Source organism: Lautropia mirabilis, from assembly GCF_900637555.1.
GTDB lineage: Bacteria > Pseudomonadota > Gammaproteobacteria > Burkholderiales > Burkholderiaceae_E > Lautropia > Lautropia mirabilis.
In genome coordinates this window covers 2,311,682-2,369,352 of record NZ_LR134378.1, presented here as the reverse complement: position 1 = coordinate 2,369,352, position 57,671 = coordinate 2,311,682, and the positions used below count along the sequence as shown (strand labels likewise).

Genomic DNA, 57,671 nt, shown 5'->3' with positions numbered 1-57,671 from the left:
CGGCGGAAAGCCGCTGAAAGGCACAGCGGCGGCTGACGAGAACCTGACGGACCCCAGGAAGGCCGCCTCGGGTGCAAGGAACCAGGAATCGGGCCAGAGCCCGGGGGCGCGGCCATGACCGCGAAGGATTTCATGCAGGGCTGTTTCATTACTTTCGAGGGCATCGACGGCGCGGGCAAGAGCACGCACGTGGGGGCCTGTGTGGATTGGCTGCGTGCTCAGGGCGAGACCGTGGTGCTCAGCCGCGAACCGGGCGGCAGCCCGCTGGCCGAGCGGCTGCGCGAGCTGCTGCTGACCGAGGAGATGCAGCCGCAGACCGAGGCACTGTTGGCCTTTGCGGCCCGCAGCGACCATCTGCACACGCTCATTCGGCCGGCGCTTGCAGCCGGCCAATGGGTGGTCTGCGACCGGTTCACCGATTCGACCTTTGCCTATCAGGGCGGAGGCTCGGACGTGGACACGACCTGGCTGGCCCAGCTGGAGGCGCAGGTCCAGGACGGGCTGCAGCCGGTGCGCACCTATCTCTTCGATCTGCCTCCCGAGGTGGCGGCAGCGCGGCGTGCCGCGGTGCGCAGTGCCGACCGCTTCGAGGCCCGGGCGCTGGACTACTTCGAGCGTGTGCGCCGTGCCTACCAGGCGCGGGTGGCCGCAGACCCGGAGCGCTTCTGCATGCTGGATGCCACGGCCACGCCCGAGCAGATTGGTCGCTGGCTGCAGGATGACCTGGTGAAGGTCCATCGGCGCTGGCACGAGAGGGCCGCATCGCGCCCAGGGGCTGGCGACCCGGCAGGGGTGAGGTCGTCGTGAGTACCGTCCTGCCGTTCTTTGCTGCCCAGCAGGCCCTGCTGCGACAGCTGCTGGCCGAAGGTCCGAACCTGCACCACGCGCTTCTGCTGGCTGGCCTGCCCGGCATCGGCAAGGGCGAGTTCGCCCGGGCGCTGGCCCAGGGGCTGCTGTGCGAGCAGCTGCCCCGGCCGCCTGCGCCGGTGCAGGCCTGCGGGCAGTGTGCGGCCTGCAAGTGGTTCGCCTCCGGCCATCATCCCGATTTCCGGCTGCTGGAACTGGCGCCCGCCGAGTCCCGTTCCGCCAAGGGGCGCGAGGCAGGGCAGGGTGCGCGGGCCTGGGAGATCTCCATCGACCAGGTGCGCGAGCTGGAGAGTTTCATCACCACCACCAGCGCGCGCGGACACGCCCGGGTGGTGCTGGTCGATCCGGCCGAGACGCTGTCCACGCCAGCCGCCAATGCCCTGCTCAAGATGCTGGAGGAGCCTGGCGAGAACACCTGGTTCCTGCTGGTGACCCACCTGCCGGGGCAGATGCCGGCGACCGTGCGCTCGCGTTGTCGGGCCGTGGCGGTGCCGCAGCCGTCCGAGGCCGAGGCCCAGCAATGGCTGGTCCGTTCGGCGGAGCTGTCCGACACGGATGCCCGCCAGCTGCTGGCCTGGTCGGGCATGGCGCCGTTGCATGCCCGCGATCTCGCCGACCCTTCGCACCTGACCGTCTATCGGACATTGCTTTCGTCGCTGTCGGCGTTGCCCGACACTGGCCTCGATACGGTGGCCGACAAGGCGACGACGGTGCCTTCGGTAACCTGGTACTACCTGCTGCTGCGCTGGATCAGCGATCTGCTGCGGGCCCACGCCGGCGCTGCGCCCCGTTTCTTTCCGGAGTCTGCATCCCGGCTGGACAGTCTTGCGCAGCGCAGTTCGCTGGCACGGCTGGCCGAGGTGTCGGCGGCGTTGCAGCGGCAGGCGGTGCTGGTCCGGCATCCGCTCAATCCGCGCCTGTTCATGGAGTCAGCGCTGGCGACCTACCTGGATGCGTTTTCCACCCGTCGTCCAACCCCAAGACGCGCAAATCCTCGATGAGCACACAGCACCAAGGCCTGGCGGGCGGCATGGCCGGCAACAAACCAGCTACCCGGCCTGGCGTCATTCCCTTGTCGATCAAGGAGAAATCGGCCCTGCTGGCCGCCTACATGCCATTCCTGGAGAACGGGGGCCTGTTCGTGCCCACGGACAAGAGTGCTCAGCTCGGCGACGAGCTCTACATCATTCTTACGCTGATGGATGACGCCACCAAGACGGCGATTCCGGGCCGGGTGGCCTGGGTGACGCCGGCCGGCGCCACCAACCGCCGCCAGGGCATCGGCATCCAGTTCAGCAAGACCGATGCCAGCGTGGTGGCGCGGGAAAAGATCGAGACGCTGCTGGGGCCTGCACTAAAATCGCCCCCATCCTCGTACACGATCTGACCGGGCTGCATGTTCGTCGACTCCCACTGCCATCTGGACCTTCCCGAATTCCAGGAACGCCTGCCGGACGTTCTGGCCACCATGGCTGCAGAAGGGGTCGAACATGCGCTGTGCGTGTCGATCACGCTGGAGGCATGGCCCCGGATCCGTGACCTCGTCCGGGCCCATCCCGGCCTGCTGTCGGCGTCGGTGGGGGTGCACCCCGATTACCTCGACGTGAACGAGCCCACGGTGGCGCAGCTGGTGGAGCTGGCCATGCAGCCCGAAGTGGTTGCCATCGGCGAGACCGGGCTGGACTACTACCGCATGCCCGGCGACGAGCTGGACTGGCAGCGTGAGCGTTTCCGGGTTCACATCCGGGCCGCCCGCGAGGCGAAAAAGCCGCTGATCATCCACACCCGTGCGGCGGCCCAGGACACGATCCGGCTGCTGCGTGAGGAGCGTGCCGAAGAGGCCGGCGGCGTGATGCACTGCTTCACCGAGGACTGGGACATCGCCCGTCAGGCACTGGACATCGGTTTCTACATTTCCATGTCCGGCATCGTCAGCTTCAAGAACGCCACGATCGTGCATGATGTGGCGCGTCGGGTTCCGCTCGACCGCCTGCTGATCGAGACCGACTCGCCCTACCTGGCGCCGGTGCCTTATCGGGGCAAGACCAATCAGCCCGGCTGGGTGGCCCATGTGGCTGCGGCTGTTGCCAGGCTGCGACAGATTCCTGTCGAGGAAGTCGGGCGGATCACCACCGAGAACTACGATCGGCTGTTCGGGCGTGCCCGTCTGCCGGCCGTACAGCCTGCGCCTGCGGCCTGATGGGCGGCATTGGGGGGCGTCGCAACACCCTGGCACGTTCCAGCCGCCCGCAGATGCCGCTCATTCCCGATTTGACGCAGCACACCAGTCATCCGAAGATACTCAGGCACGTATCGAGACACCGGTTCTTGCGACATGAACAGCGCCCATTCCAAGCCTTTGCCCTCGCCATTTCCGACTGATGCCGTCCGCGGCCATGATTCCGCCGGCCCGGGGGCGTTTCCTGAAGAAGGGCGGCTGGCAAGGAGCGTGCGGGGTGCCACCGTGGCCATGGCGCTGGCTGCGCTGGCTGCCTGTGGAACCACCTCATCCTCGGGGCCGGGGGCTGACTACAGCAGCAATTCCTCGGTCTCCACGTCCGGTGGCAACGTCAGCAGTCCGGCGGCCGAGCGTGTGGTGGACGGCGTGGTGGAACTGGCCCTGACCGATCAGCTGCTGCCCGATTTCGATGCGGCCAAGGCCCGCAAGCTGGGCACGGTGCATGACGGTCAGCCGCTCTACCTGTACCTGCGTTCCACCCGGCCGCTGGGCGAGATCGCGCACCCGGTCGATCCCTACGGCAAGAATTCCTTCTCGGGCTATCCGCACCTGTTCGTGCAGATCGGTGACAACCAGAGCCTGCGCATCATCAACACCTGCTATGTGACGCTCACGCCCGCCGAAGCGAAGGCCACCGAGCTGATCGTGCCGCTGGCCCCGCTCACCAACCGCGTGGGGGATCTGCCCACTGATTGCTGGCTGGAGACCGTCACCCGGGCTGACGCTGTGCGCCAGACCCTGGAAGTGCGGCTGGCCGGCTTTCCGGGCAAGTTCGAGAGCTGGCTGCCCGTGCCCGACCTGCTGGGCGTCGTCGCCGTCGACACCGACCTTTCCCAGGGCAGCAATGCCTGGGGCCAGATGCTGCGCGCCAAGCCCGGCAAGTCGCCGGAGCTGCCGGCCAAGGGGCGCCAGGGCGCGCGCCGGTCCAGCGAGCGTGATGCGACCGCCAGCAAGCCGGTGGCCGCTTCGACCGAGGGGCGCGCACCCGCGCAGGCGGGATCCAGCGCGCCCGATGCTTCCCGTGCGGACGCCGCTGCCGCGGCTGGCCGTGCTCAGACCGACACCAGCCCGCGTACCCAGGCTGCTGCCGAGACGCCTGATCGCGCGGCCGCCCAGACAGCCGCCACGACGCAGGCTGCCGCTCCTGCCGAAGCAGGCGCCCAGACCGCGCCCGCGGCCACCCCGGCTGACCGGGCCCGCAGCGAACGCGAAAGCCGCATTGCCGCTGCCATGGCGGCCGCCGGCCTGACCGGTGGTGCGGCCGCTGCGACGTCCGGCAGTGCTGCCACGGCAGCACCGTCGGCCGGAAGTGCCGCTCATGCCCCTGCTGCCCAGAACACCATCACCCGCAACGAGATCGTTTCCATGAACCAGGGTGCCAAGGCGGCTGAGCAGCCCGCCCAGGCACCGGACACCCAGGCGCGGCAGAAGGCCGCGGCGCAGACCGGGACCCCTGAGCGCTCGTCGGACGACGCCCGGAAGGCTGTGGCAGAGCAGGGCGCTTCCACGGCTCGGAACGAAGGCCGTGAGGCAGCCTCCGGCCGGGCCACGGCGGCCGCTGCTGCCGCGGCCGGAACTGCAGGCGCTGCCGCTGGCCGTGCTGCAGAGGCCGGCTCCGCCGCTCGCCCCCTGCCGGCCCAGGCCACCCTGGCCGCGCTGCCGGCCGGCGCCCGTCTCAGTGCCGTCACGCCGCTGCGGCCTGCCCCCCGGCAGGCCGTGGGCACCACGCGCATGGTCCAGCAGCTGCAGAGCATGACCAGCACCCTGCTGGGACGCGAGCCCAGCGAGACCTACTTCATTGATCGCCGCTGGCAGGTCCAGCGCGACCCGGGCTCGGCCCGTGGCCGCAACCGTCAGGTCATCCGGGCCATCGCTGTCTTCCGGGGTGAGGAATGCAGCTGGCAGTCCCTGATGGTGACCCGCCGTCCCGGCGCCGGTACCCTCAGTGAAGTGGTTGCCGACGGCGATGAAGTGCGCATCCCGTGCCCGGATCTGAAGGCTGAGCCCTGATCGTGCTGATGGCTGTTCCGTCCATCTTCACGCCGGCTGCTGGAAAGGCATCCCTGGCCGCAGCGGTGACGCGGCCGTGAGCGGCAGCGCGCCGACACCGTCAAAGGGCAGGGCAGCGAGCTTCCTGGCCGGCTCGCCGCTGGGCATCCGTCCCTATCGGCTGCTGTACATCGGCGCCGTCACCACCTCCATGGCCTATACGATGCAGTCGGCCATGGCCGGCTGGCTGATGGCCAGCCTCAGCGGCTCGGCGCTGCTGGTGGGCCTGGTCCAGGCCGCCAGCACCCTGCCGTTCCTGCTGTTCGGACTGGTGTCCGGTTCGGTGGCCGACCTTGTCGATCGACGCTACATCCTGGTCGTCACCCACCTGATGATGGGCCTGGCCACGGCCAGCGTGGGCCTGATGAGCCATGCAGGCTGGCTGCAGCCCTGGTCCCTGGTCGTCTGCACGCTGCTTTGCGGGCTGGGCTACACCTTCTACCAGCCGGCCCAGCAGGCCTCCATCAACGGCCTGGTCCCGCGGCCGCTGCTGCCCAAGGCGGTGGCGCTGGGCTCGATTGCCTTCAATGCGGCACGCTCCGTCGGCCCCGCCATGGCCGGACTGATCGCCGCCCTGATGGGAGACGGGCTGGCCGTGCTGGTGGCCTCGCTCTTCTTCCTGCCCATGCTGCCGGCCGCCTGGCAGGCGCTGGAGCCGCGCACGCCGGTGCCTGCGGGGGGCAACGAGACCCTGTGGTCCGGTCTGGTCAGCGGCCTGCGCTTTGCGCGCCATGCCCGGGTGCTGCGGGCGGCACTCATCATCAACTTCTGCTTCTGTTTCTGCGCAGCCGCCCTGTGGGCGATGTTCCCGCTGGTGGCACAACAGCGGCTGGGACTGGCTGCGGGCGGCTACGGCTTTCTCTACAGCACCTTCGGCCTGGGGGCCGTGGCCTCAGCCCTGTGGCTGCCGCGCTTCCTGCGTCAGGGCGCAGGGGCAGGTCGCATCATACGTGCCTCCCTGTGGCTGTGGAGCCTGGCGGCCGTCATCGTGGGCCTCTCGCATTGGGTGCCGGTGGCCGTGGTGGGCACCTTCCTGGCCGGGATGGGCTGGGTCGGGGTGCTGGCGGGGCTCTCCACCGTGGCGCAGAGCATTGCACCGGGCTGGGTGCGTGCCCGGGCGGTGGCCAACAACCAGATCTCGGTGCAGGCCGGGCTGGCCCTGGGCAGCCTTTTCTGGGGCTGGATGGTCAACCGCAGCGACCTGCAGCATGTGCTGATTGCCTCGGCCGTGCTGCTGGCCCTGTTTGCGCTGGCCAGCCGCCGGCTCCCGGTGCGCCTGGGCACGGATGCCGACGTGACGCCCGATGAGTTCCTGGCAAGGTCCGGTGCGATGGGCGACGGTCAGTCCCTGCGCCTGCAGTACGCATACCGCCTGCAGGCGGGCCGGGAAGCCGAGTTCCATCGGGCCATGCTTGAGCTGCGTGAAAGCCGGCTGCGCAACGGTGCCCTGCGTTGGCGTCTGCAGCCGGATGCGCAGCAACCGGGCATCTGGCATGAATCCTTCGAGCTGGCCTCAGCCGCGGAATGGCGGCGCTTTCCGACCCGCATGACCCAGGCCGACCGGGTGGCTCATGAAAGCGTTCAGGCCACGCTGGACAAGCATGCCGCCGGGGGCCGATATACTTGAGGGCAGGGCACTTATCGCTCGCATTCCGAATCGAGACCCGTATCGCGCATGAAACGACTGACCCGACAACGTACCGAGATCCTGCGGGTCATCGACGAAGCGCAGCGCCCGCTCAGCCCGCAGGAGATCCTGGAAGCAGGGCGGGCGGCCATTCCGTCGCTCAGCATTGCCACCATCTATCGCAACCTGCGTGACCTGCAGCAGGACGGCATGATCCAGGCCGTGGCGCTGCCGGGCGACAGCCCGCGCTACGAGAGCCGCCACGCCCACGCGCACCACCACCACCACTTCCAGTGCAGCAAGTGCCAGCGCGTGTTCGACATCCATGGCTGCCCGGGCAGCCTGGAAGGCATGGAGGTGCCGGAGGGCTTCATGGTGGAGCACCATGAAGTGACGCTCTACGGTGTCTGTGCCGAATGCACCCGGAAGGTTTCCGGGGCCTGACGGCACTCAGAGCACGTGTTCCAGGAAGGCGCGTGCCCGTTCGTGGTGGGGATCTTCGAAGAAGGCCCGTGCTGCGCGCTCCTCGACGATCTGGCCCTCGTCCATGAAGCAGACCCGGTGAGCCACCTCGCGGGCGAAGGCCATCTCGTGCGTGACCACCAGCATCGTCATGTGTTCCTGGGCCAGCTGGCGCATCGTGCGCAGCACCTCGCCCGTCAGCTCCGGATCCAGCGCCGAGGTGGGCTCGTCGAACAGCATGATGTCCGGTTCCATGGCCAGCGCCCGGGCGATGGCCACCCGCTGCTTCTGCCCACCGGACAGCCGACCCGGATAGGCATTGCGCTTCTCGAAGAGCCCGACCTTGCGCAGCAGCTCCTCGGCGTGCGGCACGATCTCGTCGCGCTTCATGCCCTTGACGGTGATGGGCGCCTCGATGAGGTTCTCCAGCACCGTGAAGTGCGGGAACAGGTTGAAGTGCTGGAACACCATGCCCATGCGGCGACAGATGCGGCGCACTTCGGATTCGGACACGTAGCGGGCGCGTCCCTGGGCGTCATTGGCCACCAGGGTCTCGCCATTGATGCGGATCTCGCCCTGGTCGACGAGCTCCAGGTGGTTCAGGCAGCGCAGCAGCGTACTCTTGCCCGAACCCGAGGGGCCGATCAGCGCCACCACCTCGCCCTGGTCGATGCGCAGCGACACGCCGCTCAGGACCTGCAGCGACCCGAAGCGCTTGTGCAGGTCGCGGGCATCGATCATTGCCGAGGCGGCGCCGGAAGGGCCGGCAGGGGCCGTCGAGCCGGGCAGGGGGGCCATGGATTCAGGCGTCGTGACTGGCATAGCGTTTTTCGAGGGACTGGAACATCCAGGTCAGCAGCAGCGTCATCAGCAGGTAGAACACGGCCGCCACGATGAAGGGCGTGATGGTGAAGTCACGCTGCACGATGCCCCGGGCAGCCCGCAGCAGGTCGTTGAGCGCCAGCACGTAGATGAGCGACGTGTCCTTGACCAGCGTGATGAACTCGTTGGACAGCGGCGGCAGCACGCGGCGGATCACCTGCGGCATCACGATGCGGCGCATTGTCTGCGGATAGTTCATCCCCAGCACCTTCGCGCCTTCGTACTGTCCGCGGTCGATGGACTGGATGCCGGCCCGGAAGATCTCGGCGAAGTAGGCCGCGTAGTTGAGTGCAAAAGCCACCACAGCCGCCGGAAAGTCCGGCAGCTGGATGCCGCCGCCTGGCAGGAGCGGCAGTGCGTAGTAGATGAACAGCAGCTGCAGCATCAGCGGCGTGCCCCGCATCAGCCACAGGTAGCCACTGACCGTGACACCCAGCCAGCGGTGTCGGGAAAGCCGCATCAGTGCCAGCGCCACACCCAGCGGAATGGACAGCAGCAGCGTGATGCAGAACAGCTCAAGCGAGACCAGTGAGCCTTCGCCCAGGGGTCCGAGAATGCTCAGGATATAGTCCAATGCCGCAGTCGCCGTGAGTTCGTGATTGATGAGTGCAGAAGGCGCAAGAAGCCGGTAGATGCCAGACTTCAGGGGTCGGAGACCGCCCTGGCAGGGCGGTCATCCGTCCGTCCATGTCAGCGGATGATGTCCTTGCCGAACCAGGTCTTGGCGATCTGCCCGGCCTTGCCATCCTTCTTCATGCTCTCAAGCGCGGCAGAGAGCTTTTCCTGCAGCGCGGTGTCTTCCTTGCGAAGGCCCACGCCGTAGTCCTCGGTGCCGAAGTCTTCTTCAAGCACCACGTAGGCGAAGGGTTTCTTCGCCACATAGTAGCGACCCACCACTTCGTCCAGCACGGCAGCGTCCAGCCGGCCAGCGTCCAGATCCAGCAGCACCGTCACGTTGTCGCCGTATTTTTTCAGCTGTTTCAAGGACTTGGAAACCTTGGCATCAGCCTCGATGGCATCGACGGCGCTGCTGCCGTCCTGTGCACCCACGATCTTGCCCGCCAGGCCGGTCTTGTTGCCGATGGGCGAACCGCGCTTGACGATGATGATCTGGTGGTTCTGCATGTACGGCGGCGTGAACGCGATGTTCTGCTTGCGCTTCTCGGTGATCGTCAGACCGTTCCAGAGCGCATCGACCCGCTTGCCGATCAGCTCGGCTTCCTTGGCGTTCCAGTCGATCGGCTTGAACTCGACCTGCACGCCCATGCGTGATGCGGCCTCGCGGGCCATGTCGATGTCAAAGCCCACCAGCTCGTTCTTCTCGTTGCGAAAGCCCATCGGCGGGAAGTTGTCATCCAGACCGATGACCACCTTGGGGGACGCGCCGTTGTCGGCTGCGGACTGGTCGGCCGACTTCGTGCAGGCAGACAGGGCCACGGCAGCGGACAATGCCAGCAGGAGACGACGACGGGACGTGGTTTTCATGATGGAAGCCTGTGCGTGTTGGAAAACGGTGGCTCGACGGGCGCCGTGCATGGGTCGCATGGATCGGACGCTTCGTGTCTGCGATACCGTGATGTTAAACGATGCGGTTGCTTATCAACGACTACGCATAATGGTTATTATGTCAAATTATGGATTTCACCAGGACTTCATGGGCATGATCACCGGCCTGCTCCCTGTTTCGTCTGGCGAGGCAATCGGGGTCTTCCCGGGTGTCTGAAAGGTGCGACATCGGCGTTGAGCACCCTGCGGCCTCTTCGTGTACCGTACGGGCCGCGCGGAATTTCAGGATTCCGATTTTTTTCTCAGGAGAACCCAAGATGACATTCCCGATCCAGCGGATGACCCTGGCCGTGCTGGCCACGCTGTCGATCTCTGCCTGTGCCCATGAGCACGGCGCCCATGACCACGAGCACGCTGCTGCTGCTGCCGAAGGCGCGCAGCGCGCCACCGAGGCCGTGGCCAGGTTGCAGCCCACCGTGGGCTCGCCGACCCAGGGCACGATCCGTTTCGTGCACGAGGGTGACCAGATTCGCATCCAGGGCGAAGTGGCCGGCCTGGAGCCCAACAGCGACCATGGCTTCCACGTGCATGAGAAAGGCGATTGCAGCGCGCCGGATGCCACCAGCGCGGGTGGCCATTTCCATCTGCCGGGCCAGAAGCACGGCGATCCGGCCCGGGATGACGATCACCATCATGCCGGCGATCTGGGCAACATCCATGCCGGTGCCGATGGTGTGGCCAAGGTGGACCTGGTGCTGCCGCAGACGCAGCTGACGCTGGGTGACGGCCCGCAGAACATCCTGGGCCGGGGCCTGATCGTCCACAAGGGCAAGGACGACCTGCACAGCCAGCCGACCGGTGATGCCGGCGGCCGGGCTGCCTGCGCCGTGATCAAGGCCGTGCGCTGAATACGGACCTCTGAAAACGGAACCGGTTGCCGCGCGGGTTCTCGCGTGGCAACCGGGATCCGGACGAACGCTGCGGACGGACGCGACTGTCAGGCCGCCTGCAGCGCGTCGATGGCAGCGGCCACCGATGCCGTCTTGCGAATGACGCGCACCTGCTTGCCGGCCATCAGCTCATGCAGTTCGCGGCGATTGACGGTCCAGTGCTCGCGCGGATAGCGCGAGAAGATGAAGACCGTGGCCGAGGGGCTGACCCAGCCCAGCTTGTAGCGCCGGGTTTCGCCTTCGTGGTCGCGCTCGATCTCGTCGCCGTTCTTCAGGCCGGCACGGGTGATCTCGTCCCAGGCCTGATCGTAGTCGTCGGCATTGGCGGCGTTCTTTCCAGCCGTTTGCTGGGCGGGAGCCGGCTGTTTGGCCGAATTCTTGGCCAGAGCGGCGAGGGCGGACATGCCCTGCCCGTTCGCGGCCTGGGCGCCCTGACCTGCCGGCATGCCCTGCCCGGCTGCGCTTGCCGTTCTGGCGGCCGGTGCAGCGGCGCTCGGACAGGCAACGGGCGTCACAGGACGGTTCTTGCTCTGCTGGATGACCTGGCCGTGGCAGGTCATCAGGGTCTTCAGGAAGGCCTCACGCTCGGTGCCCGGCATGGCGATGAAGGCCATGCCGCGCGACAGGTCGGCAATCATCTGGGGCAGCGTGCGGGCCAGTTCGCTGATCTCGGTGGCCTTCTTGGGCTGCACGCTCCACAGCAGCGTTTCCAGCACGCGCTGGGCGCGGGCCTCGTCAAACGGCAGCTCGCCCGTGCCGTCGCGCAGTCGCACGATCACCTCGGTCCACGAATGCTCGGCAAAGTGCTGGATGCATTCCGGGATCTGGCCGCCCGTGAGCCGCGCACGCATGCCGTCGCGGATCTCCTGGCGCAGCAGGTCGATGCGCTCTGCCCGGCTGGCGGCTTCGGCAATCTTTTCCAGTCGGGCGTCGCGGCGTGCCGTCTCGTCGGCAATGATGCGCTCGGCACGGTCCAGGGCCTCGCCGATCACCACCAGTTCGCGCTCGAAATTGTTCAGCACCCAGGTCACCAGGTCCTCGATGTCCTTGACGAGCGGTGAGCCGGGTTCGGTCTCGAAGTCCGGGTCTGAGCCCATCTGGGCCAGCCGGTCGACGAAACGGCGCATCGGGTGGTCGGGGCGCGCAAAGAAGCTGGCATCCAGCAGCGCAGCCTTGAACGCTGCCACCTGCAGCCGCAGCAGCTGCTGCTTGATGGCGTTGGCGATGGCGTCGTCCTCATAGACCAGCTGGAAAACCTGGGCAACCGTCTCGATGATCAGCCGATCCAGCGGCGAGCCGTGCGTCTGGGCGGCGGCCGAGGACTGCTGGCGCACCTCCTGCATCACCGTACCGACAGCCTCGGGGCTGTTGGCTTCCTCGGTACGGGCTTGCAGCTCGCTCAGCACGGCCATCAGCTGGTCGGAGGTGGCCTGCTTGTGGGCGGCCATCTGGGCGTCGTTGCCGAAGTTGCGCGGATCGGCCAGATAGCGGGTGGCCTGGGCCAGCATGGCCGGGCTCTGTTCGCTACCGCTGCCGATCTGGTCGGCCCACTGGCCGATCTCGGCCTCGGAGACGTCGATCACGCCGTGGCCGTTTGCCCTGCCCCCGCGACCGTTGCCACGACCGCCGTGCTCATCGTGTTCGGCGCCCTCGCCCAGCGGGTCTTCATGCTCGCCGCTGACGTACTGGGAGGCGCGGGACTTGGAGATGCTGTAGCGCAGCTCGGGCAGGATGCCGTAGGCAATGAGCCTGCGGTTCACGTCCTGGTACAGCTCGATCAGTTCGACCGTGAACTTGGGCTCGAACAGGTCCAGCAGGAACGATGCCGTGCCGTCACCGGGGCGCACCTGGTGCTGGGTCAGAATGCCGCGCAGCACCTCGAAGATGATGTCCGGCGCGATCGGGTATTCGTTCTCGGCAAACCAGTCCTGCTGCAGCAGCGCGCCGAAGCGGGCGCGCAGGCCATCAGCCAGTTCCTCGTCCATCCGGCGACGGGCACGGGCCGAGATGCGAGCGACCAGCAGCTGGTCGCGCATGGTGTCATCGTCCACCAGACGCAGCGTGGGCGGCTCGTCCTGGATGATGGTGGCTTCAGGGGTGCTGTAGCTGCCGTCGGAAGCGACACCGGTGCGTTCCTTCCAGCTGCGGGCACAGCCGACCTCGAATTGCTGCTCGATGCTGGCCTTGCCATTGCGCAGGATGTCCAGCGCCACGTTGAGCTGATCCTGCTTTTCCCAGTTGGTCTCCTCGACGATGCGCTCGATCAGCCCGTCCACCACGGCCACGTAGGCGTTGCGGAAGCTCCGGTTGAGCGCGGTCAGGATGGGTTGGCGGATCTCCCGCAGGATTGCCAGGTGGCTGGCATCGATGTCGGTACCGGTGATTGGCACAAGAGGCTCCCGGGCAAGCTTTCAGGGACTTACTTGCAGGGAGGATGCCAGTTTGTGGGCAGAAGTCTGCTGCCTGCCGTCTATTCGACCGACATCGGCCGACTGCCGGTCGGCGCGATGTCTTGCCGGCAACAGGGTTGGCCACGATATGTGCCCGCCGACACCATATGGATCGTGAATGGATCGCGGGCCGGCATGGTCTCAGAAAGGGACGGAAGCGCCCTTCGACAGCCCCGTTTCGGGGCCATCGATGTGGGCCTGGCCGCCCCTGTCCGCCCCTTTTACTGGGCCGGTTTCCGGATGTGGCGTTGGGCCACCGTGCGCATCGTCACCAGTTCCTCGGCGCTGCTGGGGTGCAGCGGCATGGTCTGGTCCAGATCGCGCTTGGTCACGCCCATGCGCAGCAGCGTGGCCATCACCTGGATGACCTCGGCCGAGTCCGGGCCCAGCAGCTGCACGCCCAGAACCCGATCGGTGCTGGCATCCACCAGGATCTTCTGGTGGACCCGCTCCTGGGTGCCCGAGAGCGTGGCCTTGAGCGTGCGGAAGCTGTTGCGGTAGACATCCACCACGGCGCAGCGTTCCACCGCCTGCTCCTCGTTCAGGCCCACCGTGCCCAGCTCCGGCGTGGAGAAGATGGCCGTGGGAATGAAGTCCAGGTCCGCCACCCAGGGTTTCTTGCCATAGGTGGTGTCGGCAAAGGCGTGGCCCTGGCGGATGGCCACCGGCGTGAGGCTGACCTGGTTGGTCACGTCGCCCACGGCGTAGATGCCGGGCACCTGGGTGCGCGAGAGCTCGTCCACATGGATTTCGCCCGCCTTGCCCGTCTCCAGGCCCACCGTTTCCAGACCCAGGTTGCGGGTGGCTGGCCGGCGGCCGGTGGCGATCAGCACCTGGTCCACGTCCAGCGTGCTGTCATCGTGCAGCGTGATGCGGATGGAACCATCGGGCTGCCGGTCCAGACGCTTGAGCGTGGTGTTCATCCGCATGTCGATGCCCTTGTCACGGTAGGTCTCGACAATGAGGTCCGCCATCTGCACGTCAAAGCCGCGCAGCACCCGCGGGCCGCGATGGATCTGCGTGACCTTCGCACCCAGACCATGGAAGATGCCGGCAAATTCCACCCCGATGTAGCCGCCGCCTACCACCGCGATCCGCTTCGGGAACACGGGCAGGTCAAAGACCTCGTTGGAGCTGATGGCCAGCTCCACGCCGGGCAGGTCCTCGGGCATGACCGGTTCACCACCGGTGGCGATGAGCACCTCCTTGGCCGTCACTTCCTGGCGACCCTCCAGCGTGTCGATGGCCAGCCGGTTGGGGCCCAGGAAGCGGGCGTGACCGGCAAAGCGCTTCACGCCGGCCTTGTCCAGGTTGGCGGAGTAGGCGCCTTCCAGCCGCGTGATCTCGGCATTCTTGGCAGCCACCAGCTTTTCCCAGTCGAAGGTGGCCGGGGACACGTTCCAGCCGAAGCCCCGGCTTTCCTCGAAGCTCTGCGGGAAGCGCGAAGCGTATACCAGCAGCTTCTTGGGCACGCAGCCGCGGATGACGCAGGTGCCGCCGTAGCGGAAGCCCTCGGCGATGCCCACACGCGCGCCGTGCTGGGCTGCGATGCGGGCCGCGCGCACGCCGCCCGAGCCGCCACCGATGACGAAGAGATCGAAGTCGAAAGAGGATTGGGTCATGGAATGGAGAATGATCGGAAGGAGGGACCGGACGGGGCGAGCCGTCCGGTGGGAGGCGGGGTCACTTCGTGCCGAAGATCCGGTCGCCGGCGTCACCCAGACCGGGCAGGATGTAGCCGTGGTCGTTCAGGCAGCGGTCGATGGCAGCCGTGAAGATGGGCACGTCCGGGTGGGCATTCTGCAGGGTCTCGATGCCCTCGGGCGCAGCCAGCAGACAGACGAACTTGATGGAGCGCGGGTTGGTTTCCTTGATGCGGCTGATGGCCGCCACCGCCGAGTGTCCGGTGGCCAGCATCGGGTCGACGGCGATCACGTCACGCCCGCCCATGTCCGGCGGCATCTTGAAGTAGTACTCGACGGCCTGCAGCGTTTCGGGATCGCGGTACAGCCCGATGTGACCCACCCGGGCGCCGGGCACGACGCTGAGAAAGCCGTCCAGAATGCCGCTGCCGGCCCGCAGGATGGAGACCAGGCACAGCTTCTTGCCGTCGATCAGACCTGACTGCATGGTCTCCAGGGGGGTCTGGATGGTCACTTCGTGCATCGGCATGTCGCGCAGCACTTCGTAGGCCAGCAGGGCGCTGAGTTCGTTCAGCAGCCGGCGGAAGTTGTTGGTGCTGGTCTCGACCTTGCGCATCAGCGTAAGCTTGTGCTGGACCAGCGGATGTTCGACGACTGTTACGTGGGCACGATCCATGGCAGTGTTGACTCCTATCCGGGAAAACCCCGGCAGACTAGCATGGATCGCGTCGGGTTGCTGGGCCACGACGAAAAATGGAACCGAGGCGAACGAACGGATGAAGCAGGTGGTGATCATCGGAGGCGGACTGGCAGGCTGCGCCAGTGCCGAAGCGTTCTCGCGCCGGGGCTGGCAGGTGCTGGTGCTGGAAGCGCGCGACCGGCTGGGGGGCGCGGTGGCGGGCCTGCCGCTGATTGCCCAGCATCCGGGCCTGACGCCCGATTTCGACCTGCGCAGCCGCCTGCTGGTGCAGGCCATGCAGCTGCATGGTCGCCTGCGTGCTGGGCCGGCGGCTGACCTGGTTTCGGCCTTTGAAGTCTGCGGGCGGCTGCAGCCGATGGACCGGGCCCGGGCCGAGCGCTGCGTGGCGCCGGTGGACAGGGCCGTGGCGCGGGTGGAAGAAAGCCCCCAAGGGGATTGGGGGGTCTGGTTTCCCGACTGTGCTGCCGTCTCGCCCCGGCGGTGGTGGCAGGCGGTGCAGCAGCGCCTGGGGGTGAGCGTGAGCATGGGCATCAGGGTCGGCCGGGTGGATGCCACTGCGACCGGCTGGCGGGTTGTCGATGATCAGGGGAACAACGTGGCCGATGCCGATGTGGTGGTATTGGCCTGCCGTGAACAGGCCCTGACACTGGCCGGCATGCAGGAGGCGGACCATGGCCGCCTGCGGCTGAGTGCCGCCCGGGTGTGGCTGGCGCGGGCCGATGGCGGCCCCCCGGATGAAGACCCCGGCCACCCTGCCCTGTTGCCCATGACCAGCGGCCGCGGCCTGGTGCTGACACGGCCCGGCAGTTTCTGGCTGCGCTCGGAAGAAGTGCACGCGCACTGGCTGCAGGCAGGCGAAGCCGACAGCGACGAAGACCCGGATATCAGGGCCTTTCTGGAGCGGCCTGAATCCTGGCAGCCCAGTGCCATCGGCGAGCGCCTGCAGCTGCGCGACAACCTGCCGATGATTGGCCCGGCGCCGGACCTGGCGGCCATTGCCGCCCGGGCCGACAACCTGGCGCGCAACGATCGGCTGCCGATGCCCCAGCGCGAGGGCCTGTACCTGCTGACCGGCATGGCGGGCCGAGGAGCGCTCTATGCCGCCATTGGCGCCGAGATGATTGCCGCCCGCGCCTGCGGCGAGCCGGACGTGGTGGATGCGCGACTGGCCGCGGCCGTCTCCCCTGCCCGCTTCATCAAGCGGCGGCTGCAGCGGGCGTGGAGTGGGCGGGGGAAGGATCAGGGGCGGAGTTTATAAGTGCGTCTTGGGCTAGTGAATTATGTCTTTATGACGTATTGCTGAATTGAAGATAATTTAATTGCCCGTAAATACATAGAATTGGACTTGTTTTGTGTCATGAAGAGGGTATGGAAAAAGCATGATGATGTCATTCCAGATATGCTGAAAGGTATAAGCAATGATTGCATCGCCTGGAAACTCGTTCATCCGGATGGGCGTGATCTGGTCCTTGTGATATCTGGTTGCCAACTTCTGCAGGGTGGCCTGGGTGACGCATTCTTTGAAAGTACGGATGCCGAAAGAGATTTTTCATGGCTCATCCATACCCAACTCAATGCGACTGAATTGAGGTTGTTGATCGAGCAATCGCTGCGATTCCCGCTGTTTCGACTCAGGCATCCCTTGATCTCGTTCGAGAAGGCATGGCTGTCCAGCCTGTTGGCCCATGACCCGGGCTGCAGGATCTACGCGCGATACGAAGGGGACGATGTGCTTGTGATCTCTTCGTGAAAGCCTACGTGCCCAATGTGGGCTATCGAGAGTGTGCGCTGTAGGCGCCCTCGCCTGTTTGCACTTTCGCGCTTGGAGGGCGTGCCCCCACCCCATCAATCACATACCGCGCCGGTCCGAAGGCCATCAGGTCAGACAGTGAAACCAGCGGGTTGAGGAGGCGGCCGTCGACGGTCATGGCGGTGCTGGGGCCGCCGTCCAGGCGGATGGCGTTGGGGATGCCCAGTGCCAGAAAGACGCGGCACAGCTCGTCGACGTGGGTCTGGCCCAGTGAGGTGGAGGAGATGAAGACGCTTCTGCCCTTGCCGTCCGTGCCGAAGGCGGACCAGCGGGTGGTCAGGGCGTCCTGGGCGCACTGGCCGTCGCGCACGATGGAGGTGGAGGAGCTGAGCACGACCGGGTTGTCGGGCCAGCGGGCTTGGGGATCCGTTCTGGTGTCCCAGGACGACTGGCGCTGGTCGGCGGCGAAGCGGACGACGCGCTTGCGACCGGTTCCGGAGGCTGGCGGGGGCGCTTCCGTGTCATGGTCCGTGCGCTGCTGCGCCTGTTGCAGCCGTTCGGGCGTGCGCTGGTGCCAGGTGTTGTCGCCGATGGTCAGCCGTCCAAGTCCGCTGCCCACGTCCAGCCCGCGGGCATAGCCCATGGCCCAGCCACCCTGCCCCGTGTCGGTGCCCGGGTCGCCATGCCAGAGAAAGCCATTGATCAGGACGGTGAATCCCTTCACCGTGTCCAGCCGGAACAGCTGCAGTCGCTCGGGGGTCGCCTGAAAGACCAGCTCGGTCTGCATGGGGGCGGCCTGGTTGCCTTCGGTGACGGCAATGTGCACGTAGGGCGGCACGAAGCGGCAGCCCTGGGGCAGCGAGATGCCCTGGCGGGCCTGTTCCGAAATCTTTCGTGCCGTCTCGGGGTCGGTCAGGCTGTGCAGGCACGGGTCGAGGGAGCGGGATTGGCCGAGGATGCGCTGGACAAGGCCGCTGACGGCCTGTGTGTCGTCGCTCTCGCGCAGCTGGCCGTCAATGATGACGCCGGTGCGAGCCAGCTGAAGTGTCCGGGGGCCGGCGGGTGTCCCGTTGCCGGGCGGATCGGGCATCCACCGCTGGTAGCGTCTCTCGTCCTGCGGCTGCAGTGTGAGCGTGGCTGCCTTCTTCAGCGACAGGATGGGGGCGATGTTGACGAGCGGATAGCGGTCGATGCCAGGATGGATGCCAACGATGAAGACGGTAGGGGCTTCGAGTACGCCGGCCGGAACCTCCAGGGTCACGCCATGGCCCAGGTCCTGTCGCAGTGGCTGGGCGGGGTCATGGAACAGGTAGCCCAGGTCGCCGCGCGCGTGCAGGCCGGCGGCCCGGATGGCGTCCAGGCAGCGGGCGGATGGCGGGGTCTGGCCGGTGCAGTGGCCCAGCTTCTGGCGCAGGGCGCCATCCAGCGGCCGGCCGTTCAGCGTGTGGCCCAGAGCCATGTCCTGGCCGGCCTGCAGGGTGCCCTCGTCGCCCTGAGCCGAAGGCGCCGGGGCTGTGGTGGTGCCGCCGGCTGCCGCCGCTGCCGGCCAGAGGCCCAGCAACGTCAGCAGCAGCGCGGCGGTCCTGACCCGCAGCCTCATGGCCTTACTGGAACTGCCGGCGCGCGTTGTGCCAGAGGCGCATCCAGGGCGAGTGGTCCAGACCGGATTCCTGCAGCGCGCGCGGTTTCCAGGACCACTGGGCCAGGCGGAAGACGCGCTCGGGGTGCGGCATCATGATGGTGGCGCGGCCATCGGCGCTGGCAAAGCCGGTCACGCCCCGCGGCGAGCCGTTGGGGTTGAGCGGGTAGGTCTCGGTGGCGTTGCCCCGGCCGTCGATGTACTGCAGCGCCGGGTTGGCGGCCGCGATGCGGGCCGCCAGCGCCTCGGCCGACGGCGTGCCGTCGGCACCCTGTGCCTTCACGTCGGAGAAATCTGCCCGCCCTTCGCCGTGCGAGACGACGATGGGCAGCCGGTCGCCGGCCATGCCGCTCAGCCACAGCGACGGCGAGGACAGGATCTCCACGCTGGCAAAGCGCCCTTCGTACTGCTCGGAGCGGTTGCGCACGAAGCGCGGCCAGCCCTCGGCGCCGGGGATCAGGCCCTTCAGGTGCGAGAGCATCTGGCAGCCGTTGCATACGCCCAGGGTGAGCGTGTCGGGCCGGGCAAAGAAGGCGCCGAAGGCATCGGAGAGCTGCGGGTTGAAGAGGATGGTGCGCGCCCAGCCGGCGCCGGCACCCAGCACGTCGCCATACGAGAAGCCGCCGCAGGCCACCAGCGCCTGGAACTGCGCCAGGTCGTGACGACCGGCGATCAGGTCGCTCATGTGCACGTCGTAGGCCTCGAAGCCGGCCAGGTCGAAGGCGGCCGCCATTTCGCGCTGGCTGTTGACGCCCTGCTCGCGCAGGATGGCGACGCGGGGGCGCTGGCCCACGACGGCGGGCGCGGACGGCATGTCACGCCAAGCCTGGATGGAGGTGGCGGACAGGCGTACCGACAGGTGGGGCGGCTCATCCTGGGCGGCACCTTCCAGGGCGAAGGCCTCGGCCGTGCAGGCCGGGTCGTCGCGCAGGCTGGCGATGCGGTGGCTGGTCTCGGCCCAGGCCTGCTGCAGCGTGGTGCGCGGCAGGCTGAACAGGCACTTGCCGTCGTTGTGGACTTCGATGGTGTCCTGGTTGTTGGGCGTGCCGATGACGTGGGAATGCACCGACAGGCCGTGGGCACGCAGCAGGCCCAGCAGGCGGTCGCGGTTGGCGCGGGTGGTCTGCAGCACGACGCCCGGCTCCTCGTTGAAGAGTGCGCGCAGCACGCGTGTCTGACGAAGCTCCGTCACCTGTTCGGTGCGGATCTTGTAGTCGCCCGCATCGGCCGTGAAGGGGTCGATGGTGAGCATGTCCAGCTGCAGCGACACGCCGCAGTGACCGGCAAATGCCATCTCGCAGGCAGTGGCAAAGAGTCCGCCGTCGGAGCGGTCATGGTAGGCCAGCAGCAGCCCTTCGGCCTGCGCCTCGCGCACGGCCTGCCAGAGCCGGACGAGCAGTTGGGGATCGTCCAGGTCGGGGACCGGGTCGCCGTCCCGGCCGGTGATCTGGGCCAGGGCCGAGCCGCCCAGGCGCTGCTTGCCGGCGCCCAGGTCCACCAGGATGAGGCTGGTCTGCATCTCGGGGCTGATCTCGGGCGTGAGCGCCCGGCGCACGTCGCTGACCGGGGCATGGGCGGTGACGATCAGCGACACCGGCGAGCCGACTTCCACGCGCTGTCCGTCGTCACCCTTCCAGCGGGCGCGCATGGAGAGCGAATCCTTGCCCACCGGGATGCTGATGCCCAGCTCGATGCACAGGCGGCTGGCCGCTTCCACGGCGGCGTAGAGGGCAGCGTCCTGCCCGGCGCTGCCGGCATCGGCCATCCAGTTGGCCGACAGCTTGGTCAGGCCCAGGTTGTCCGGCACGGCCGACAGCAGGTTGGTCAGGGATTCGGCGATGGCCAGACGCGAGGCGGCGGCCGAGTCCTGCACGGCCACGGGCGAGCGTTCGCCCATGGAGAGCGCGTCGCCGTGGTGGTTGCGGTAGTCCAGCAGGCCCACGGCGCAGTCGGCCACGGGCACCTGCCACGGACCCACCATCGGGTCGCGCACCGACAGGCCGCCCACGGTACGGTCGGCGATGGTGATGAGGAAGCTCTTGCTGGCCACGGCCGGCAGCTGCAGGATCTGCGTGGCCAGCGTGTCCAGGTTCAGCTCGCTCAGGTCCATGCCTGGCAGTTCGGTGCGGGCAGGCGTGGCACCCTCGCGGCGCAGCTTGGGCGACTTGCCGAACAGCACGCTCATGTCGATGTCGACGGCGGGTTGCTCGCCCGGGGCCGCCAGCTTCAGGTGCTCGGCATCGGTGACGGTACCCACCACGGCCATCGGGCAGCGCTCGCGGGTGCACAGGGCCTCCAGCTCGGGCAGCCGCTCGGGCGCGATGCCCAGCACGTAGCGTTCCTGCGATTCGTTGCACCAGATCTCGGCCGGCGACATGCCGCTTTCGGCCACGGGGATGCGGCTCAGATCGAAGTCCGCGCCCTTGTCGGCGTCATGGGCCAGCTCGGGGAAGGCGTTGGACAGGCCGCCCGCGCCCACGTCGTGGATGGAGAGGATGGGGTTGTTGTCGCCCATGGCGCGGCAGGCGTTGATCACTTCCTGCACGCGGCGCTCCATCTCGGGGTTGGCACGCTGCACCGAGGCGAAGTCCAGCTCGGCGGCATTGCTGCCCACACCCATGCTGGAGGCGGCACCGCCGCCCAGGCCGATGCGCATGCCCGGGCCGCCCAGCTGCACGAGCAGCGTGCCGGCCGGCAGCGGCAGCTTGTGCTGGTGGCGGGCGTCCACCGAGCCCACGCCGCCGGCGATCATGATGGGCTTGTGATAGCCCCAGCCGGTGTGCGGGCCGTCGGCCGCGGCCTGCGAGAGCGGGGTCTCGAAGGTGCGGAAGTAGCCCAGCAGGTTCGGGCGGCCGAATTCGTTGTTGAAGGCGGCCCCGCCCAGCGGGCCCTCGATCATGATGGACAGCGGGGTGGCCAAGGTGGGCGGCCGGCCGTTGGCGGCCTCCCAGGGGTGTTCCCAGCCGGGAATGCGCAGGTTGGAGACGGTGAAGCCGGTGAGGCCGTAGCGCGGCGTGCCGCCCCGGCCGGTGGCGCCTTCGTCACGGATCTCGCCGCCACTGCCGGTGGCTGCGCCCGGATGGGGGGCAATGGCCGTGGGGTGGTTGTGGGTCTCGACCTTCAGCAGGCGATGCACCGGCTCTTCGGACCAGCGATAGCGGCCGGAGGCCGGGTCCACGTTCCAGGCGGCCAGCGTGCCGCCTTCCAGGATGGCGGCGTTGTCGGAATAGGCCACCACCGTGCCCTGCGGGTGGGCCTTGTGGGTCTCGCGGATCATGCCGAAGAGCGAGCGTTCCTGCGGCTGGCCGTCGATGATGAAGTCGGCGTTGAAGATCTTGTGGCGGCAGTGCTCGGAGTTGGCCTGCGCGAACATCATCAGCTCGACATCGGTGGGGTCGCGTCCCAGCTCGCCATAGACGCGGGCCAGATAGTCGATCTCGTCGGCCGACAGCGCCAGGCCCAGCCGGGTGTTGGCTGCGCGCAGGGCGGCGGCGGCATCGTCGCCCAGCGGCACGGTGGCCAGGGGGACAGGGGCATGGGGCGCAAAGAGCCGGGCCGGATCCGGTGCGGTGGTGAACCAGCTCTCGGTCATCGGGTCATGCAGGCAGGCGGCCAGCAGGGCGAGCTTTGCCTCGGGATAGTCCTGGGCCTTGCTGCCGCCCAGCAGACCGTGCCGAAAGCCCAGCTTCCAGCGGATGCCGCGCTCGATGCGCGTCACGTCGGCAAAGCCGGCATGGTGCAGGATGTCGATGGCCTTGGACGACCAGGGCGAGAGCGTGCCCTGACGGGCCGTGACCCAGAGGGAGCGCTGATGCTTGCCGTCGGGGGCATCGGGCAGCGGGTGCTCGTCCACCAGCAGCTGCAGGCGGGCCAGCCGCTCGCCGGCCAGGGCGCCACCCTGTCCCGGGGCCGCAACCTCCAGCGGGTAGAACCATTCGGCATCGAGGGTCTCGATGGCGTCGTCGATGGCCTGCAGTTTCTGCAGCAGTGCCTGGGCACGGAAGGGGCTCAGTGCATGCCCACCGGGCAGCGTTGGATAGGTCGGGGTGCTCATGGCCATGAAGGTCCGGATCGGGGGTCTGCGTCGGGAATGAACAGGCCGGCGGCAAGGCGGGTTGCCCCGTGCGGAGGCGTGTTCCAGGGGGTGATTATAGGAAAGCCTGAAGGGGTTCCCTGCCCTGTCATGCAGGGCTTTTCTGCAGTGCGCTGCTTGCCGCGGCACGGCCGTGTCGTGAAAGGGCACATGGGATGCCTGATTTCCCGGACGGGGGTAGTATCAGAGCTATTCGATTCCGATTCCGATTTTTCAACCCTAAGGAGACATCATCCATGTCTAACCTGTCGTATCTCAAGCCGCAACCCGGCAGCCCCTGGGATACCTATCTGGCGCAGGTGGACCAGGTCACGCCTCACCTTGGCCCGCTGGCCAAGTGGGTCGAGACGCTGAAAAAGCCCAAGCGCGCCCTGATCGTCGATGTGCCGATCGAGCTGGACAACGGTACGGTGGCCCATTTCGAGGGATACCGCGTGCAGCACAACGTCTCGCGCGGGCCCGGCAAGGGCGGCGTGCGCTACCACCCGGACGTGACGCTGGAAGAGGTGATGGCGCTCTCGGCATGGATGACGATCAAGAATGCGGCCGTCAACATCCCTTACGGCGGTGCCAAGGGCGGCATCCGGGTCGATCCGAAGAAGCTGTCGCCCAATGAGCTGGAAAAGCTCACCCGCCGCTACACCAGCGAGATCGGCGTGATCATCGGGCCGACCAAGGACATCCCGGCGCCGGACGTGAACACCAACGGCCAGATCATGGCCTGGATGATGGACACCTATTCGGCCAACCAGGGGGCCACCGTGACCGGCGTCGTCACCGGCAAGCCGATCGAACTGGGCGGCTCGCTGGGCCGCGTCAAGGCCACCGGCCGCGGCGTGTTCCTCACCACCCGTGAGGCTGCCCGCAACATGGGCCTGGCGCTGGATGGCGCGCGCGTCATCGTGCAGGGCTTCGGCAACGTGGGTGGCGTGGCCGCCGAACTGCTGGCCCAGGCTGGCGCCAAGGTGGTGGCCATTCAGGACCACACCGGTTCGGTGAAGAACGACAAGGGCCTGGACGTCCCTGCCCTGCAGGCGCATGCCCGCAAGACTGGCGGCGTGAAGGGCTTTGCCGAGGCCGAGGCCATTGGTGACGAGGACTTCTGGGGTCTGCCCTGCGACATTCTGGTGCCGGCGGCGCTGGAAGGTCAGGTCGACGAGAAGCGCGCCGAGCGCGTCAAGGCCAAACTGGTGGTCGAGGGCGCCAACGGCCCGGTCACCAAGGCCGGTGACAAGGTCTTTGCCGACCGCGGCATCACCCTGGTGCCGGACGTGATCGCCAACTCGGGCGGCGTGATCGTCTCGTACTTCGAGTGGGTGCAGGACTTCTCCAGCTTCTTCTGGGGTGAGGACGAGATCAACCTGCGTCTGGAAGCCATCCAGCTCAGCGCTTTCCGCGACATCCAGCGGATCGCGGCCGAGAAGAAGGTGTCGCTGCGCACGGCAGCCTACATCATTGCCTGCCAGCGGGTGCTGCAGGCCCGTGCCGAGCGCGGTCTGTACCCATGATCATCGGCCGTTGACGGCTGGCCGGGGCACTCGCCCCGGTGCCTTCACCCGATGAAGCAAGCCCCTCGCAGGAGGGGCTTTTCTTTTGTCAGGACTCCAGCCGTTCCAGGCGTTCCGTCAGTGCGGCCACCTGCCGTTCCAGATCGTCCACGCGCAGTTGCAGCATCTGCAGGGCCTCGGCGTCGGCCGGGTTGGCGGGAGGCTGGCTCGGGGCGTCGTGCCCGGTACCGCCCTGCGCCACCGTGGCGGCGCCGGCTGGCTCGGACAGGCAGTGCCGCCAGCGGGCCTCGCGCTCGCCGGGCTGGCGTGGCATCAGCTCCACCAGGGCGCCGGCCGTGCGCTCGGCCATCTCCTGCAGATAGGCTTCCACCGATGAGGTATCGGCAAACTTCGCCTGGCGTTCCACGTGCGCGCGCAGCCCGGCTGCCGTCTGCGGGCCGCGCAACATCAGGACCGACAGCAGTGCTGCCGCCTCGGACGGAATGCCCAGCACGCGCGGCAGGTTATGTTCATAGCGCGTCACCCGCCCGCCACTGCTCTCGATGACCAGCGACAGGCTGCGCAGCGTCTCCAGTGCGTTCAGCAGCTCGGTTTCGTTCAGGTTCATGACCGGATCGCGGTTGCTGCGCTGGTTGCAGCCGGCCAGCAGGGCATTCAGCGACATCGGATAGCTGTCGGGAACGGTCTTTTCCTTTTCCAGCAGCACCGCCAGGGCGCGGGCGGCGTGGGCATCCAGTCGAGGCAGCGAGGGGGAATCCGTCATGGGCGAGGTCCTTGTCGTGGGAGGCGTGAGGGTTCGCGGAAAGGCCGGATGGGCATCGTCCGAAGGCCGTCGATGATAACCGGCTGCCTGCAGGATGGGCTCCTGACGCATGGGAAGCAGGAGGTCGCCGAGGCCGTCTGTAGGGGCTGCATGGGCAGGGATCTTGCAAGGGGTCATGGAAGCTGATGGAGACATCGGCCGGGTGGCATACTGTCAACATCAAGACAAGCTGCTTCGGAACCATGAAAACCCGTTCGATCACTGCGGCGGTTCGCCCGGCCCTTTTGCAGACCCCCGCCTGGGTGCTGGACCTGGCCACCATCCGCCGTCTGGAAGGCCGCTGGCTGGACGAGACGGAACCCGGCGAGTTGATGGCCTGTGCCGGTGCGGCCGTGGCCCGGGTGGCGATGGCCATGTGGAAGAACCTGCCGGCGCACGCGCCGGTGATCCTGTTGGTGGGGCCGGGCAACAATGGCGGCGATGCACTGGTGGCCGGACGCATCCTGCGTCGTGCGGGGCTGGCCGTGTGGGCGGCCGGCATGCCGGGGCTGGACACCACGCCCCCGGAGGCCGAGGATGCGCGCGCCGCCTGGGAAGCCTGGCGGGCTGACGGCCAGGTCATTCACGGTTTCGAGCAGGTGGCCGACTGGCTGTGGCCGGACGGTGACGCCCCGGATGACGAACAGGACGACGATGACGGCGACGTGCCCCCGGCCGAGCCTGCCCTGATCATCGACGGGCTCTTCGGCATTGGCCTGGCCCGTCCGCTGGCGGGACGCGTGGCTGAGCTGGTCCGCCTGGTGAACCGCGCCCGGGTACCGGTGCTGGCCATTGATGTGCCCAGCGGACTGGATGCAGACCGTGGCGCACCGGTGGGTGATGCTGAGGCTCCTGTCATGCAGGCACGCCAGACGGTGACGATGATTGCCGACAAGCCGGGGCTGCACACGGGGGCGGGCCTGCGGCATGCGGGCCGCGTCTGGGTGGCACCGCTGTCCGACCTGCCGCTGGAAGCGGAGCTGGCCGCGCTGGAGGCGGCGGACGGCCCTGCCGATGCGGGCGAATGGCGCGATGTGCCGACCGAGGCTGAAACGGATCCGGATGATGGCCACAATTTTGACGATTCCGGCATGGACGACGCTGGGGCGGATGCCCCCTGCCCGGCCGATGAAGACAGCTTCCCGCATGACCTGCCGGGCGTGTTGCTGACGGCCCCCCTGGCCGCGGCGCTTTTGCCTGCCCGCGCGCGTGATGCCCACAAGGGCAATGGCGGTGACGTGCTGGTGGTGGGCGGCCGGCTGGGCATGGCGGGTGCGGCCCGGCTGGCTGCGCAGGGCGCAGCCGGGGCTGGTGCCGGGCGGGTGTGGATTGCCGTCGAGGAAGAGGATTGCCCGCAGACAGGGGCGACGGAGGAGTCCGGATCGCTGCGGCCGGAAGACGATGCCGAGGATAAGCAGGCGCTGGTGGCAGACGCAGGCGCCCGGGACGCGGACGCATCAGTTGCAGCGCCGGAGGACGAGGCCGACGACGAAGCGGAAACCCCGCCGGACGCATCCGGCAAGGCGCGGCAGCCGGTGGACCCGCTTCACCCGGAAATCATGCGCTTCGTGTGGGACGCCGATGCCGCCTTGCCGGGGGCTGCACCCGTCCTGGTGGTGGGCTGCGGTCTGGGGCAGGACGAGAAGGCGCAACAGTGGCTGGAGCATGCGCTGGCCAGCCAGGCGCCGCTGGTGATTGATGCCGACGCGCTGGGTCTGCTGACCGAGGCGCCGGAGGCCCCCTGCAGCATCCTCACGCCGCATCCGCTGGAGGCCGCGCGGCTTCTGGGGGTGTCGGTGGCCGATGTCCAGGCAGACCGGCCGGCCTGTGCTCGCGCACTGGCGGCACGTTTCGAGGCCGTGGCCGTGCTGAAAGGCGCCGGCACCGTGGTGGCGGCACCGGATGGTCGTCTGGCGATCAACACCAGCGGTCATCCGGTCCTGGCCACGGCGGGTACGGGGGATGTGCTGGCGGGGACCATTGCCGCCCTGCTGGCCGGCCTGCTGCGCGCAGGCTGCCCGCCCGATGAGGCGGCCTGGCAGGCCGCCTGTGCCGGTGTCTGGCTGCATGGCCGTGCAGGCGAGTGCCTGGCGCGCCGTCAGGGCCCGCGCGGCGTGCCGGCCGGGGCGCTGCCGGGGCAGTATCCGGGCATCATGGGCAGCCTGTCGATTCCTTCGTACGGAAAGGTGCGGTCGTAAGCGACATTGGACGTGCACACCGCCCCGGGCATGAAGACGCTGGGGGCTGGGTTGACCGGCAGGTCAGGCGCTGAATGGCGTGCAGCGTGCCGTCAGCCCGCCTTCAGGCGACCCCGTTCGATCTCCAGCCGTCGGCCGCAGCGGGCGGCCAGGCGCGGGTCGTGCGTGACCAGGATCAGCGTGGCGCCGAAGTCGCGGTTCATCTCGAACAGCAGATCGATGACGCGCTCGCCGGTGGCGTGATCGAGGCTGCCGGTGGGTTCGTCGGCAAACAGCAGCCGGGGGGAGGACGCAAAGGCACGGGCCAGGGCCACACGCTGCTGCTCGCCGCCCGACAGGGTGCGCGGATAGTGTCCGGCCCGCTCGGCCAGCCCCACGCGGGCCAGCAGCTCACGGGCGATGCGATGGGCTTCCGGGTGGGCGGCCAGCTCCAGGGGCAGCATGACGTTTTCCAGCGCGGTCATGGCCGGCAGCAGCTGGAAGGACTGGAAGACGAAGCCCACCTGTTCGGCCCGCCAGTGGGCACGTTGCTCTTCGTCCCAGGCAAACAGCGACTGGCCGTCCACCTGCACGTCGCCGCCGGTGGGCAGGTCCAGCCCGGCCAGCAGGCCCAGCAGCGTGGACTTGCCCGAGCCCGAGGCGCCGATGATGGCAACCGTCTCGCCGGCCTGCACGTCGAAGCTCACGTCGTCGAGGATCGTCAGCATGCGTCCGCTATCTGGTACGCTCTTGCTCAGGTTCTGGACTTGGATGAGGGGCATGAGAACAGTGGCGCCACGACGTGGCCAGGCAGGACAGGATGGATGCGGTTGCCGGCAGGGCACGGCACCGGATGCAATGGTAACGGCTAACCCGCAGCGGCGGCAGGTGCTGTCATGGATGGCCGCGCCGGCGCTGCTGGCTGCCCTGCCCTGGCAGGCAGCTGATGCGGCAGACACGGCAGAAAGCCCTGTGCTGATGGTGCTCGGCGACAGCCTGTCGGCCGAATACGGCCTGTCGCGCGGCGAAGGATGGGTGGCGCTGCTGGAGAAGCGTCTGGCCGGTGATGCCGCCCTGTCACGCTGGAAGGTGGTCAACGCCAGCATCAGCGGCGAGACCACGGCAGGTGGCCTGGCCCGGCTGCCGCAGCTGCTTCAGCAGCATCGTCCGGCGCTGGTGGTCATCGAGCTGGGCGGCAATGACGCGCTGCGCGGCCTGCCGCTGAAGGCCTCCACCGACAACCTGCGGCAGATGGTGGACGCGGTGCAGAAGGCAGGCGGGCGCGCCGTGCTGGTGGGCATGCAGGTGCCGCCCAACTACGGGCCGGCTTATGCACGGCAGTTCGAGCGGATGTTCCGCAAGGTGGCCGACGAGACCCGTAGCCCCTTGGTGCCCTTCCTGCTGGAAGGCTTTGGCGATGACCCGGCCTGGTTCCAGCCCGACGGCATTCACCCGCAGGCGCGGGCGCATCCGCGCATGCTGGAGACCGTCTGGACGGTACTGAAAGACGCGATGTGACGTGGTGCCCGAGGCCGGGATCGAACCGGCATGACCGAAGTCGAGGGATTTTAAGTCCCTTGTGTCTACCAGTTTCACCACTCGGGCAGCACGCCCTGCATTACACCACACTCCGGGGCCGGCAGCGAAGCATCGGCATGCGCCGCCGGCCGCCGTGAAGTGACGGGAGTCGCCTCAGAATGCCCCGTCGATGTCGGTGACGCCGACCAGCTTGTGGTTGACGAACTCCTTCAGGCCCAGGCCGATCAGCTCGCGGCCATAGCCCGAACGGCGTATTCCGCCAAATGGCAGGTCAGCCTTCACCGCCGTGGGATGGTTGATGTAGACCATGCCGGTGGAGATCTGCGCGGCCACCCGCTTGCCGCGCTCAATGTCCTGCGTGAACACCGAGCCGCCCAGGCCGAACGGCGAGTCGTTGGCCAGCCGGATGGCCTCGTCCTCGTCCTTCACCTTGAAGATCATCGAGACCGGGCCGAAGAACTCGTGGTGGTAGACCGGGTTTCCGGGCTTCACCCCGGTGAGCAGCACCGGTCGCACGAAGGCGCCCTGCCTGGGCACCTCGGCCCCGATCACGGTGGCCGTGGCGCCGTGGGCCACGGCTTCATCGATCCAGCGGCGCACGTCGTCGGCCGCCTGTTGCGACGACAGCGGGGCCAGCGTGGTGGACGCCTCCATCGGATCGCCCGCCTTCAGCTGCGCCACCCCCTCGGTGTAGCGCCGGACGAACTCGTCATGAATCGATTCATGCACGATGATGCGCTTGGACGAGCAGCAGACCTGCCCCCCGTTCCAGTGGCGTCCGAACACGGCCCATTTCACCGCCTTGTCCAGGTCGGCGTCGTCCAGCACGATGAAGGCATCCGAGCCGCCCAGTTCCATCGTGGATTTCTTCAGTGCCCTGCCCGCCTGGGCTGCCACCAGGGCCCCTGCTCCTTCGGAGCCTGTCAGGGCCACGCCCTGCACGCGCGGGTCGTTGATGATTGTCTCGATCTGGCCCCGCGTGGCGTACAGGTTCTGGAAGCACCCTGCCGGCAGCCCCGTCTCCTGCATCAGCTTCTCGAAGGCGGCGGCCGATTGCGGCACGTTGGAGGCATGCTTCAGGAGGATGACGTTGCCCGCTGCCAGCTGCGGCGCCATGATGCGGGCAATCTGGTAGTACGGGAAGTTCCAGGGTTCGATGGCCAGGATGATGCCCAGCGGCTCGTGGACCAGCTGGGCCTCGGACACGACGGGATCCTCGCAGGGCAGCGGCTGCGGGGCCAGCTCTGCCTCGGCATGCTTCACGTAGTATTCCAGGATGGCCGCCGACAATTCCACCTCAGCCTCGGCCTCGGCCAGCAGCTTGCCCATCTCGGTGGTGAGAAGCTTCGCGTATTCGGTACGCTTGGCGCGCAGCAGGTCGGCTGCCTTCTGCAGGAACGTCACCCGTTCCCTGACGGGCTTCAGGCGCCATTGCTGAAAGGCGGCGTGGCCGCGTTCCAGGGCCTGGGCCACTTCGGCATCGGTGGCATCGGGAAAGGTCTTCAGGGTCTTGCCGGTATAGGGGTTGGTCGTCTGATAGGCCATGGTGGAGTCTCCTTCGTGCAGTCGTTCAGGATGCTCCGTGGGCTCTGTCGATGAGGGACGACGACAGGAAGCACGGACTTTTACAGTGTAGGAGTCCGTGCCGTGATGGGGCGGAGTGTCACACCCATGGTCAAGGTTTCTTCCAGGGGGAAAAAACAGGCCGGCCAACAAGGCAGACGACGGTAGCCGACAGCCTGAGCGCAGAAAACGAAAAGGCCGCCAACAGCATGCGCTGGGCGGCCTTTGAAAACTGGAGCGGGAAACGAGTCTCGAACTCGCGACCTCAACCTTGGCAAGGTTGCGCTCTACCAACTGAGCTATTCCCGCATCGACGAGAATCAGGATTATAGAGATATTTCGGAGACTTGCAAGTCCTGGTTTTGAAGATTGTTAAATCTGGCTGCTTGCCTTCCGGCATCCCCCTGAACTGATGGGCTGGGCCGTCTCAGCCTCTGCCCCGAGGGCTGTTCACAGGGGCGTTCATCACTCCTGTCACCCTGGGTTCAGCGCCCTGCTCCCGGGCCTGCTTGCTGCCCCGCCATCCGCATCGTCCGGTCCGGTCGGACGACCAGGTAGAGCAGCAGCGCCGTCAGTGCGCCCAGCGTGTCGGCCAGCATGTCCTTCTGGGCGTCCCAGATGTCGCCCTGCGAGCCCAGGAACTCGATGCCGGCATTTCCGCCGTCGATGACGGCGTACTGCCACTCGATGATCTCATAGGCGGCGGCCACGCTCATGATGAAGAAGAGCGAGAAGAAGAAGGCCACGCCCATGCCGCAGAGCCGGCGGCGCAGCAGCCATTCGGCCATGGGGTAGCTGTAGAGGCCGATGATGAAGTGGGCCACGCGGTCGAAGTGGTTGCGCGATTCGCCCAGCAGCGGCGACAGCAGCCGGTTGCCCCATTCGAAGGGCACGTTGGCAAAGGTGTAGTGCGCACCCACCAGGTGCAGCAGCATCCAGCCGCTCATCAGGGCATAGGCCAGGTTGCTGAAGCGGAACCAGCGTGCGGTGACCAGCAGCGCACCGTACACGATGAAGATGGGCGTGACCTCGGCCCACCAGACGGCACGGTCGATCGGGGCGATGCCCGACCAGAGGGCGACGGCCGCAACGGCGGCGGCCAGCAACGGGGCGAATGTCTGGCGGATCTGCATGGGTGATCTCGACAAGGCGTTGCCCTATGGTGCCAGAAGGATCCGCCACGGCCCGTGGCGTGATTCACACAAGGCCGCTTCTTTCCCTGTACGCTGTACGGTGGGGCGCGATGCGGACGACAGCCAGCCTGTGGATGTCCTGAAGGATATCTGCGGTGCAGCCGTCAGTCCGGATGCCCGCTGACCTCAGGCGGCGTCGGTGCTGCTTTCCTGGGCCACGTAGGCCCAGGCACTGCCGCCGCTGGTCAGCGGGGCCAGGACGCGGCGATAGTCGCTCACCTCGTACTTGTCGGCCTGGGCCAGTTCCTCGGGCGTGATCAGGAAGACGGTGCCCGAGACCGTGTCGGCCGGGTTGCCGGTGGCCAGCAGGATGGGATGATGGGTCTTGCCGCTGAGCTTCACGACGTCCGGGTCGCGGATGGCCAGCATCTCCTGCCGGAAGCCGACGAGGCTGTCGGCCTGCCCTTGCAGCAGCCGGCCGAAGGTGGCGGTCTGCACGTCGGGCAGTTGCAGTGTGCCGTATGAGAAAAGTCGTTCCATCAGGGCCTCCCGAAAAATGGTGAACGGAGCTGATGGTACTGCCCTGCCGGGTCTGCAGCAGCCGTTGGCAATCTGTTCATGTCAATCACCATTTTTGAACGATGAAGACGGCGTTTTGGAAGAGTTGGCTATATTTTGTGGCACCATCGAAGTAAAATCAGGGCTGTCGGTTGACGCAACGTGTGCTGAGGGCCGACGTGCCGTGCCAGGCGTGCGGGCTGCTGCCAGTGAGGTGGCAGGTGCATGCCTGTGCGTCTGGCCGACGATCTTTTCATTTCAGCCAGCTTCGGGTCCCGACCATGCAAGAGGAGGATGAATTGGCCGAGCGTTCCCTGCCAAACGATGGCAACCGCCCGGGGGGCAAGCGGCGTTATCTGCCCGCTGCCGAGCGCAAGCGCGAGATCCTGGAGGCCGCTGTCGAGGAGTTCTCGATCGGAGGATTTGCCGCCACGTCGCTGGAGCGCATCGCCATGCGTGCGGGCATCTCCAAGTCGGGCATCTATGCGCATTACGGCAGCAAGGAAGAAGTCTTCGAGGGCATGCTGAGCATGCTGTTGCTGCCCTGGGAGGGCCACCACTGCGAGGCGCTGCTTGAAGGTGAGGAGGCTGTTTCGCTGTCCGAGCTGCTGGACCGCTATCTGGACCGCATCTATGCCCAGCTGAGCGACCCGCGTGCGGTTGCAGCCTTCCGGCTGCTGATGACGGAAAGCGGGCGCATTCCTGATGTGGTGCAGCAATGGGCCCGGCGGATGCTGGAGCGCAGTCTCTTCGGTGATCGCCGCTTTCTGGATCTCTGCATCGAGAAGGGTCTGATCCGTGGCGACTTCAGCAACGAGGACTATTTCTTCGGGACGATGCCGGGTGCGTTGTGGCTGATGCAGCAGGTCCTGTTCGGTGCTGGCGATGGTGCGCCGGTTTCACAGGCGCGGGTCCGTGCCCTGCACAAGCGGCTGCTGATGGAGGTATTGGCGCCGGTGAATCCCGCGCAGCCGGCCTGACGCCTGACGATGCTCGTGGAGCCTGTCGGGGACGTGGTCCTTCCGGGGCTGCGGTGGCTGTCTGGTGGGCTCCGTCTGGCGGGCTGTGTGGCGCCTGTGTCCGTCCACTGCCCCGAAAGGGTGTCGTCCGCCCTTCCCCGGGAATCCCCGGTCAAGCTGTTTTATTTTTACGACACAAAATTTTTTGCCAGACGCTTGCACACCGCATCTTTTTTGTGCCATAATTTCATCTCTTCGCGGGAATAGCTCAGTTGGTAGAGCGCAACCTTGCCAAGGTTGAGGTCGCGAGTTCGAGACTCGTTTCCCGCTCCAGTTTTTCGAAGGCCGCCCAGCTCACGCTGTTGGCGGCCTTTCTGTTTTTTGGCTTTGGCTTTGGCTTTGGCTTTGGCTTTGGCTTTGGCTCTGGCTCTGGCTCTGGCTCTGGCTCTGGCTCTGGCTCTGGCTCTGGCTCTGGCTCTGGCGTTCGGCTTTCGCCTTACGCCCCCACGTGCAGCAGATGCGTGCCATCCGCGGCGTGGATGTCTGCCATCGGGCTGGGGTCCAGTCGCAGGGCAACGTTCAGTCGCTGCCCTTCCCGGCCGTTGACGTCGTAGACGTAGGTGCGCGCTTCCACCTGGGTGGGCGTGGTGGTGGCATTCACCAGCCAGGGGTTGCGGCGGCGCAGCCCGATCAGGTCATGATGGATCCGGCGCATGGGCTCGCCCAGGGGGGACAGCGCCGCTGGCGTGTCGGGAAAGGCGGGGCGCACTTCGTCATCGCCCCCTTCCCTGTCGGTCTTGATGCCCTGGAAGGCCTGTTCGTCGCCGTAGTAGATGGACGGGATGCCCCCCACGGTGAAGAGGATGGTGGCAGCGAGGGCGGCCTTGTCGTTGCCGATGCGGCTGGCAATGCGGGTGACATCGTGGTTGCCGATGAAGGTCATCGGCACGAAGCTGGCCAGAAAGTCGTTGTGGCGCTTCAGACACCAGTCCAGCTCGAAGAAGTTGCCCTCCAGCGGCGCGCTCCAGGCGGCCTTCCACAACTCGTACTGGGTGACGGCATCCATGCCGGAGCGTCGCACGATGTCCGGATAGTTGCCGTGTATGACCTCGCCGACGATCCAGGTGTCGGGGAATTCGGCGCGCACGCGTGGCAGTACCTGGGTCCAGAATTCGGGCTTGACGGCATAGGCGGCGTCCAGACGCCAGGCCGAGGCGCCGCGTCGCAGCCAGTGGCACATGACATCGACCACCCGATCGACGACGGCCGGGGCGTCGTGATTGAGGGCAGGCAGGGCCTGGTGGCCCTCGAAGTCGTCGTAATGGACGCCGGCTTCGGTGCGGTGGATGCGGAACATGGCCTCGGCAGCGGGATCATTGCCCGCCAGCGCGGCCTGAAAGCGCGGATGCCCAACCCCCACATGGTTGAACACGCCATCGAGCATCAGATGGATGCCGCGTTCCTGGCAGGCGCGGGCCAGATGGTCGAAGGTGGCGTCGTCGCCCAGCCGGCTGTCGATGCGGTAGAAATCCAGCGTGTCGTAGCCGTGGCTTTCGGACTGGAAGATGGGCCCCAGGGCCAGGCCGTTGGCGCCCAGTTCGATCAGGTAGTCGAGCCACGGCAACAGGCGGTCCAGCCGGGGGGACAGTGCCCGTTCCTCAGGCGTGGGGCGTATGGGCGCCCCGGCAAAGCCCAGGGGATAGACATGCCACCAGATGGTGTGGTCGATCCAGCGGGACATGGTGCCTCCTCCCTGAAGGTGGGCCGTGGGGCCCACGACTTTCCAGTCTACTCCCGTTGGCAGGATCTTTCCGGGATGCCGGGTCTTGCCCTGCCCTGTCAGCGGATCCTCAGCTGCCTGCCCACAGCAGCACGGCCAGCAGCTGTGGCAGGATGATGCGCATGAACATCACCAGCGGGTAGACGGTGGCATAGGCCAGCGCGGGGGCGCCGCTGTCTTCCTTGATGCCGTTGGCAAAGGCCAGCGCCGGGGGATCGGTCATGGCGCCGGACAGCAGGCCGCAGAGCGTCAGGTAGTTCATCTTGCCCACGCCGCGAGCCAGCATGCCCACGACCAGCAGTGGCACGATAGTGATGATGGCGCCATAGCCCAGCCAGGACACGCCGTCCTGACTGAGCAGCGTGTGGAAGAAGTGGCCGCCGGCCTTGATGCCCACCACGGCCAGGAACAGCACGATGCCGATCTCGCGCAGCGCCAGGTTGGCGCTGGGGGGCATGAACCAGTAGAGCTTGCCCAGGCTGCCGATACGGGCCAGGATGATGGCCACGACCAGCGGGCCGCCGGCCAGACCGAGCTTGAGTGCCACCGGCAGCCCCGGCACGTAGAGGGGGATGGAGCCCAGCAGCACGCCCAGGCCGATGCCGATGAAGATGGGCATCATCTGCACCTGCTGCAGCTTCTGCTGGGCGTTGCCCACCATGGCCATCACGGTGTCGATGTCTTCCTGGCGGCCCACGAGGTTGATCACGTCGCCGAACTGCAGGGCCATGCCGCCGGTGGGAACCAGTTCGATGCCGGCGCGGTTGAGCCGGGAGATCACCACGTCGTAGTGCGACTGCAGGTCAAGGTGACGGATCTTCTTGCTGATGACGGCGTCGTTGGTGACGACGGCACGGACCGAGCGGTAGGCCGTGCCCCGGGTGGAGGTGCTGACATTGGCCAGTTCGCCGATGATGACCTGCATGCGCTTGAGGGCGGCTGGGCTGCCGACCAGGTGCAGCACGTCACCCATCTGCAGCCGGGTGTGCACGCGCGGGATGAAGAACTGCTCGCCGCGCTTGAGACGCGAATACATCACGTCGTGGCGCTCGAAATCGGGGATATCGGCGATCTGCAGGCCATCAAGGTTCGTGTTGGTGACGCGCACGTTGCAGCTCTCCAGGCCATGTTGGCGCTGGGAGAGGCTTTCCTCGTACTGGCGTTCCTCGGCATTCACGTCGATGCGGAACACGATGCGGATGAACCACATGGAGAACAGGATGCCCAGGATGCCGATCGGGTAGGCGATGGCGTAGCCCATGCCCATGATTTCGGCGCTGCTCTCGCCGCTGAGTTCGGCCAGCACCTGCTGGCCCGCGCCCAGCGAGGGCGTGTTGGTGACGGCACCGGAGAAGATGCCGAGAATGACGGCCAGCGGGATGTCCAGCAGCAGGTGCAGCAGGATGACCATGAGGCCGCCCAGGCCGACAATGGCCATGGCCACGCCGTTCAGACGCAGGCCGCTCTGGCGCAGCGAGGAGAAGAAGCCTGGGCCCACCTGGATCCCGATCGTGTAGACGAACAGGATGAGCCCGAACTCCTGGATGAAGTGCATCGTGTGCTCGTTGAGCGCGAAATTGTGGCGGGTGAGGAAGTGTCCGACGATGATGCCGCCGAAAAGCACCCCGCCGATGCCCAGGCTGACGCCGCGCAGGCGGATGTGACCGATGCCAAGGCCCAGGATGGCGACCAGGGACAGCAGGCTGATGGTGAGTGCGACGTCGCTCATGGCGAAAGGGATCCGTATGGTCAGGATTCTGATTATTGGGTCGTCATGTGCCGGATGGCGTCTGGCCGTCCGACCATGGGCTGTCACGGGACGCACCGTGAGGCCATGGCCCGGTCAAGCTCCACGACACCCTCTAGTCTATCCGCCAGGGTCGTCTTCGGGGGGCAGATTCGGCCCTTTGTGGTGGGATTTGATGGCCGGTCGGCCCGGGTCGTCGTCAATGCCGGCGCGCCATCGGTCGGCATGGGATGCCGGCAGGCGGATGGGGGCGTGAGGCTGGAAATTATTCCTTTATGTTCGGGCCGATCCGTGTGGGCGGCCGGCATGGCGCCGCCACACCGACATCCTCTCTCTGGGTGAGCCCCGTCTTGGAATTCCTGCCTGATTTCCATCTTTCCGGCGTGGTGGCGACTTCGGTGCTGCTCGTCATCCTTGCCTCCCATGTGGCGCTGCTGCTCTTTTTCCGGCGGGGGCGAAAGGCGCTCACGAAGGCCAACATGCAGCTGGAATCGGCCAATGAGGAACTGCGCCGGCGCGCCTTCATCGATCCGCTGACCGGGCTGCCCAATCGGATGCTCTTCGAGGATCGGCTGCTGCATGCGATGCAGCGTTACGACCGTGATGATGACAGCCGCGCACGGCGCGAGCCGCGCAAGGTGGCTGTGCTGTTCGTGGACCTGGACGGCTTCAAGCCGATCAACGACATGCTGGGCCACGCGGTGGGTGACGAGGTGCTGAAGGAAGCCGCCCGCCGGTTGCGCACGACCACGCGGGACAGCGACACGGTGGCCCGCATTGGCGGAGACGAGTTCGTGCTGCTGGCCGAGGATGTTTCGGATGTGGCCGATTGCGCCAGCCTGGCCAACCGGGTGATCCAGGTGCTGGCGCAGCCGCTGGAGGTTCAGGGCCACCAGGTGACGCTTTCCGGATCGGTAGGGGTGGCGCTGTACCCGGAGCATGGCGACCGCCTGAAGCTGGTGCAGAACGCCGATGCGGCCATGTACACCGCCAAGCGGGCCGGCGGCAATACCTATGCGCTTTTCGAGTCGCGGATGAACGAGGGGCTGCAGGATCAGCTGAGCCTGCAGCAGGACCTGCGTCACGCGCTGGAGCGCGGCGAGCTGCAGCTGCACTATCAGCCCAAGATCGATGCCCGGCTGGGACGGCTGCAGGGCGTGGAGGCGCTGCTGCGCTGGCAGCACCCCACGCGCGGCATGGTGGGGCCCAACGTCTTCATCCCGATTGCCGAGCGCTTCGGGCTGATCAACGGGCTGGGCAACTGGGTGATCGAGGAAAGCTGCCGCCAGATGCGCGTCTGGGCCGACGAGGGGCTTTCGATGAATGTGGCGATCAACCTGTCGGTCCACCAGCTGCGCACCGAGGAGCTGGTGCCGCGCATCGAGTCCGCCCTGGCCCGCTACCAGGTGATGCCCAGCCAGCTGCTGTGCGAGATCACCGAATCGGTGGCGATGGAGGACATCGAGAGCACCCAGCGTGCCTTCGAGGCGCTCTCGCGCATCGGCGTCTACCTGTCGATCGACGACTTCGGGACCGGCTATTCCAGCCTCAGCTACCTGCGGCAGCTACCTGCCCGGCAGCTGAAGATCGACCGCAGCTTCGTGGCCGACATCGAGGTGCGGCCGGATGCGCGGGCCATCGTGAGTGCGGTGATCCAGCTGGCCCATCAGCTGGGACTGCGGGTGGTGGCCGAGGGCGTGGAGACCGAGGGGCAGCGCGACATCCTGCTGGTCCTGCAGTGCGACGAGCTGCAGGGCTACCTGCTGGCCCGGCCGATGGCGGTGGAGGCACTGGATGACTGGCTGCAGAAGCTGCCGCCCGATGCACCGCACCCGGCCGTGGGCGCGCGCGATGAGGAGGTCGCCCTGATGAAGGATGACGTCGGGGAGATATTGGTGTAATAATTTACACCATGCGAGCACTCACCGAACGTCAGCGTCAGGTGCTGGACTTCCTGCACCGGCATCTGCAGACCCATGGCCTGCCCCCTACCCTGCACGAACTGATGCACGCCTTCGGCTGGGCCAGTCCCGCCGGGGCGGCCAAGCACCTGCAGGCGCTGGCGGCGCGTGGGCTCATCGAACTCAGCCCCGGCAAGGCGCGGGGCATCCGGCTGCTGCAAGGGGCGGCCCCTGCCGGGGCGGATGCAGGACGGGATGAAGCAGGCGATGACGAAGCCGACACCCTGCGACTGCCGCTGGTGGGACGGGTGGCGGCCGGTCAGCCGATCCTCGCCGGAGACCGCATCGAGCGTCACCTGAAGATCGACCGCTGGCTGTTCTCGCCCCGGCCCGATTTCCTGCTGCGCGTGCAGGGGGATTCAATGATCGACGACGGCATCCTTGACGGTGACCTGGTGGCCGGCAAGGCCACGCCGCAGGCGCTGCACGGCCAGATCGTCATTGCCCGGGTCGATGGCGGCATCACCATCAAGCGGCTCTGGCAGCACAATGGCCAGGTGCGGTTGCTGCCGCGCAATGCCCGGCATGTGCCCATCGATCCTTCCCCCTGGGAAGACTTCGCCATCGAGGGCATCTACTGCGGCCTGCTGCGCCGTCCCTGAGTAGGGGTCTTCCCATGGGACAGATGATTGCCACGTCTCAGGCTGCGGCATCCCTGTCGGACCCTGCCCCGGCCTCGCCGGTCACGCTGGCCAGCCTGCTGGCGGGGCGGCAGGTCTGGCAATGGCAGGCGGCACCGCTGCCGCTGGCTGCCGGCATTGCCACGGGCATCAGGGCGCTGGATGCGGCCCTGCCGCTGGGAGGATGGCCAGCCGCCTCGCTGTCCGAGGTGCTGTCACCGGCGCCGGGGCTGTCCGAGCTGCGGCTGCTGTGGCCTATGCTGGCGCGACTGTCGCAGGCCGGTGGCCGGGTGGTGCTGGTGGCGCCACCCTTCGTGCCCTGTGCCATTGCCTGGCAGCGGGCAGGCGTCCTGCTGTCCCGGCTGGAGATCATCCATGCCCCCGAGCCGGCCGATGCGCTCTGGGCCTTCGAGCAGTGCCTGCGGTCGGGCAGCTGTGCGGCCGTGCTGGGCTGGCCCGAGGGGGCCAGTCATGCGGCGCTACGCCGGCTGCAGGTGGCCGCCGACCATGGGCAGGCGCTGGGCGTGGCGCTGCGTTCCGTGCGCCATGCCCCCCAGCCCTCGCCGGCCGCGCTGCGGCTGCAGCTGCTGCCCGATGGCGGGCTGCAGGTGCTGAAATGCCGGGGCGGCGCAGTGCCTGCCCGCCCCATTGCCCTGCCGGTGGCCTGAGCCATGCTGTGGGCCTGCATTGCCTTGCCGGAGCTGGCGCTGGACGTGGTCCGGCGCAGCCAGCCCGATCCGGAGGCACCGCTGGTGCTGGTGGATGGTCCAGCCACATGCCGCAGCCTGGTGGCCGTCAATGCGGCTGCCGCACGTTGCGGGCTGCGGGTCGGCCAGAAGCTGACCGTGGCCCGTGCCATTCATGCCGAGTTCATCGCCCTGCCCCATGATGCCGCCGCATTGCCGCGCTGGCAGCAGTGGCTGGCGGCCTGGGCCTATCGCTTCAGCCATCAGGTCTGCGCGGCCTGGCCGCAGGCCCTTGTTCTGGAGGTGGGCAGCAGCCTGGGGCTGATGGGCGGGTGGCCTGCCTTCGAGGAACGGCTGCGGCGCGAGCTGTCGGATCTGCAGTTCCGCCATCGCATCGCGCTGGCGCCCTTTCCCCGGGCGGCCCATCTGCTGGCCTGGCTGCAGGATGGCCTGCAGGCCACCGATGCGGCACAGTTGCAAGTACTGCTGGCCCGGGTGCCGGTGCGACGTGCCGGCCTGCCTGATGGCGCCGGCGAGCGGCTGCACCGGCTGGGCATCCGGCGGCTGCAGCAGGTCTTCGAGATGCCGGCCGACGGGTTGCGGCGGCGCTTCGGGGAATCCCTGCTGCACTGTCTGGACGAGCTGCGCGGCCGGCGGCAGCCGCCGCTGACCCTGTTCCAGCCGCCCGAGCATTTCGACATGCGGCTGGAGTTGGAGTATGGCGTGACCGACCACCAGCCGCTGATGTTTCCGCTGCGTCGGCTGGTGATGGATCTGGCGACCTTTCTGGCACGACGCATCCGGGGGGTGCAGCAGCTGACGGCGTGGCTGGATCATGAGCGCGGTTCGCGACGCACGTCTGACGAGGCGGCGCCGGGCGCGACGCCGCTGCGCCTGCGGCTGCTGGCACCGGAACATGACGGGGCCACGCTCTTCGAACTGCTGCGCAGCCGGCTGGAGGCCGTGGTGCTGGAGCGGCCGGTGGTGGGGCTGCGCCTGGTGGCCCGCGACCTGCAGCCGTTGCAGCCGCCGGGTCGTGACCTGTTCGATGCCCGTATCGGGCGGGCCGAGGGCTGGGGGCAGCTGCGCGAGCGCCTGCGCGTCCGGCTGGGTGAGGATGCGGTGTATGGGGTGGCGCCGGTGGCCGATCCGCGCCCTGAACATGCCTGGAAGAAGGTGGTGGGAGCCTCCATGGACGGGGGCGGCCGTGATGTGGGCCGGCGCGCGCCAGAGCGTCTGCCCGGCTGGCCGGCCCGGCCAGGCTGGATGCTGCCCGAGCCGCGTCCGCTCACCCAGCCCGTGGCCGAGATTGTTGGCGGACCGGAGCGACTGGAGTCCGGCTGGTGGGACGGCGGTGATCTGAAACGTGACTATTACGTGCTGCGCCTGGCCAATGGTCAGCTGGCCTGGGCATTCTCGGCCGTGGGCCAGCACGGGCCCTGGATGCTGCAAGGGTGGTTTGCATGACAGGTGGCCATGAACCCCCGGCAGCGGCCAAGGTACAAATCCGCCAGGACCAGCCAGCAGCGCGGGAATGCTCCGGCGCATGGGCTGCCGGGCAGGATGCCGATGCCGGCATGGCGATGCCGCCGCCGGCCTATGCCGAGCTGCACTGCCTGTCGGACTTCACCTTCCTGCGGGGGGCGTCCAGCGCAGCGCAGCTCTTCGAGCGCGCCCGGGCCTGCGGCTACCAGGCGCTGGCCATTACCGACGAGTGCTCGCTGGCCGGCATCGTGCGCGCCTTCGAGGCCAGCCGGAACACGGGGGTGCCCCTCATTGTCGGCAGCGAATTCCGGCTGGTCGATGGAACCCGTTTCGTGCTGCTGGTGCAGGATCAGGCCGGTTACGAGGCGCTGTGCAGCCTGATCACCACCGGGCGGCGGGCTGCCGGCAAGGGCTGCTACCGGCTCACGCGCGAGGACTTCAGCCGCTCCGGACTGGATCTTTCCGGGCTGCTCTGCCTGTGGCTGCCTTCGCCGCATCCGGATGAGGTGCAGGCCGACGCGCCGGATGAGCAGCAGGCAGATGTGCTGGATGGGTTGGATGGGCTGGGGGCCAGGGGGATGGACGACGAGGCCCCTGCCGTTCCCGAATCAGGCGAAGACCGGCTGGCCCTGGAACGGGCCGCCTGGGTGCGGCGCATCTTCCCCCACGCCTGGCTGGCGGTGGAGCTGCATCGTGACCGCGATGATGCGGCCGTGCTGAGGCATCTGCTGGCGCTGGCACAGAAGACGGGGCTGACGCCGGTGGCCTGTGGCGACGTGCACATGGACCTGAAGCGCCGCCGGGCGCTGCAGGACACGCTGACGGCGCTGCGCCATCGGCGGCCGCTGACCGAGGCCGGCGGCTGGCTGTTCCGCAATGGCGAGCGCCATCTGCGCCGCCGTGAGGCGCTGGCCGGGATCTATCCGCCGGCGCTGCTGGCCGAGACGCTGGAGATTGCGAAGCGGTGCACCTTCAGGCTGGACAGCCTGCAGTACCGCTATCCGCAGGAGCTGGTGCCGGAGGGGCACACGCCCACCTCATGGCTGCGCCATCTGGCCGAGCAAGGGCTGCGCTGGCGCTGGCCGCAGGGTGCGCCCGAACGGGTTGTCGGGCTGGTCGAGCACGAACTGGCGCTGATTGCCGATCTGGGCTATGAGCCCTACTTCCTCACGGTTCACGACATCGTGCGCTTTGCGCGTAGCCAGGGCATTCTCTGCCAGGGGCGCGGATCGGCCGCCAATTCGGCCGTCTGTTTCGTGCTGGGCATCGTCGAGGTGGACCCTTCTCGGATGCAGGTGCTGGTCGAGCGCTTCATCAGCCGCGAGCGCAACGAGCCGCCCGACATCGACGTGGATTTCGAGCACGAACGGCGCGAGGAGGTCTTTCAGTACATCTACGGCAAGTATGGTCGGGCGCGGGCGGCGCTGACAGCCAATGTCATCTGCTACCGGGGGCGCAGCGCGGCGCGTGACGTGGCCCGGGCACTGGGCTTTCCGCCCGATCAGGTCACGGCCATTGGGGCCTGTTTCGGGCGCGGTGGCTATGGCGACGACGTGACCGACCGGCTGGCGGAGGCCGGTTTCGATCCGGCCACGCCGCTGATGCAGCGGCTGCTGCATCTGGTGGAGGCGCTGCGCGATCATCCCCGCCACCTGTCGCAGCACGTGGGCGGGTTCGTGATCTCCGACGGCCCGCTATCCCGTCTGGTGCCCATCGAGAATGCGGCCATGCCGGCGCGAACCATCATCCAGTGGAACAAGGACGACCTGGACGTGCTGGGCATGCTGAAGGTGGATTGCCTGGCGCTGGGCATGCTGACCTGCGTGCGCAAGACACTGGCGCTGCTGGCGCGGCACCGCGGCCGTCACCTGACACCGGCCACCATCCCGCCCGATGATGACGCCACCTACGACATGATCAGTGCGGCCGATACCGTGGGGGTCTTCCAGATCGAATCCCGTGCCCAGATGTCGATGCTGCCGCGGCTGCGGCCCCGCTGCTTCTACGATCTGGTCATTCAGGTGGCCATTGTCCGCCCCGGCCCCATCCAGGGCGACATGGTGCATCCGTACCTGCGCCGTCGTCAGGGGCTGGAGCCGGTCAACTATCCGTCCGAGGCGCTGCGCGAGGTCTTCGAGCGCACGCTGGGCGTGCCGCTCTTTCAGGAGCAGGCCATGAAGCTGGCCATTGTCGCCGCCGGCTACACCCCGGGCGAGGCTGACCATCTGCGGCGTTCGATGGCGGCCTGGCGCCGTCACGGTGACCTGGAGATCCACCGCCAGCGCCTGGTGGGCGGCATGCAGGAACGCGGCTACAGCCTGGCGTTTGCCGAGCGGATCTTCGAGCAGCTGAAGGGATTTGCCAACTATGGTTTTCCGGAAAGCCATGCCTGCGCGTTCGCACTGATCACCTACGTGAGCTGCTGGCTCAAGCGCCATGAGCCGGCCGCGTTCGTCTGTGCGCTGCTCAATTCCCAGCCGATGGGCTTCTATTCGGCCAGCAGCCTGCTGCAGGATGCCCGTCGCCACGGTGTGACCGTGCGGCCGGTGGATGTGTTCCACAGCCACTGGGACAACACGCTGGAAGGTGGCAAACCGGGCGGCGCCCAGCCGGCCCTGCGGCTTGGATTCCGGCAGGTGCATGGGCTGAGTGAAGCCGCGGCGCGGCGCATCGTGGCGGCCCGGCTGGCGCTTGGTGGCGCCGAGCCGTCCCGGCATGCCTTCCGGGATGTGGCCGACCTTTGTCACCGAGCCGGGCTGGATGCGCGCGAGGCCAGCCTGCTGGCCGAGGCCGGTGCATTGCGAGCCCTGGCGACCCACCGTCACGCGGCACACTGGGCGGTGGCCGGCGTGGAGGAACCCACGCCGCTGTTTGCACAGTCACCGCAGGAGCAGACCGTGGACCTGCCCCACCCTTCGGTGGCGCAGGAGCTGCTGGCTGACTATCGCTCGCAGGGTCTCAGCCTGACGACGCATCCGCTGGCGTTGCTGCGATCGCAGCTTCAGGAAAGACGCTGCCTGGAAAGCCGTGCCCTGCAGGATCTTCCCCATGGGCGTGGCGTGCGGGCGGCCGGATTGGTGATCATGCGGCAGCGGCCGCCCACGGCCAGCGGCGTCACCTTCGTGACGCTGGAGGATGAGTGGGGGACGGTGAACGTGGTGGTCTGGCAGGACCTGGCGGTGCGCAGCCGCCGGGTGCTGGTGGGCAGCCGGCTGCTGGCCGTCGATGGACGCTGGGAGGTGGTGGACGGCGTGCGCCACCTGATTGCACGCCGGCTGCATGACCTGAGCCCCCTGCTGGGGCAGCTGGCTACCGGTGCCTCGCGGGACTACCGCTGAGCTGCCGTATGACGGCCTACTTCTGGAAGCTGGGCACACCCCATTCCCGGGGCAGCAGCAGCTCGCCGCTTTCGGCGTCACGCGTGTATTGCAGGGCCTGCATCACCACGTTGGCCGAGAAACTGGCTGCTTCGTTCAGTGACTGGTCGGCCAGCAGGCAGGCCGTCAGTGTGGCGCTGAACAGGTCTCCCGTGCCCTTGACCACGCTGTCGACGCGGCGGTGCCGGATGCGCTCGGCCCCGTCGGCCGTGACGACAATCAGCTGGATCTCGTCCTCGGGACAGTCCTGGGGCGCCGCGCTGGTGACGACGATCCAGCGGGTGTTCCCCCGGATGAGCGTGCGGGCCGCTGCAATCACCTGGTCGATGGTGTCCACGGGCATGCTGGTCAGATAGCGCAGCTCGAAGCCGTTGGGGGTGAGCCCTGTGGACTGCGGGATCAGGTGCTGGAGGTGGCCATCCACCATGCCCTTGGCCACGTAGATGCCGCTGTCCTCGTCACCCATCACCGGATCCGCGACAACCAGCAGGCCGGGGTACTGCTCGCGCAGAGGCTGCAGCCATTGGGCCAGCATGGCGGTCTGGCTGGGGCCGCCCAGATAGCCCACCAGCACGGCACGCAGCTGGGACAGCGCGCGCCGGGCCTTCAGGTCGGACAGGTAGCCGGCAAACCAGTCGTCAGGAATGCAGCCGCCGTGGATGGTGGGATAGTGGGGCGTGTTGCTGAACACCACGGTGGGCACGATGGCCACTTCCAGTCCCGCGCGCAGCAGCACGGGGGTGGCCACGTTGTTGCCCACCCGCCCGTAGACCACCTGGGACTGGACCGAAACCACGTCGAAGGACAGGGGCTTCATGGCATCGTAGAAGAGAGGCTGTCCTTCGGAGGCAGGAAGGTTTTTCATGGCGAGCCGTCCTCATCGGGATGAAAGCAGACAGTCGCAATGTTAGGCCTTTTTTTGGCGCTACACGCCGCGGTGATGCTTCGGCATCAGGTAAAGCGCACCGGCCAGGACCAGCAGGACGGCCAGCAGGTACCAGAGAAAGCCGAACCCGGACAGGCTGCCCGTCATGAAGCCCAGGACCAGCGGACCGGCAGCCCCCCCCAGGAAATGGGCCGTGATGAGCTGCGTGATGGCCGGATTGGGCGTGACCGAGGTGAGACGGTTGGTGTTCTCGGCCAGCAGCGCAGGCGGAACCGTCCCTTCCGGCAGCGGAATCTCGCCATCTTCGGACTCGAATCCAGGCTCCTCGATCCCGTCTTCCAGAGCCTCATCCGGCGCAGCCGCCGCGCTGATCGTGGGGCCTGGTGGCGGGGCACTGGCAGGCGCTGTGGCCTCGGGCGGGTCCTGCAGGACCTCGGGGGCCGGGCTGGGCGCGCGCGCGTATCCCGGCGGATTGTGCTTGACCCGGGTTCCGCCCGTGGTGGGCGAGAAGAAGCGGCTGTCGGGCCCGGAGGACTGTGAGGCTGGTGCCTCGGGCTGCGCAGCCTCGGGTGAGAGCTGCATCGTCGAGGTCGGGAAGGCCGAGGTGGCGGTGAAGGTGGCGGTGGACGGGAAGGTCGATGTCTCTGCCGTCACCGTGGCCGTGTCGTTCGGCACCGGTCCGCCCAGCGTGGAGGGAAACGGTCCGGGATCCTCGGTGGGCGAAAAGGCGCCAGTCTGGGTGGATGGGGCGTCCGGCTGACCGCCGGTCAGGGGGGAAGCCTGCGTGGCGGAAAAGGCGGAGGCCGGATGGGCGCTGGTCATGGCCGCTTCGCCAATACCGACCAGCAGCTCGGACGTCATGGGTGCTTCCGGGGCCAGCAGACGGGCCACCAGCAATTCATGACAGGCAAACAGCGTGAAGCCGATGCCCGCGGCCGCCAGCCACAGGGGCCAGCGCTGCTCCTGGCTGGCCAGGGGCAGCAGAAGCACCGCCGCGGCAGCGCCCAGCAGCAATGCGCCGGGAAGCCATTCCGGGCGTTCGACCCGTCCTTCCATGCTGGCGGCCAGTCCCAGGGCCACCAGCCCTGCCCCGCCCAGGCTGACCATCAGTGCCGTGATGCCGTTGGCCGGCATGGCCAGCAGATGGGCGTACATGCCCAGCCAGAGCGCGCAGCACGAGAACACCAGTCCGACCAGGGCATCGACGGCAGCCAGCAGCCAGGGGGGCTGCTGGCTGGCCTCGTTCGGGTTCTGTCGGGGCAGCACGGTGTCGTTGCGGTCGTCGGCCGGAATCCAGACGCGGACCAGCAGCACCAGAAAGAGGGCCACCGGCACCCAGGTGGGCAGCGCAGCCTGCCAGCCGTGGTAGCCGGCCTGCGGCGGCAGCACGACGCCGCCCAGAATGGCGGCCATCGGCAGCCCGGCCTGGGCCATGAACATCACCAGCGGGCGTGCTGCGACGTCGGCATGTGCCATGGCGGCCAGCCGGGTGGCGGGCTGCGCCAGTGACAGGGCCGCGCCCCCCAGGGCCATGCCCACGCAGGCACCGCCCAGCCCCGGCAGGGCCGAGGTCACCAGCAGCGCGGCCGCCGTGATCAGGAACACGACGATCAGGCCCTGGCGCGTGCCGCGCTTCTGCACGAAGTGAACGGCCTGGGCCGACAGCAGTGCCGCCGGCAGGAAGTAACTGGCCGCCAGCCAGCCCAGCCGGGCCGGCGTGGGATTGAGCTGCTCCGGCAGGGTCGAGCCCAGCGTGGCGACGGCAAAAAAGACCAGCCAGGGCATGGCCCGGCCCAAGAGCAGCAAAATGGCCAGACCGGCGCGCGACTGGTCCGCTGCCGACTGGTAATCCATTTCCCCCTGATTCATGTTGCTCCTCATCGAGACTTCGTTGACAAGCCGGCCGTCACGGTAATGCCGCTGCGGATCGATCGATGCCGATTTCTCGCAGGACGGAAGGAAAGCGTGGACCGGGCGCCGCGCGGAAATATTCTGAAAGGCCTGTGGGTGCAGTTTGTTTTCTGATGAATCGCTGTAGAAAAAGAGATTTATCGGCAGTAGCAATGACTATTGCCAAAAATGTCAATTCTCCCGAAATTCAGGGCCTATCGGTGCGAGATATTTTCGGAACATGATGAAACCCTGAAACACCGAATGATGCACCAGTACACAGAATTTGTCCTGCAGATTCCCGCAATTGTCGCTGCGACATTCGACGAAGCGACGTGATGGCGAAGGCTGCTTTCCTGGCCCGGAAAGAGCATGTGCTGTGCGGCCGTGCAAACCCGGGAGGCTAAAGGCAACGACGGAGCGGCCATATTTCAGAGATTTGCCAATTGTCAATTTACTTGCCTTTTCCTTGTCTGATAATGGGAATGAGATGCGGATGCCTTGGCGTTCATGAGGCTCCCTTCCCTGTCCAGGAGACGCTGTCGCTGCCACACGGCGGCCTTCCCGGTGGCCGTCCATGGTTGGGCCGCGTCCGGGAGGGCGCGCATCGGGGCGCGACTTCGGCGGGGGGCTGTCGATCGTCCGGGCAACATGGGGCGGCGAGGTTCGGGGCATGGCTGGCGGCCTTCCGGACGGATGCAGGCTTGGTGGACATCCGCACAACGGTTTCATGACGATCGTTACAAGGAGATACAGGATGAGTACAACCGAGAACCCGATGCGCTTTGCCGCACAAGGGTCTTGCGCGGCTCCGGCTGCTGGCAGGCGCTGGGCATGGCATGCCGTGATGCTGGCGTTGGGTCCTGCCCTGGCGGGATGGCATGGGGCGAGCCTGGCCCAGGAAGAAGTGCAGCCGGTTGCGGCCGCCCAGACGCGTGCACGACCCGATGCCACCCTGCCGGGTGTCACCGTCACCGCCAAGGGCTACGCGGCCGAGCGCGAGAGCACGCCGATGGCCACGTCCGTGGTGGGACGGGACGAGCTGTCGCGCCGTCAGGCGCAGAACGTGGGTGAGGCGCTGCGCAACGAGCCGGGCCTTTCGGTCAACAGCGACAGTGCCCAGGGGCAGAACCCGGTCATTCGCGGCCTGAAGCGCGATTCCATCGTGCTGCTGGTCGATGGCATGCGCTTTAACTCGGCCCAGCCGATGGGGGCCGTGGCCTCGTTCATGTCGCTGGGGCTGGCTGAGCGTGTCGAGGTGGTCAAGGGGCCGTCCTCGGTGCTGTATGGCACCGGCGCCCTGGGCGGCGTCATCGATGTGCAGCTGCCGCAGGCCCGCTTCAGGCCCGGCCTGCAGGCGCGTGGCGCTACGGGTTTCGATTCCGCCAGCCGGGGCTGGAATGGCGCCGCCGTGCTCAACGCCGCTACCGAGGACCATGCGCTGATGCTGGGTGCTTCGCTGGCACATCACAACGACTACCACTCGCCTGACGGCAAGGTGGCCCGTACCGGTTACAAGTCCCAGGGGGTCATCGGCCAGTACCGCTTCCGCATCGACAGCAGCCAGCAGCTGCGGGCCTCGGTGCAGAACCAGGAAGACAAGGATCTCTGGTATCCGGCCGGCACGCGCCCGCACGCCAACCCGCGGGTGGGCAGCGTCACCTTCCATTCGCCGAGCCAGTATCGGCGTCTGTACGAGGTGGGCTACAGCCTGCAGGGTTCGGGCAGCGTGCCGATGAACCTGGACGTGCGCGTCTACCGCCAGGAAATGAAGCGCTCCATCTACGGTCACGCCAATGGCCTGGGTCGTGACCTGGCACTCACCGACGTGACCTTTGCCACCGATGGTCTGGACGTGAAGACCGACTGGGAGGTGCATCCGGAGCACCTGCTGTCGGCAGGCGTGAACCTGTGGCGCATGCGGGCCAACCCCGACAGCCGTCAGGCCACGCCCCCCACCTTTGCGCAGTACACCCCCACCAATCCGTTCCGTGATGGTCAGGTGCAGGCATTGGGTGTCTACGTGCAGGACGACATGCGCTTCGGCGCACTCAATGTGCTGGCCGGCCTGCGCCATGACCGGGTGAAAGGCAAGGCGGCTTCCATGAACAATGGCCGCGTCACCACGGGGCTGGATCGCAGCGATGGTGCCACGTCGGCCAGCCTGGGGGCCGTCTACGAGATCAGCCCGCTGCTGCGTCCCTATCTGAATGTCTCGCGCGCCTTCCGTGCGGCAGACCTGCGCGAGCGCTACCAGTCGGGCCCGCGCAGCGACGGCTTCTACTATGCCGGCAGCCCGAAGATTTCTCCCGAGACGGCCACCCAGATCGAGCTGGGCCTCAAGGGGCGTGACGAGCGGCTGGAGTACACGGCCTCGGTCTATCGCAGTCGCATCAACGACTACATCACCGGCATGGAGCTGACCGGTCAGGCTGCCGTGGCGGCCTGCGGCCAAGTTAATGCGGCCGCCTGCAAGCAGAACCTCAACCTGGGCCACGTGACGCTGACCGGCGCCGATGCCGGCCTGCGCTGGCAGGCGATGGCCGATCACTGGCTGCGTGCAAGCGGGTCGATGGTGCGCGGTGAGAATGATGACCTGAACGAGCCGCTCTTCCAGATGCCGGCGGACCGCCTGTCGCTGGGCTGGGACTGGCGCCTGAACGGTCAGTGGATGCTGGATGCCGACTGGACGCTGGTCAAGCGCCAGAAGCGGGTGGCCACGCGCTTCACGCGCGGTGGCGAGGATCCCACCCCCGGCTACGCGCTGGTGGATGTGGGTGCCACCTGGCAGTTCGCCCCCCAACAGTCGGTGCGGCTGGCCGTCCGCAACGTGGGTGACAAGCGCTACCATGACCACCTGGCCGAAGGGCTGACCGGACGCGAGCTGCTCGCACCGGGCCGCAGCCTGCTGGTGTCGTGGCAGGGCAGCTTCTGAGACCCCGGCACCGGAAACATTCCGGGGCTCCCGGGAGTTCCGGGTGCGCCGGGATGGATCCGGACACATCGACATTCCAAGGGCGGGTCCGCAGGGACGCCGGTGCATCGCCATCCTGACGGGGGCAAGCCGCCGTTCCTGCGGGCCGAGCCTTTTCCAGATCGTGGAGAGAACATGAGCAAGAAAGTATTGGTGACCCCTGCACCCCGGGGCACGCGCCGCCTTGCCCTGCTGGGCGGTGCCGCCCTGCTGGCCGGCAGCGCCCTGCCCGGCTGGGCCCGTGCTGCGGCTGACGCTGCCGCGCAGGCCGGATCCGCCCCGGCCGCGAATGCGGCGGGGGCTTCTGCAGGATCGGCCGCTGCCTCGGGCAGCGCGGCTTCCCCGGCGGCGCCGGCCGTCGTTGGCACGAAGAAGGTTCCCCGCCTGGTGCTGGCCGGCCCCTTTGCCACCGTCAGCAACCCGCTCATCCGCATCGTCGATGCAGGGCTGCTGGCCGACGTGGCCGAGAAGGTGGAGTTCGTCAGCTGGCGCACGCCCGACCAGCTGCGCGCCATGGCGCTGAAGGGGGAAGCCGATTTCCTGGCCATGCCCAGCAACCTGTCGGCCAACCTCTACAACCGCGGCCTCAAGCTGCAGCAGATGAACATCGGCATCTGGGGCATCCTGTGGATGGTGGCCCGCCGTGACGGCCTGAAGACGCTGGCCGACTTCAAGGGGCAGGAAGTGGTGATGCCCTTCCGTGGCGACATGCCGGATGCGCTGTTCCGGCTGCTGTGCCGCAAGCAGGGCATCGATCCCGACAAGGACATGACGCTGCGCTATGTGGCCTCGCCGCTGGATGCAATGCAGCTGCTCATCACGCGGCGTGCCGACAATGCCCTGCTGGCCGATCCGGCCGTGGCCGTGGGCCTGCGCAAGAGCCAGTCCTTCCCCATCAGCGTCGTGGCGCCCAGCCTCTATCGCAGCGTCAGCCTGCAGGAGGAATGGGGTCGTGTCTTCAATCGCGCGCCGCGCATGCCGCAGGCAGGCATCGTGATGCTGGGCAGCCAGCTGGGCAACACGGCGCTGGCCAAGCGTTTTGAAGAGGCTTGTGAAGAAGCCCAGCAATGGTGCGAGGCCAACCCGGACGAGTGCGGCCAGATCGTGGCCCGACGCATCGAGATGCTGACCCCGGAGGGCGTCGCCGATGCCATCCGTGCCGACAAATCCGACATGGTGGTGGCCAGCAAGGCACGGCCCGAGCTGGAGTTCTTCTACCAGCAGCTGCTGGAAATGCAGCCCGGTCTGGTGGGCGGCAAGCTGCCCGACGACGGGTTCTACTTTGCGGGCTGATTGTCTGTCCTGAAATGAAAAAGCCCGGGAAGATCCCGGGCTCTCGATGCCCCGAGCCATGTGACCCGGGGCATGATCCTGCGACGGTGTGGGTTCAGGCCATCACAGCGTTCCCGTCAGCGTCACGTAGAACGTGCGGCCGGGTTCGTTGTAGGTGGCTGCGCCGGCACCGTAGATGGTGCGCGGGTTGTTCACGCCGATGGCATTGCCGCGACGGAACAGGCGCTTGTCAAAGATGTTGTCCACACCCAGGCCCACTTTCAGGTTGCGGCTGACGGCGTAGTTGCCGCCCAGGCCCACCAGCGCGTAGGGCGACAGGCCCTGAGCTTCCTCACCCTGCACGGGCAGCCCCTGGTAGTCCAGCTTGTTGGCCTTTTGCCGGCCGTAGAAGGTGGCGGTGCCGAAGACGCTGGCCTCGTCGGTGACCTTCCATTCCAGGCGCGAGTTCACCGTGTACTTCGGAATGATCGAGAGCTGCTCGCCCGTGGACTTGTTCTCGCTCTTGATCATGTAGGTGAGGTTGTTGGTCCAGGCAACCCGCGGCGTGAAGTTGTAGTTGAACGTGCCTTCCAGACCCGTGACCAGCGCCTTGGGCACATTGTCCCACTGGAAGATGCTGGCGTTGGCGGTACGGCCGGTGCCGCCGGTTGCCTTGCCGATGACGGAGTGGCCTGCCTCGATCTTGTCGCGGTAGTCGTTGTGGAAGTAGGTCAGGCCGGCCACGAGGGTGTCGTTGGCCAGCTCGATGCCCAGTTCCTTGTTGATGCTGGTCTCGGCCTTGAGGTTGCTGTTGCCCATCAGGTAGCAGGAGCCACCGCCGCCCCAGCAGCCGATGCCGCGGCTGTACAGCAGGTAGTTGGGGTTGAGCTGATACAGGTTGGGCGCCTTGTAGGCCCGGGCCACGCCGGCTTTCAGGGTGATTTCGCGCGTGAGGTTGTGCGACAGGTTCAGCGAGGGGCTCCAGTTGTTGCCGGCCTTGCTGTGGTGGTCGAAGCGCACGCCCGGCGTCAGGATGGTCTCGGGCGTGAGCTCGATGTTGTCCTCGACGAAGACCGAATAGATCTTGGCGCTGATCTTGCTGCTGCGGCCCGTGCTGGCCAGTCCGGCAATGGTCCCGCCTTCGGTCGTGGCCTGCGACACCGAGTTCGGGTCGTTGAAGCTCTGGTGCACGCCCTCCAGACCCAGCGTGATCACGTGGTCAAGGCTGCCCCACTTGCCCGGCTGGTTGTATTCGCCGTGCAGGGTGGTGCTCTTGAGGTGGGCGGTGCTGAAGTTTCCGGTCGAGAACAGCCCTTCGGTACCGCCGGCCAGGCCCTCGTCCATCCGCTCGTTGCGGGTGATCTCGTGCTGCACGTAGGCCGAGGACGAGGCACCGCCTTCATACCGGCCAGTGTGCGTCAGCGCATAGTTGCTGCGGTAGATCCGGTTGGTCTCGTTGCCCAGCGCTTCCTGCACGCGACGCGAGGTGGGGGCCAGCTGGCCATTGGGCAGCGTGGTGTAGTTGTTGGTGTTCTGCGTGTCGCCCGTGTAGATGTTGCCCTGGCGACTGAAGCTGGCGTCCAGGTCCACACGATGCTGCGCGTTGGCCTTGAGGCTCAGCCGGGCATCCAGGTCACGGTTGCGCACGCCCTCGCGGCCGGCCGGGAAGGTGCCGGCAAAGGTGCCGGTCCGGGTGGAGGCATGGTTGCGGTTGATGTCCCAGGCGTCCGACTCGGTCTTGGCGATGTTGCCGGTCAGCCGGAAACCCAGCATCTCGGACAGGGGGGCGCCCAGGCTGAAGCTGGCGCGGCGTGAACCGCCCTCTTCCTTGTGCTGCGGGTGGCTGTAGTGCAGGGTGGCGCTGCCGCTGAGCTTGTCGGGCGTGCCCTTGGTGATGATGTTGACCACGCCGCCGGCCGCACCGTTGCCGTAGCGGGCCGCTGCCGGGCCACGCAGCACTTCGATGTGGTCGATGGATTCGGCCGGCACCCAGTTCATGTCGCCCCGGGTGTCACGCTCGCCCCGCCAGCCGTAGCGCACCGACTTGCGGCTGTTGACCGGCTTGCCGTCGATGAGGATCAGCGTGTTCTCGGGGCCCATGCCACGCAGGTCGATCTGGCGGTTGTTGCCGCGCTGGCCGCTGGTGGAGTTGCCGGTGAGGTTGACGCCGGGCTGCTTGCGCAGCACTTCGCTCAGGTCATTGGTGGGTTGGGTGGCCAGGTCGTCCCGCGTGACGACCGAGACGCCAGGCGCCTGCTTCCAGGCCTGCTCGGCCGTGCCCAGCACTTCCACTTCGGGCAGGGTGGCTTCGGCGCTCTGGGCCAGTGCGGCAGCGGGCACGGCCAGTGGCATCATCGAAGCGGCCAGCCATTGCAGCTGCCGACGGGTACGGCGTCTCTGTCTCTGTTTGCTCATCGTTTCCTCTCGGGAATCTTGGGAATCTGGGAAATGGAGGTCATGGATCCCGCCGAGCGTCCCTCGCCCGGTGCATCCCACCCATTGATGCACCGATGCCGAAGTGGGATCCGGGGAATCCGTCGGAAGTATCAGAATGCAAATGATAAGACTTCACTTGTTGCGCGATGATAACGGCATGCTTGGTAACCGGGTTGGCAGTGTGGAATGCTGAGCCGGTTCGGATGTTGCACAGCAGCAACGATGTCCATCATGGCGACCGGGACGGAAGGGCGGGTTGTGGCGTGGCCTCCACCTCCTGCGTTCCGTGACATCCCGCGTGCTGTGCCCGCCGTGGCCGGGAGGGGCCCGTGCCGGTCGACTTGATATCGGTGAAGGGGGCACCGTTGCCGGCAGTGCGACAATGCCCCTCTCTGGGAGAGACACATTCATGAAACTGTTGCGTGCCTGGCTGGGCGCCCTGCCCGGCTATCTCTGGAGCGGCTGGGGCGCCATTGCCAGCCTGCTGCTGGGCATGGCGCTGTGGGAGGCGCTGGCTGCCTGGTATGGGCCGCTGGTGCTGCCCACGCCACTGGAGACGGCGCAGATGCTGCTGCAGCTGATGCAGGGCCACGGTGCCGAGGCGCTGTGGCCGCAGCTGGCCGTCACGGCACGGCGCGCCTTTGCGGGGCTGTCGCTGGCGCTGGTGCTGGGCAGCGTGCTGGGCGTGGCTGCCGGCATGTCGATGACGGCGGCCATGATGGCGCGCCCCTGGGTCACGGTGCTGCTGGGCACGCCGCCCATTGCCTGGCTGGTGCTGGCCATGCTGTGGTTCGGCACCGGTGACGGCACGCCGGTCTTCACCGTGTTCATCGCCGGTTTTCCCATCGTGTTTGCGGGCGGTCTGCAGGGGGCGCGCACGCTGGAAAAGCGCTGGCGCGACCTGGCCGATGCCTATCGCCTGCCCTGGCACATGCGCATCCTGGACCTGTACGTGCCGCACGTGCTCTCGTATCTGTTCCCGGTCTGGATCGTGGCGCTGGGCAGCGCCTGGAAGGTGGTGGTGATGGCGGAACTGCTGTCAGTGAGTGACGGCGTGGGGGCGGCCCTGGCCGTCAGTCGCGCCCAGCTGGACATGTCCGGCACGCTGGCCTGGATCAGCGCCGTGGTGCTGGTGCTGCTGGGGCTGGAATACCTGGTGCTGGAGCCCATCAAGCGCGAGATCGAGGGCTGGCGTGACGCGGGAGGGAGAGCCTCATGAACGCGGCATCGTTTCCTGCGGCTGCCGAGAGCAGCGCATCCGGCCCGGCGCTGGTGGTGCGGGATCTGGAGCACGCCTTTGCCACGCGCACCGTGCTGGAAGGCGTGTCGCTGCGGCTGCCGGCTGGCGAGACGCTGGCACTGGTGGGGCCTTCGGGCTGCGGCAAGAGCACGCTGCTGCACCTGTGTGCCGGGCTGCTGGATGTGCGCTCCGGCGAGATCCACAACGGCTTTGCCCGTACCGCCATGCTGTTCCAGCAGCCCACCCTGCTGCCCTGGAAGACCACGCTGGACAACATCGCGCTCGGGCTGAAGGCGCAGGGCGTGCCCGGGCGCGAGCGCCTGGCGCAGGCCACGCGCATGGGCAACCTGCTGGGGCTGGACGACGTGGCGCTGGCGCAGTTTCCGCATCAGCTCTCGGGTGGCATGCAGAGCCGCGCCGCACTGGCGCGGGCACTGGTGCTCTCGCCCGATCTGCTGCTGCTGGATGAGCCCTTTGCCGCGCTGGACATCGGCCTGAAGGCGCAGATGCATCAGCTGCTGATGCAGGAGCAGCGCAGCCGGGGCCTGGCAGTGCTGATGATCACCCACGACGTGACCGAGGCCGTCACGCTGGCCGACCGCGTGCTGGTGATGGCCGCCAATCCCGGCCACTTCGTCTGGCAGATGGCGCTGCCGGTGCCCCCCATGCTGCGCGACGATGCCTGGGTGCACAACCATACGGCGGCCCTGCTGGCCCAGCCGGTGGTGCGCGCGGCCTTCGACCTGCCGCTGCTGCGGACGGCCCAGCCCGCCGAAACCTCCGGATCGACGTGTACGGCGGCCCCCGGTCAGACCGCGGCCATCGGCACGGCAGCCGGCCATGCAGCCGCCGCAGCCGGTGTCGCTGGCGTCGCTGACACGGGCCTGCCGGATTACAACCGGATCGATGCCGGCTCTGCCGTGGCCCCGGCCACGACCGGGCGGCGCACCGGGTGCTGAGCACCGGCATTCCAAGTCCATTTTCCTGATCAAGCTGTCATGCCGTCTTCGATGAAACCCGTGCCTGCCGCTTCCCCTGCCCTGACTGCCCGGCCCTGGCAGCTGGCCCACCCGCTGTGGCAATGCGGCTTTCGGCCCTTCTTCGTGGCCACCGTGCTGTTCTGCGTGGGGCTGCTGGGGCTGTGGCTGCTGTTCCTGGCGGCTGGCTGGCCGCTGCCCGGGGTGCCGGGCGGTGCAGTGGTCTGGCACGTGCACGAGCTGCTGATGGGGGCCACGCTGGCGGCTGTTGCCGGTTTTGCGCTGACGGCCGTGCCGGAGTTCACCGAGACGCCGTCCTTCGAGGCGCGCCATGTTCGCTGGCTGCTGGGGCTGTGGCTGCTGGGGCGCCTGTCCTTCTGGTTGAGCGGCTGGTGGCCGCAGGGCATGCTGGCGCTGTCGGGCGTCTTCCATGTCGGCTTCATGGTGATGCTGACCGTGATGGTGGCACCGCGCCTGTGGCGTGACCCGGGCCATCGCCAGCAGGGCTTCTGGTGGGCCTTCGTGGCGCTGATCGTCACCGTGGCCGGCTTCTACGTGGATGCCGTGCAGGGCGAGTTTCCGATGCGCTGGCTGCATGCCACGCTGGGCGTGCTGATGGCCCTGATCGTGGTGGCGATGAGCCGCATCTCGATGGCGATCGTCAACAGCAGCATCGACGATGATTTCGAACGCCGTCATCCGGTGGCGGCGCCTGCCCGGGAGCAGGCCTCACACGGCACGACGGAAAATGGCATGCCGGCCGCCGGCCCTGCAGACCGTGCTCCGGTTGCGCCCACCGCCCTGCCCGTCGAGGAAGACGAGCCCACCGCCTATCTGGCGCGTCCGCCACGGCGGCACCTGGCCGTCATCTGCATCATGCTGTTCACGGCCATGCAGTGGTTCGATCCGTCCAACCGCGTGACCGGCTGGCTGGCGCTGGCCGCATCGGCTGCCATGCTGAACCTGCTCAACGACTGGCACGTCGGCCGACCGCTGTTCTCGCGCTGGCCGCTGATGCTGTACATGGTCTACGTGTTCATGGCTGCCGGCTATGGGCTCATCGGCCTGGTGCTGGTGGCCGGAGACGGCAGTGTCAGCCCGGGCATCCACCTGCTGACGGCGGGGGCGCTGGGCCTGGCCGTCTACACCGTGATTTGCATTGCCGGCTACACGCACAGCGGGCTGGAAAAGAATGGCCGCCCCTGGGTGGTGGTGGGGGCCGGTCTCCTGGTGGCCAGCGCCGT

At 67.4% G+C, this 57,671-nt stretch carries 43 protein-coding genes and 3 tRNA genes (2 of these 46 running past the window's edge); 26 read left to right on the top strand and 20 right to left on the bottom strand.

The features are described from left to right. The 8 genes from mltG to EL249_RS09630 form a co-directional block, all read left to right on the top strand. A protein-coding gene (mltG, locus tag EL249_RS09665) for an endolytic transglycosylase MltG (RefSeq protein ID WP_126348181.1) crosses the window boundary here: on the top strand, nt 1–118 show its end. It extends 995 nt beyond the left edge of the window; only the last 118 of its 1,113 coding nucleotides appear in the window; the start codon falls outside the window, past its left edge; it ends in the stop codon at nt 116–118. A gap of 14 nt (nt 119–132) precedes the next feature. Then, complete coding sequence (tmk, locus tag EL249_RS09660) at nt 133–807, top strand: dTMP kinase (protein ID WP_083799605.1); 675 nt, start codon at nt 133–135, stop codon at nt 805–807. Beyond that, a complete protein-coding gene (gene holB, locus EL249_RS09655; protein ID WP_005672800.1) occupies nt 804–1,868 on the top strand; it encodes a DNA polymerase III subunit delta' in 1,065 nt (354 codons plus the stop codon). The genes tmk and holB overlap by 4 nt, the downstream gene beginning before the upstream one ends. Continuing rightward, nucleotides 1,865–2,254 carry a PilZ domain-containing protein gene (locus tag EL249_RS09650; protein WP_005672803.1) on the top strand — a complete coding sequence of 130 codons (390 nt, stop codon included), beginning with the start codon at nt 1,865–1,867 and terminating at the stop codon, nt 2,252–2,254. The genes holB and EL249_RS09650 overlap by 4 nt, the downstream gene beginning before the upstream one ends. 9 nt (nt 2,255–2,263) lie before the next feature. After that, a complete protein-coding gene (locus EL249_RS09645; protein WP_005672805.1) occupies nt 2,264–3,067 on the top strand; it encodes a TatD family hydrolase in 804 nt (267 codons plus the stop codon). Nucleotides 3,068–3,316: 249 nt separating this feature from the next. Further along, nucleotides 3,317–5,116 (top strand): hypothetical protein, encoded by a 1,800-nt coding sequence (locus EL249_RS09640; protein ID WP_040529698.1) that lies wholly within the window; start codon nt 3,317–3,319, stop codon nt 5,114–5,116. A gap of 76 nt (nt 5,117–5,192) precedes the next feature. Beyond that, entirely contained in the window at nt 5,193–6,782 is a 1,590-nt protein-coding gene (locus tag EL249_RS09635; protein WP_005672810.1) for an MFS transporter, read from the top strand. A 48-nt stretch (nt 6,783–6,830) separates the two neighbouring features. Beyond that, nucleotides 6,831–7,226, top strand: a complete 396-nt coding sequence (locus EL249_RS09630) for a Fur family transcriptional regulator (RefSeq protein ID WP_005672812.1) — start codon at nt 6,831–6,833, stop codon at nt 7,224–7,226. A gap of 6 nt (nt 7,227–7,232) precedes the next feature. On the opposite strand, the gene EL249_RS09625 is transcribed toward EL249_RS09630, so the two are convergent. From EL249_RS09625 to EL249_RS09615, 3 genes are all read right to left on the bottom strand, one after another. Beyond that, nucleotides 7,233–7,985, bottom strand: a complete 753-nt coding sequence (locus EL249_RS09625) for an amino acid ABC transporter ATP-binding protein (protein ID WP_040530799.1) — start codon at nt 7,983–7,985, stop codon at nt 7,233–7,235. 61 nt (nt 7,986–8,046) lie between these two features. Beyond that, nucleotides 8,047–8,700 (bottom strand): amino acid ABC transporter permease, encoded by a 654-nt coding sequence (locus EL249_RS09620; protein ID WP_005672816.1) that lies wholly within the window; start codon nt 8,698–8,700, stop codon nt 8,047–8,049. A 116-nt stretch (nt 8,701–8,816) separates the two neighbouring features. Continuing rightward, complete coding sequence (locus EL249_RS09615) at nt 8,817–9,611, bottom strand: amino acid ABC transporter substrate-binding protein (RefSeq protein WP_050781796.1); 795 nt, start codon at nt 9,609–9,611, stop codon at nt 8,817–8,819. Between the two features lie 338 nt (nt 9,612–9,949). On the opposite strand from EL249_RS09615, the gene EL249_RS09610 reads away from it, so the two are divergent. Further along, nucleotides 9,950–10,540, top strand: coding sequence for a superoxide dismutase family protein (locus EL249_RS09610; RefSeq protein ID WP_005672822.1), 591 nt, complete (start codon nt 9,950–9,952; stop codon nt 10,538–10,540). An 89-nt stretch (nt 10,541–10,629) separates the two neighbouring features. Here the strand turns inward: EL249_RS09610 and EL249_RS09605 are convergent, their stop codons facing one another. The 3 genes from EL249_RS09605 to upp all read right to left on the bottom strand — a co-directional run bounded on the left by EL249_RS09605 (nt 10,630) and on the right by upp (nt 15,351). After that, complete coding sequence (locus tag EL249_RS09605; protein WP_005672823.1) at nt 10,630–12,972, bottom strand: DUF1631 family protein; 2,343 nt, start codon at nt 12,970–12,972, stop codon at nt 10,630–10,632. Between the two features lie 281 nt (nt 12,973–13,253). Beyond that, nucleotides 13,254–14,654, bottom strand: coding sequence for a glutathione-disulfide reductase (gorA, locus tag EL249_RS09600; protein WP_005672824.1), 1,401 nt, complete (start codon nt 14,652–14,654; stop codon nt 13,254–13,256). A 61-nt stretch (nt 14,655–14,715) separates the two neighbouring features. Continuing rightward, entirely contained in the window at nt 14,716–15,351 is a 636-nt protein-coding gene (upp, locus tag EL249_RS09595) for a uracil phosphoribosyltransferase (protein ID WP_005672825.1), read from the bottom strand. 100 nt (nt 15,352–15,451) lie between these two features. On the opposite strand from upp, the gene EL249_RS09590 reads away from it, so the two are divergent. Both EL249_RS09590 and EL249_RS09585 read left to right on the top strand, forming a co-directional pair. After that, the gene (locus tag EL249_RS09590; RefSeq protein WP_005672826.1) at nt 15,452–16,633 is read left to right on the top strand and encodes an FAD-dependent oxidoreductase; all 1,182 of its coding nucleotides are present in this window, start codon (nt 15,452–15,454) and stop codon (nt 16,631–16,633) included. Between the two features lie 99 nt (nt 16,634–16,732). Further along, the gene (locus tag EL249_RS09585) at nt 16,733–17,125 is read left to right on the top strand and encodes a hypothetical protein (RefSeq protein ID WP_005672827.1); all 393 of its coding nucleotides are present in this window, start codon (nt 16,733–16,735) and stop codon (nt 17,123–17,125) included. A gap of 22 nt (nt 17,126–17,147) precedes the next feature. Here EL249_RS09585 and EL249_RS09580 read toward each other — a convergent pair whose 3' ends face one another. Both EL249_RS09580 and purL read right to left on the bottom strand, forming a co-directional pair. Next, complete coding sequence (locus tag EL249_RS09580) at nt 17,148–18,725, bottom strand: phosphodiester glycosidase family protein (protein ID WP_005672828.1); 1,578 nt, start codon at nt 18,723–18,725, stop codon at nt 17,148–17,150. Nucleotides 18,726–18,729: 4 nt separating this feature from the next. Then, on the bottom strand, nt 18,730–22,824 hold the full coding sequence (gene purL / locus EL249_RS09575) for a phosphoribosylformylglycinamidine synthase (protein ID WP_005672830.1): 4,095 nt from the start codon (nt 22,822–22,824) through the stop codon (nt 18,730–18,732). Between the two features lie 269 nt (nt 22,825–23,093). Between purL and EL249_RS09570 the strand changes: the two genes are divergently transcribed. Then, a complete protein-coding gene (locus tag EL249_RS09570; RefSeq protein WP_005672835.1) occupies nt 23,094–24,365 on the top strand; it encodes a Glu/Leu/Phe/Val family dehydrogenase in 1,272 nt (423 codons plus the stop codon). 88 nt (nt 24,366–24,453) lie between these two features. Here EL249_RS09570 and EL249_RS09565 read toward each other — a convergent pair whose 3' ends face one another. Next, nucleotides 24,454–25,128 (bottom strand): YceH family protein, encoded by a 675-nt coding sequence (locus tag EL249_RS09565; protein ID WP_050781798.1) that lies wholly within the window; start codon nt 25,126–25,128, stop codon nt 24,454–24,456. 242 nt (nt 25,129–25,370) lie between these two features. On the opposite strand from EL249_RS09565, the gene EL249_RS09560 reads away from it, so the two are divergent. Beyond that, nucleotides 25,371–27,365, top strand: a complete 1,995-nt coding sequence (locus EL249_RS09560) for an NAD(P)H-hydrate dehydratase (protein WP_169311658.1) — start codon at nt 25,371–25,373, stop codon at nt 27,363–27,365. A gap of 92 nt (nt 27,366–27,457) precedes the next feature. Here the strand turns inward: EL249_RS09560 and EL249_RS09555 are convergent, their stop codons facing one another. Further along, nucleotides 27,458–28,126 carry an ABC transporter ATP-binding protein gene (locus EL249_RS09555; protein ID WP_005672839.1) on the bottom strand — a complete coding sequence of 223 codons (669 nt, stop codon included), beginning with the start codon at nt 28,124–28,126 and terminating at the stop codon, nt 27,458–27,460. Between the two features lie 76 nt (nt 28,127–28,202). On the opposite strand from EL249_RS09555, the gene EL249_RS09550 reads away from it, so the two are divergent. After that, on the top strand, nt 28,203–28,862 hold the full coding sequence (locus EL249_RS09550; RefSeq protein WP_005672841.1) for an arylesterase: 660 nt from the start codon (nt 28,203–28,205) through the stop codon (nt 28,860–28,862). Between the two features lie 2 nt (nt 28,863–28,864). Here EL249_RS09550 and EL249_RS09545 read toward each other — a convergent pair. The 5 genes from EL249_RS09545 to EL249_RS09525 form a co-directional block, all read right to left on the bottom strand. Next, nucleotides 28,865–28,949 (bottom strand) — tRNA-Leu (locus tag EL249_RS09545). An 87-nt stretch (nt 28,950–29,036) separates the two neighbouring features. Continuing rightward, nucleotides 29,037–30,428: an NAD-dependent succinate-semialdehyde dehydrogenase gene (locus tag EL249_RS09540; RefSeq protein WP_005672843.1), complete on the bottom strand. Its 1,392-nt coding sequence runs from the start codon at nt 30,426–30,428 to the stop codon at nt 29,037–29,039. A gap of 251 nt (nt 30,429–30,679) precedes the next feature. Then, nucleotides 30,680–30,755, bottom strand: a tRNA-Gly gene (locus tag EL249_RS09535). Nucleotides 30,756–30,931: 176 nt separating this feature from the next. After that, nucleotides 30,932–31,579, bottom strand: coding sequence for a DUF2238 domain-containing protein (locus EL249_RS09530; protein ID WP_005672844.1), 648 nt, complete (start codon nt 31,577–31,579; stop codon nt 30,932–30,934). 186 nt (nt 31,580–31,765) lie between these two features. Beyond that, nucleotides 31,766–32,119, bottom strand: a complete 354-nt coding sequence (locus EL249_RS09525; protein WP_005672846.1) for a gamma-glutamylcyclotransferase family protein — start codon at nt 32,117–32,119, stop codon at nt 31,766–31,768. Nucleotides 32,120–32,436: 317 nt separating this feature from the next. Here EL249_RS09525 and EL249_RS09520 point away from each other — a divergent pair, with 317 nt between their 5' ends. Both EL249_RS09520 and EL249_RS09515 read left to right on the top strand, forming a co-directional pair. Further along, nucleotides 32,437–33,117, top strand: a complete 681-nt coding sequence (locus EL249_RS09520; protein WP_050781800.1) for a TetR/AcrR family transcriptional regulator — start codon at nt 32,437–32,439, stop codon at nt 33,115–33,117. 236 nt (nt 33,118–33,353) lie between these two features. Then, nucleotides 33,354–33,429: transfer RNA gene (locus EL249_RS09515), tRNA-Gly, on the top strand. Nucleotides 33,430–33,592: 163 nt separating this feature from the next. Here EL249_RS09515 and EL249_RS09505 read toward each other — a convergent pair. Continuing rightward, nucleotides 33,593–34,837 (bottom strand): alpha-amylase family protein, encoded by a 1,245-nt coding sequence (locus tag EL249_RS09505; RefSeq protein ID WP_005672848.1) that lies wholly within the window; start codon nt 34,835–34,837, stop codon nt 33,593–33,595. A 109-nt stretch (nt 34,838–34,946) separates the two neighbouring features. Continuing rightward, nucleotides 34,947–36,605, bottom strand: coding sequence for a putative transporter (locus tag EL249_RS09500; protein WP_005672849.1), 1,659 nt, complete (start codon nt 36,603–36,605; stop codon nt 34,947–34,949). Between the two features lie 293 nt (nt 36,606–36,898). Here EL249_RS09500 and EL249_RS09495 point away from each other — a divergent pair, with 293 nt between their 5' ends. From EL249_RS09495 to EL249_RS09475, 5 genes are all read left to right on the top strand, one after another. After that, on the top strand, nt 36,899–38,524 hold the full coding sequence (locus tag EL249_RS09495; protein WP_005672852.1) for a putative bifunctional diguanylate cyclase/phosphodiesterase: 1,626 nt from the start codon (nt 36,899–36,901) through the stop codon (nt 38,522–38,524). Nucleotides 38,525–38,535: 11 nt separating this feature from the next. Then, on the top strand, nt 38,536–39,186 hold the full coding sequence (gene lexA / locus EL249_RS09490; RefSeq protein WP_005672854.1) for a transcriptional repressor LexA: 651 nt from the start codon (nt 38,536–38,538) through the stop codon (nt 39,184–39,186). A 14-nt stretch (nt 39,187–39,200) separates the two neighbouring features. Next, nucleotides 39,201–39,872, top strand: a complete 672-nt coding sequence (gene imuA, locus EL249_RS09485; RefSeq protein WP_005672856.1) for a translesion DNA synthesis-associated protein ImuA — start codon at nt 39,201–39,203, stop codon at nt 39,870–39,872. 3 nt (nt 39,873–39,875) lie between these two features. After that, entirely contained in the window at nt 39,876–41,357 is a 1,482-nt protein-coding gene (locus EL249_RS09480; RefSeq protein ID WP_005672858.1) for a Y-family DNA polymerase, read from the top strand. Between the two features lie 110 nt (nt 41,358–41,467). Further along, on the top strand, nt 41,468–44,713 hold the full coding sequence (locus EL249_RS09475) for an error-prone DNA polymerase (protein ID WP_126348177.1): 3,246 nt from the start codon (nt 41,468–41,470) through the stop codon (nt 44,711–44,713). Between the two features lie 16 nt (nt 44,714–44,729). Here the strand turns inward: EL249_RS09475 and pdxK are convergent, their stop codons facing one another. Together pdxK and EL249_RS09465 are read right to left on the bottom strand one after the other, a co-directional pair. Further along, nucleotides 44,730–45,617 carry a pyridoxine/pyridoxal/pyridoxamine kinase gene (gene pdxK, locus EL249_RS09470; RefSeq protein WP_005672862.1) on the bottom strand — a complete coding sequence of 296 codons (888 nt, stop codon included), beginning with the start codon at nt 45,615–45,617 and terminating at the stop codon, nt 44,730–44,732. Between the two features lie 60 nt (nt 45,618–45,677). Next, nucleotides 45,678–47,507: an MFS transporter gene (locus EL249_RS09465; RefSeq protein WP_169311659.1), complete on the bottom strand. Its 1,830-nt coding sequence runs from the start codon at nt 47,505–47,507 to the stop codon at nt 45,678–45,680. A 778-nt stretch (nt 47,508–48,285) separates the two neighbouring features. Between EL249_RS09465 and EL249_RS09460 the strand changes: the two genes are divergently transcribed. Together EL249_RS09460 and EL249_RS09455 are read left to right on the top strand one after the other, a co-directional pair. Continuing rightward, on the top strand, nt 48,286–50,463 hold the full coding sequence (locus tag EL249_RS09460; protein WP_197721582.1) for a TonB-dependent receptor: 2,178 nt from the start codon (nt 48,286–48,288) through the stop codon (nt 50,461–50,463). 174 nt (nt 50,464–50,637) lie between these two features. Continuing rightward, nucleotides 50,638–51,795, top strand: a complete 1,158-nt coding sequence (locus tag EL249_RS09455; protein WP_126348176.1) for an ABC transporter substrate-binding protein — start codon at nt 50,638–50,640, stop codon at nt 51,793–51,795. 102 nt (nt 51,796–51,897) lie between these two features. On the opposite strand, the gene EL249_RS09450 is transcribed toward EL249_RS09455, so the two are convergent. After that, nucleotides 51,898–54,189 (bottom strand): TonB-dependent siderophore receptor, encoded by a 2,292-nt coding sequence (locus EL249_RS09450; RefSeq protein ID WP_005672870.1) that lies wholly within the window; start codon nt 54,187–54,189, stop codon nt 51,898–51,900. 430 nt (nt 54,190–54,619) lie between these two features. Between EL249_RS09450 and EL249_RS09445 the strand changes: the two genes are divergently transcribed. The 3 genes in view from EL249_RS09445 to EL249_RS09435 are tightly spaced (at most 51 nt apart) and all read left to right on the top strand, a layout consistent with a single transcriptional unit that may run on beyond the window. Continuing rightward, nucleotides 54,620–55,429: an ABC transporter permease gene (locus EL249_RS09445; protein ID WP_040529724.1), complete on the top strand. Its 810-nt coding sequence runs from the start codon at nt 54,620–54,622 to the stop codon at nt 55,427–55,429. Beyond that, nucleotides 55,426–56,409, top strand: coding sequence for an ABC transporter ATP-binding protein (locus EL249_RS09440; protein WP_005672872.1), 984 nt, complete (start codon nt 55,426–55,428; stop codon nt 56,407–56,409). Before EL249_RS09445 ends, EL249_RS09440 begins: the two co-directional genes overlap by 4 nt. A gap of 51 nt (nt 56,410–56,460) precedes the next feature. Then, on the top strand, nt 56,461–57,671 hold the 5' portion of the coding sequence (locus EL249_RS09435) for an NnrS family protein (RefSeq protein ID WP_050781801.1). It continues 160 nt past the right edge of the window; 1,211 of the gene's 1,371 nt are visible here — the first part of the coding sequence; the start codon lies at nt 56,461–56,463; its stop codon lies off the right edge, out of view.

Coding starts and splice junctions, on each gene's coding strand:
- tmk (WP_083799605.1), top strand. CDS start 133: ATGCAGGGCTGTTTCATTACTTTCGAGGGCATCGACGGCGCGGGCAAG.
- EL249_RS09650 (WP_005672803.1), top strand. CDS start 1,865: ATGAGCACACAGCACCAAGGCCTGGCGGGCGGCATGGCCGGCAACAAA.
- EL249_RS09645 (WP_005672805.1), top strand. CDS start 2,264: ATGTTCGTCGACTCCCACTGCCATCTGGACCTTCCCGAATTCCAGGAA.
- EL249_RS09630 (WP_005672812.1), top strand. CDS start 6,831: ATGAAACGACTGACCCGACAACGTACCGAGATCCTGCGGGTCATCGAC.
- EL249_RS09625 (WP_040530799.1), bottom strand. CDS start 7,985: ATGATCGATGCCCGCGACCTGCACAAGCGCTTCGGGTCGCTGCAGGTC.
- EL249_RS09615 (WP_050781796.1), bottom strand. CDS start 9,611: ATGAAAACCACGTCCCGTCGTCGTCTCCTGCTGGCATTGTCCGCTGCC.
- EL249_RS09610 (WP_005672822.1), top strand. CDS start 9,950: ATGACATTCCCGATCCAGCGGATGACCCTGGCCGTGCTGGCCACGCTG.
- gorA (WP_005672824.1), bottom strand. CDS start 14,654: ATGACCCAATCCTCTTTCGACTTCGATCTCTTCGTCATCGGTGGCGGC.
- upp (WP_005672825.1), bottom strand. CDS start 15,351: ATGGATCGTGCCCACGTAACAGTCGTCGAACATCCGCTGGTCCAGCAC.
- EL249_RS09590 (WP_005672826.1), top strand. CDS start 15,452: ATGAAGCAGGTGGTGATCATCGGAGGCGGACTGGCAGGCTGCGCCAGT.
- EL249_RS09585 (WP_005672827.1), top strand. CDS start 16,733: ATGAAGAGGGTATGGAAAAAGCATGATGATGTCATTCCAGATATGCTG.
- EL249_RS09580 (WP_005672828.1), bottom strand. CDS start 18,725: ATGAGGCTGCGGGTCAGGACCGCCGCGCTGCTGCTGACGTTGCTGGGC.
- purL (WP_005672830.1), bottom strand. CDS start 22,824: ATGGCCATGAGCACCCCGACCTATCCAACGCTGCCCGGTGGGCATGCA.
- EL249_RS09570 (WP_005672835.1), top strand. CDS start 23,094: ATGTCTAACCTGTCGTATCTCAAGCCGCAACCCGGCAGCCCCTGGGAT.
- EL249_RS09565 (WP_050781798.1), bottom strand. CDS start 25,128: ATGACGGATTCCCCCTCGCTGCCTCGACTGGATGCCCACGCCGCCCGC.
- EL249_RS09560 (WP_169311658.1), top strand. CDS start 25,371: ATGAAAACCCGTTCGATCACTGCGGCGGTTCGCCCGGCCCTTTTGCAG.
- EL249_RS09555 (WP_005672839.1), bottom strand. CDS start 28,126: ATGCCCCTCATCCAAGTCCAGAACCTGAGCAAGAGCGTACCAGATAGC.
- EL249_RS09550 (WP_005672841.1), top strand. CDS start 28,203: ATGGTAACGGCTAACCCGCAGCGGCGGCAGGTGCTGTCATGGATGGCC.
- EL249_RS09540 (WP_005672843.1), bottom strand. CDS start 30,428: ATGGCCTATCAGACGACCAACCCCTATACCGGCAAGACCCTGAAGACC.
- EL249_RS09530 (WP_005672844.1), bottom strand. CDS start 31,579: ATGCAGATCCGCCAGACATTCGCCCCGTTGCTGGCCGCCGCCGTTGCG.
- EL249_RS09525 (WP_005672846.1), bottom strand. CDS start 32,119: ATGGAACGACTTTTCTCATACGGCACACTGCAACTGCCCGACGTGCAG.
- EL249_RS09505 (WP_005672848.1), bottom strand. CDS start 34,837: ATGTCCCGCTGGATCGACCACACCATCTGGTGGCATGTCTATCCCCTG.
- EL249_RS09500 (WP_005672849.1), bottom strand. CDS start 36,605: ATGAGCGACGTCGCACTCACCATCAGCCTGCTGTCCCTGGTCGCCATC.
- EL249_RS09495 (WP_005672852.1), top strand. CDS start 36,899: ATGTTCGGGCCGATCCGTGTGGGCGGCCGGCATGGCGCCGCCACACCG.
- lexA (WP_005672854.1), top strand. CDS start 38,536: ATGCGAGCACTCACCGAACGTCAGCGTCAGGTGCTGGACTTCCTGCAC.
- imuA (WP_005672856.1), top strand. CDS start 39,201: ATGGGACAGATGATTGCCACGTCTCAGGCTGCGGCATCCCTGTCGGAC.
- EL249_RS09480 (WP_005672858.1), top strand. CDS start 39,876: ATGCTGTGGGCCTGCATTGCCTTGCCGGAGCTGGCGCTGGACGTGGTC.
- EL249_RS09475 (WP_126348177.1), top strand. CDS start 41,468: ATGGCGATGCCGCCGCCGGCCTATGCCGAGCTGCACTGCCTGTCGGAC.
- pdxK (WP_005672862.1), bottom strand. CDS start 45,617: ATGAAAAACCTTCCTGCCTCCGAAGGACAGCCTCTCTTCTACGATGCC.
- EL249_RS09465 (WP_169311659.1), bottom strand. CDS start 47,507: ATGAATCAGGGGGAAATGGATTACCAGTCGGCAGCGGACCAGTCGCGC.
- EL249_RS09460 (WP_197721582.1), top strand. CDS start 48,286: ATGAGTACAACCGAGAACCCGATGCGCTTTGCCGCACAAGGGTCTTGC.
- EL249_RS09455 (WP_126348176.1), top strand. CDS start 50,638: ATGAGCAAGAAAGTATTGGTGACCCCTGCACCCCGGGGCACGCGCCGC.
- EL249_RS09450 (WP_005672870.1), bottom strand. CDS start 54,189: ATGAGCAAACAGAGACAGAGACGCCGTACCCGTCGGCAGCTGCAATGG.
- EL249_RS09445 (WP_040529724.1), top strand. CDS start 54,620: ATGAAACTGTTGCGTGCCTGGCTGGGCGCCCTGCCCGGCTATCTCTGG.
- EL249_RS09440 (WP_005672872.1), top strand. CDS start 55,426: ATGAACGCGGCATCGTTTCCTGCGGCTGCCGAGAGCAGCGCATCCGGC.